Here is a 54,993-nt window from a genome sequence, read left to right as displayed (position 1 = left end):
GGCACGCTGAGGCTGAGGCTGCGCGCGCTGCCAAGAGGGTTGGCGGACGGCAGCCAAGGCGTGATCGACGAGCCGCCGATCATGCCGCCGGTAGCGCGAAAACCGCTGGTGGGCGAGAAGAAATAATCTTCGAGAACCCGCACGCCGCGCACCTTCAGGCCGTCTCCGTTGGCGGCGATGAGTTGATCGTTCAGACCCGAGCCCAGTCCGCCGCCGCTTACCAGCAACACGGTGCGCTCGCGCCAGACCGGAGCAAACAAGGCTTGAGCCCCCAAAGGCGCTGCCGTGGCACGAGACGGCAACTTCAGCCCCGGCGAGCCGCCCGACTGGGCGCAGGCGGGCCACGCCGCGAACATCGCGGCGAGCACCCCAACGCTCCAACCAAGCAGCTTCATGGCGTCTCCTGCGGACTCCGGTGTTCAACCACGTCAAACGACGCTGAACGTCGCCGACCAAGTGGTCTTGTGACTCATGCTACGACGTTTGATTTCCGCCGGGGCCATTTTTACAGCGGCAACCACTTGTTTGCGGCGCTCGAAAGCCCTGAGTCAGACCCCGCTCATGCCGAGCCAGCAACCGCCCGTACAGCGCACATGCCCGCCCAGATCGGAGCGTCCGCTCACATGTTGAAACCCGCGGGTTTCCAGCAGAGACCGCACCGCCTCGTGCTGGTTGTAACCATGTTCCAACACCAGCCAGGCGCCGGCTCGCAGGTAGGGCGGTGCGTCTTGCACGATGATGCGGATGGCATCGAGCCCGTCGGGGCCCGAGGTCAGGGCGAGTTGCGGCTCGTGCTGCAGATCGGCCAGGTGCGGGTCCCCCTCGCAGATGTAGGGCGGGTTGCTGACCACCAGATCGAACTGCCGCCCCGCCAGCGGCTGCCACCAGCTGCCGTGCAGCCACTCCACCGCCAGATTGATGCGCAGCGCGTTGGCCCGCGCCATGGCCAGCGCCGCCTCGCTCAGGTCGACCGCGCAAACCCGCGCGCTGCGCCGGTGGGTCTTGATGGCCAGCGCCAGCGCGCCGCTGCCGGTGCCGAGGTCGGCCACGTCGCGCTCCTCACCGTCGGGCAGCAGGTGCAGCGCCCACTCGACCAGGGTTTCGGTATCGGGGCGCGGAATGAGCACGTCGGGGCTGACGTGCAGATTGAGACCGTAGAACTCCTTTTCGCCCAGCAGGTAGGCCAGCGGTTCGCCGGCGGCACGGCGCTCGACCAGACGCTGGTAGTGGGCGTGCTGCTCGCTGGTCATGACCGCGTCGCCGTGGGCGATCAGCCAACTGCGGGGGTGGCGCATCACGGCGGACAACAGCAGTTGCGAATCCAGCCGGTCCACGCCACGGGCGCGTGCCGAGCGCAACGCCACTTCGACCGAATGGTGGTTGATCATGCGCCCACCCCGAGGCTGGCTTCGAGCTCGGCCAGTTGGTCGGCCGCCTGCGCGGCCTGCAACGCGGCGATCACGTCGTCGAGGTCGCCTTCCATGATGGCGCCGAGCTTGTAGAGCGTCAGGTTGATGCGGTGATCGGTGAGACGGCCCTGCGGGAAGTTGTAGGTGCGGATGCGGTCGGAGCGATCGCCGGTGCCGACCAGGCTCTTGCGCGTGGCCGCCTCCTTGGCTTGCCGCGCGGCGCGCTCCTGGTCGCGGATGCGGGCACTGAGCACCGCCAGCGCCTTGGCCTTGTTGCGGTGCTGGCTGCGGTCGTCCTGGCACTCGGCGACGATGCCGGTCGGGATGTGCGTGATACGCACCGCCGAGTCGGTCTTGTTGATGTGCTGCCCGCCGGCGCCGCTGGCGCGGTAGGTGTCGATGCGCAAGTCGGCCGGGTTGATCTGCACCTCTTCGGCCTCGTCGGGCTCGGGCAGCACGGCCACGGTGCAGGCGCTGGTGTGGATGCGCCCCTGCGCCTCGGTGGCCGGCACGCGCTGCACGCGGTGGCCGCCGGACTCGAACTTGAGACGGCCGTAGACGCCCCCTCCATCGTTGCTGCCTTCGAGCCGCAGGACGATTTCTTTGTAGCCGCCCAGGTCGGACTCGTTGGCCGACAGCACCTCGCAGCGCCAGCCCTGGCGCTCAGCGTAGCGGGTGTAAAGGCGAGCCAGATCACCGGCAAACAGCGCGGACTCGTCGCCGCCCGTGCCGGCGCGGATTTCAAGAAACGCGTTGCGCTCGTCGTCCGGGTCTTTCGGCAGCAACGCATGTTGCAGCTCGCCATCCAACTGGGCGATGTCGGCCTCGGCCTGGGCGATCTCGTCGCGCGCCATCTGCGTCATCTCGTCGTCGGTAGCGGCATCGGCCAGCATCTCGCGGGCACCGGCCAGATCGGACTCGCGCTGGGTGAAGCGACGGTAGCGGTCGAGCAGGCCCGACACTTCGGCATGCTCGCGCGACAGGGCCCGAAAGCGCTTCACGTCGGCCGCCACGGTGGGGTCGGCCAGGGCGGCGTCCAGCTCGGGCAGGCGCTCGCCGAGGCGGTCGAGTTGATGGCGCAGGGCGTCTTTCATGGGGATGGGGCAGCAACGAAAACGAGGGACCGGCGACACGCCGGCAGCGATGCAGGGGCTGGCTGCCTCAGCGGCAGCAGCCGATCAGATCGACAGGGTCGCTAAAGCGAATCGGGCGCGGTGTCGGGCGATTCGTCGTCGTCGCCCGCAGAGCGATCAGCCCGCGCCGGCTCGGTCGGCTGCGGCCGGGTGCCCGGCACGCCGCGCACGTCACTGCGCAGGAACAGGCGCGACAGCGTGTCGGCCAAGTGCACGCGCTGCTCACCCTCGACGCCGTGCAGCTCGGCCAGGGCGCCGTGCAGCATCTTTTGCGTGAGACCGCGCGACAGCGCGTCGAGCACGGCTTCGATGTCCGCGCCCTTGGTGATGAGCTTGCGAGCCCGGGCAATCTCGTGCTCGCGCCAGGCGTCGGCCTGGGCATTGAGCGCGCGAATCAAGGGCACGGTGGAGCGCTGGTCGAGCCAGTGCACGAAGCTCTGCACGCCGTGCTCGATGATGGCCTCGGCCTGCGCCACGGCGGCCTGGCGCTTTTCGCCGGCGCTTTGCACCAGGGCGGAAAGGTCGTCCACCGTGTAGAGGTAGACGTCGCTCAGGCGGGACACCTCGGGCTCGATGTCGCGCGGCACGGCCAGGTCGACCATGAACATCGGGCGACGCTTGCGGGCCTTGAGCGCCCGCTCGATGGCGCCCAGGCCGATGATGGGCACCGAGCTGGCGGTGCAGGACACCACGGCGTCGAACTCGTGCAGGCGGGTCGGCAACTCGGCCAGGCGCATGGCCTGGGCGTTGAAACGGGTGGCCAGGCGCTCGGCGCGTTCGAGCGTGCGGTTGGCCACCACCATGTGCTTGGGTGAGCGCGCGGCAAAGTGCGTGGCGGCGAGTTCGATCATCTCGCCCGCCCCCACGAAGAGGATGTTGATGTCGCGCAGATCTTCGAACAGCTGCGCCGCCAGGCGCACCGCGGCGGCGGCCATGCTGATGGAATGCGCGCCGATTTCGGTGGAGGTGCGTACCTCCTTGGCCACGGCGAACGAGCGCTGGAACAGCTGGTGCAGCGTCGTGCCCAGCATGCCGGCTTCGTCGGCCTCGCGCACGGCCTGCTTCATCTGGCCCAGGATCTGCGGCTCGCCCAGCACCATCGAGTCGAGCCCGCTGGCCACGCGGAAGGCATGCCGCGCCGCCTCGCCACCGCGCCGCACGTAGGTGTGGCGCATCAATTCGTCGGCCGACACGCCACCCACGCTGGCGAGCCAGTCGACCGCCGGGCGCACGGCATCGACCCCAGCCGCCACGCCGCCGGGCGACCAATACAGTTCGGTGCGGTTGCAGGTGGACAGCAGTGCCGCCTCGGGCACCGCCGCATGGCGAGCGGGCTGGTTGCCGGCCAGACGCTCGTTGAGCGCACGCAGTGTGGGTGCCAGTTGGTCGAGGTTGAACGCAAACCGGCCCCGTAGATCGACGGTGGCGGTATGGTGGTTCAAACCCAGGGCGAAGACGCTCATGGCGCGGAATTATAAAATTGTCGGTCTGACCGCACCGTCTTGGCGCGTTCGATGTGCACGGGCTGAACCATAGCGGCAAGCTCCCACCCCATGCTTGTGATTTATCAAAATCAATATCTACACGCCCATGGGCCCGATTGACGCCTTGCTGCATCTCGCCAATTTCTTTGCCCCCGCGCTGGGCGTGGGGCTGCTGGCCTCCGGGTTGACCAAGCTGCTTTGGTGGCGAGATCTGCGCAGCGTGAGCTGGTTGCGGCTTGCCCGCTGGGCCACGCTGGGCAGCGCGGTGGCGCTGGTCGCCGGGCTGGCGCTGCTGGGGCGCGACGGCAAGATGCTGACCTACGGCGGCATGATCCTGCTCAGCGCGCTCGGCCTGGCCTGGGCGGGCTGGAGAAACAAGCCATGACCTACAGCGTCAAAGAAGTCTTCTACACCTTGCAAGGCGAAGGCCTGCACGCCGGCCGCCCGGCGGTGTTCTGCCGCTTTGCCGGCTGCAACCTGTGGACGGGCCGCGAGGCCGACCGCGCTGGCGCCGTCTGCCGCTTCTGCGACACCGACTTCGTGGGCACCGACGGCAGCGGCGGCGGCAAGTTTGAGCACGCGCGAGCCCTGGCCGCGCACATCGCCGCACACTGGCCCGCCGACCAAGGCCAGCGCTTCGTGGTGCTGACCGGCGGCGAGCCCCTGCTGCAGGTGGACGCCGCGCTGATCGACGCCTTGCACGCTGAAGGCTTCGAGATCGCCGTCGAAACCAACGGCACCATCGCCGCGCCGGCCGGCATCGACTGGATCTGCGTCAGCCCCAAGGCCGGCGCCGAGCTGGTGCAGCGCAGCGGACACGAGCTGAAGGTGGTGGTGCCGCAGCCCGATCACGACCTGCTGGAGTTGGAGGCGCTGGACTTCGCCCACCGCCGCGTGCAGCCTATGGACAGCGCCGACCCCGCCCAGCGGGCCGCCGCCACCGAGTGGGCCGTGCAGTGGTGCCTGGCCCACCCGCTCTGGCGCCTGAGTGTGCAGACGCACAAGATGCTGGGCATACGCTGAACCTTCGACCCTACTGAATCGACCCGATAGCCTTCGATGCCGACTGACGCCCCCCTGAACCAACCCTGGCTGGAGCGCAGCCGACAAGCCGTCTGGCACCCCTGCACCCAGATGAAAGTGCACGAGCGCGAGCCGCTGGTGCCCATTGCCCGCGGCGAGGGCCCGTGGCTGATCGACTACGACGGCAAGCGCTACCTCGACGCGCTGAGCTCGTGGTGGGTCAACCTCTTCGGCCACAACCACCCGCGCATGAAAGCCGCCATCACGCGGCAGCTCGACCGCATCGAGCACGTGATGCTGGCGGGCCTGACGCATGCGCCGGTGGTGGAGCTGTCCGAGCGCCTGAGCGCCCTCACCGGCCTGGGCCACGCCTTCTACGGCAGCGACGGCGCCAGCGCCACCGAGATCGCGCTGAAGATGAGCGCGCATTACTGGCGCAACCATGGCCGCCCCGGCAAGAGCCAGTTCATCGGCCTGGCCGGCGGCTACCACGGCGAAACGGTAGGCGCGCTGGCCGTGACCGACATCGCGATCTTCCGCGAGGCCTACGCGCCGCTCGTGCGCCTGGGCGCCACCGTACCCTCGCCCGACGCGCGTCTGGCCCAGCCCGGTGACAGCGCCGCCGACCACGCCCGCCGTTGCGCCGAGGCGCTGGCCGCGCACCTCGCGCAACATGCCGACAGCACGGCCGCGTTGATCGTCGAGCCGCTGGTGCAGTGCGCCGCCGGCATGGCGATGCACGACCCCGAGTATTTGCGGCAGGTGCGCGCCGTGTGCGACCGCTTCGACGTGCACCTGATCTGCGACGAGATCGCCGTGGGCTTCGGCCGCACCGGCAGCCTGTTCGCGCACCAGCAGGCCGGCATCCGCCCCGACTTCATCTGCCTCTCGAAAGGCCTGACCGGCGGCTACCTGCCGCTCTCGGCGGTGCTCACCACCGACGACGTCTACCAGGCCTTCTACGACGACAGCGTGGCGCGCGGCTTCTTGCACTCGCACTCCTACACCGGCAACCCGCTGGCCTGCGCGGCCGCGCTCGAGGTGCTCAATATCTTCGACAGCGAGGACGTGCTGGCCCGCAACCGCGACACCTCAGCCCAGCTGACGGCGCTCGCGCAGCCGCTGACGCAGCACCCGCGCGTCCAGCAAGCCCGCCAGCTCGGCATGATCTGGGCGTTCGATGTGGACACCACCGACGCCGCGTTCTCCAAACGGCTGCACCGCGCCGCGCTGGCCGAGGGTCTGCTGCTGCGCCCGATCGGCAACACGCTCTACTTCATGCCGCCCTACGAGCTGGACGACGCCGCCCAGCAGCATCTGATTGCGGGCACACTGCGCGCACTCGACGCCACGCTGTCCACCCAGGAATGACCGCATGACCACCGCCTACTTCGTGACCGGCACCGACACCGGCGTCGGCAAGACGCGCACCAGTTGCGCCCTGCTGCACGCCTTGCGCGCCACCCACCCCAAGTGCGTGGGCATGAAGCCCTTTGCCACCGGCGCCGAAGAAACCACCGATGGCTGGAGCAACGACGACGTGACGCAACTGCGCGCCGCCAGCACCTTGCAGGTCATGCCCGAGCTAGACAACCCCTACCTGCTGCCCTGGCCCGTGTCGCCCCACATCGCGGCCAAGCTCGCCGGCCAGACCATCGACATCGAGCACATCGTGCACGCCTTCGACGTGCTGTGCGAGCAGGCCGATGCGGTGGTGGTCGAGGGCGCGGGCGGCTTCGTCGTGCCACTCAATGAGACGCAAACCAGCGCCGACCTGGCGCAAGCGCTCGACCTGCCGATCATCCTGGTGGTAGGCATTCGCCTGGGCTGCCTGAACCACGCCTTGCTGACGCAGGAAGCCATCGAAGCCCGCGGGCTGAAACTGGCGGGCTGGGTGGCCAACCGCGTCGCCCCCGACATGCCGGCGCAAGAAGACAACGTCGCCACCCTGCGCCAACGTCTGCGCGCACCGCTACTCGCCGATTGGCCCTGGTCTGCCGACGCCACGCCCGCCTCGCTGTCCATCGCGCTCCCTCTCCCTTGAGCACCGCTTGAAGCGCCGACCCGCGATGACCCGGTTTGACGCCAAGCCTGCTGCCCTTCCATCGTCCACCACCCCGCCCCAAGGAGAACCCATGGCTTTCACGTTCCGGCGCTCGGCTCACCCCATCCGCACGGCTCTTGGCTCCCTCGTGCTGTCGCTCGGCGCCGCATCGGCTCACGCCGGGCAGGTGGTGTGCGTGTTCGACATCCTCGGCACCCAGGGCCCCAGCGCGAACTTCACCAAGGACTACGTGCTGGCCATGCAAAAGGTGGGCGCGGACATGACCGTGAAGGTCTACACCGACGAGCGCGTGGCGATCGAAGACTTCCGCACCGGACAGTGCGACGCCGTCACCGCCACCGGCATGCGTACCCGCCAGTTCAATGCCACGGCCGCCTCGATCGACTCGCTGGGCGTGTCCACCATCGTCCGCAACGGCAAGGTCGACCTGCCCGCCAGCTACGAGGTCGTGCACAAAGCCATTCAGACCTTCTCGGCGCCCGCCGCCGCCAAGCTGATGGTCGAGGGCAATTTCGAGGTGAGCGGCATCGTCCCGCTCGGTGCCGTCTACCCCATCGTGAATGACCGCAAGATCAGCACCGTCGAGGGCGCCGCCGGCAAACGCATTGCCGCGTTCGACCACGACAAGGCCCAGGCCGTGATGATCCAGCGCATCGGCGCGCAGCCCGTGTCGGCCGATGTGACCACCTTTGCCACCAAATTCAACAACGGCGCCATCGACATCATCGCGGCACCGGCGCTCGCCTACAAACCGCTCGAGCTTTACCGCGGCATCGGCACCAAGGGCGGCGTGTCGCGCTTCCCGCTGATGATCCTGAGCTATCAGATGATCATCCACCGCAACCGCTTCCCCGAAGGCTTCGGCGAAAAATCGCGGGCCTACTGGCTGTCCAGCTACGGCGCTGCGATGCGCGTGATCGGCGACTCGGAGCGCGACGTCCCGCCCAGCGCCTGGATGGATTTCTCGCCCGACGACGCCCAGCGCTACTCGCTGATGCTGCGAGAGTCCCGCATCGACATCGCCCAGCGCGGCCTCTACGACAAGCGCGGCCTGAAGGTGCTCAAGCGCATCCGCTGCAGCATCAACCCGACCGACGCCGAATGCGCCTCGCAAGCCGAGCTGGATCTGAAATAACGCCGCGGCGCGGCGGCCCGCGCCGTGCTCGTCAAGCGGCGAGCGCGTCGCCCGGCTCGGCCTGAAGCGCCGCCCGCAGCGAATGCGGGTAGGCGTGGGTGATGTTCACATCGATGAGCTGCCCCAGCAGACGCACGGCGTCAGCGCCCCCGTCGAAATTGACGATGCGGTTGCACTCGGTGCGCCCCATCAGCTCGTTGAGATTCTTTCGCGAGGGCCCCTCGACCAGAATGCGCTGCGTCGAACCCACCATGCCCTGACTGATGGCTTGCACGTTGGCCTCGATGGCGGCCTGCAGCTCTTGCAGCCGCTTGAGCTTGACCTCGTAGGTCAGATCGTCGGCCAGATTGGCTGCCGGCGTGCCGGGCCGGGCGCTGTAGATGAAGCTGAACGAGGCGTCGAAACGCACGTCGTCGATCAGCTTCATGGCCTTGGCGAAATCGTCGTCCGTTTCGCCGGGGAAGCCAACGATGAAGTCGGTGGACAAGTGAATGTCGGGACGCACCGCACGCAGCTTGCGAATCGTGCTTTTGTATTCCATGGCCGTGTAGCCGCGCTTCATGGCCATCAGGATGCGGTCTGAACCATGCTGCACCGGCAAGTGCACGTGGTTCACGAGCTTGCTGGTCTTGCCATAGACGTCGATCAACCGCTGCGAGAACTCGTTCGGGTGGCTGGTGGTGTAGCGAATGCGCTCGATGCCCGGGATCTCTGCCACGTAGTCGAGCAGCTCGGCAAAGTCGGCAATCTCGCTGGTGCCGCCCATCTTGCCGCGGTAGCCGTTCACGTTCTGGCCCAGCAGCGTCACCTCTTTCACGCCCTGGTCGGCCAGCCCGGCCACTTCGGTCAGCACGTCTTCAAAGGGGCGCGACACCTCTTCGCCGCGGGTGTAGGGCACCACGCAGTAGCTGCAGTATTTGGAGCAACCTTCCATGATCGACACGAAGGCGGTGGCGCCTTCCTTGCGCGCCGGCGGCAGGTAGTCGAACTTTTCGATCTCCGGGAAGCTGATGTCGACCTGCGGGCGCATTTGCTCGACGCGCTGCTCCAGCAATTGCGGCAAGCGGTGCAGCGTTTGCGGGCCGAACACCACGTCCACATACGGCGCGCGCTCGACGATGGCGGCGCCTTCCTGGCTGGCCACGCAGCCGCCCACGCCGATCATCACGCCCTTTTCTTTGAGGTGCTTGAAACGGCCCAGGTCAGAGAAAACCTTTTCTTGCGCCTTCTCGCGGATCGAGCAGGTGTTGAACAGGATCAGATCTGCCTGCTCGGGGTCTTGCGTCGGCTCGTAGCCCTTGGCCGCGTTGAGCACGTCGGACATCTTGTCCGAGTCGTACTCGTTCATCTGGCAGCCGTACGTCTTGATGTAAACCTTCTTGGTCATGTTCGCCCCTGCTTACGGCTTGGTCCAGACGCCGATCTGCTCGTCGTAGGACCACTGCGCGGCCTCAAGCTCGGTCTTGGGCCACAACTGCTTGATCTCGTCGTCGCGCAGGATCCACACGCCGTAGATGAAGCCGAGGGTATCGACGGTGTAGTTGACCTTGAGCTTCTGCCCGACCAACTCGCCCGACAGCACGATCATGTTGTTCAGGTCGCGAACGCGCACGCCGGGAGCGAGGGTGGCGTCCTTGCCGTTGAGCTTGACGGCTGGCGGCACGCCGAACACCATCTCGCCGCGCAGGGCTTGTTTGGGCATGACGCGTTGCGCCTGAGCGGGCGCAACCAGCGGAGCAACGGCGAGCAAGGCCGCCAGGGCATAAGTACAGCGAGGCATGGTTTAGATCCAGTGGCTGTTGAAACGAGCCGTGATTATCGGGCGGCCCGCCCGACGCCGGGGCATGAAACCACCCGCCCGACGCCAGATCCTCTGCCGCCAAGATCACGAACGACCAAGAAAAAAGCCTTGCGAGTCGTTGGACCCACAAGGCTTCTTTGAATTTGGTGGCGCTTCAGGGATTCGAACCCCGGACCTGCGGATTATGATTCCGTCGCTCTAACCGGCTGAGCTAAAGCGCCTCGCGAAAACGTGCATTGTAGCCTGGAAATAGGCGCCTACGTCAAGCGGCGTTTTTGCCTGATCCTCAATCCTCTTTTTATTGCCCTCCGTCATCCCATGACCAAGCAGACCCATGCCTTTCAGGCCGAAGTGAAGCAACTGCTGCACCTCGTGACCCACGCGCTCTACTCCAACAAAGAAATCTTCTTGCGCGAGCTGATCTCGAACGCGTCCGACGCCTGCGACAAGCTGCGCTTTGAAGCCTTGCACAACGCCGAGCTCTACGAAGATCAACCGAATCTGGCCGTGCGCATCAGCGTCGACCACGACCAGCGCACGCTCACCATCAGCGACAACGGCATCGGTTTGTCGGCCGAAGAAGCGATTGCCAACCTGGGCACCATCGCCAAGTCGGGCACGAAGGAATTCATGACCGCGCTGTCGGACAGCCAGAAGAAGGACGCGCAGTCGCAAGGCTCGCTGATCGGCCAGTTCGGCGTGGGCTTCTACTCGGGCTACATCGTGGCCGACCGCATCACGGTGGAGTCGCGCCGCGCCGGCTTGCCGCCCGAGCAGGGCGTGCGCTGGTCGTCCGAAGGCACCGGTGACTTCGAGATCGAGGCCATCACCCGCACCCAGCGGGGCACCGACATCATCCTGCACCTGCGCAAGGACGAAGGCGGCGGCGAAGACGACTTTCTGCGCGCCTGGAAGCTGCGCTCGATCATCGGCAAGTACTCGGACCACATCGGCCTGCCCATCTTGATGCGCAAGGAAGAGTGGGATGCCGACAAGGGCGAATACAAGCAGACCGACGAGTGGGAAACCATGAACAAGGCGTCGGCCCTGTGGACGCGCGCCAAGAGCGACATCACGGCTGAAGAGTACGAAAGCTTCTACAAGCAGATCAGCCACGACACCGAGGCGCCGCTGGCCTACACGCACAACCGCGTCGAAGGCCGCAGCGAATACACCCAGCTGCTCTACGTGCCGGCCAAGGCGCCGTTCGACTTGTGGAACCGGGACAAGCACGTCGGCCTCAAGCTCTACGTGAAGCGCGTCTTCATCATGGACGACGCGCAGGCGCTGATGCCCACGTACCTGCGCTTCATCAAGGGCGTGGTCGACTCGAACGACCTGCCGCTGAACGTGTCGCGCGAGCTGCTGCAGGAAAGCCGCGACGTGAAGGCGATTCGCGAAGGCTGCACCAAGCGCGTGCTGAGCATGATCGAAGACGTGGCCGCCAACCAGGCCGACAAGTACCTCGCCTTCTGGCGCGAGTTCGGCTCGGTGCTGAAAGAAGGTCTGGGCGAAGACTTCACCAACCAGGAGCGTCTGGCCAAGCTGTTGCGTTTTGCCTCGACCACGCAGGACGAAGGCGTGGCCCTGGCCGACTACGTGAGCCGCATGAAAGAAGGCCAGGAGGCCATCTACTACATCACCGCCGACAGTCTGGCCGCGGCCAAGTCGAGCCCGCAGCTGGAGATCTTCCGCAAGAAGGGCATCGAGGTGCTGCTGCTGACCGACCGCGTCGACGAGTGGATGCTGTCGCACCTGTATGAGTTCGACGGCAAGCCCCTGCAAAGCGTGGTCAAGGGCGCCGGCGACCTCGGCAAACTGCAAGACGAAGCCGAGAAGAAGGAGGCCGAAGCCGCCGCCGAAGCCTTCAAGCCCACCATCGACAAGCTCAAGAACGTGCTGGCGGACAAGGCCCGCGACGTGCGCGTGAGCTCGCGCCTGGTCGATTCGCCCGCCTGCCTGGTGGTCGAAGAAGGCGACATGAGCGGCCACCTCGAACGCCTGCTCAAGCAAGCCGGGCAAATCGGCCACGACAAGGCCACCAAGCCGATCCTGGAGATCAACACCCAGCACGCCCTGGTGCAACGCCTGCAGGCCGACCTGGACAACCCGCGCGCCGACGACATCGCCCACATCCTGTTCGACCAGGCCGTGCTGGCCGAGGGCGGTCACCTGGCCGACCCGGCTGACTACGTGAAGCGCGTCAACGCCTTGCTGACGGCCTGATTTCGCTCGCCGCTGTCCGCTACCCGGCCCGGCCCCATCTGATGAAGGCGGCCGGGCTTTTCTTTCGTCATCATTTCCACTATCATGGAAGTATGGAAGAACAAAACGCCGTCAAAGCCCTCGCCGCTCTGGCCCAGGCCATGCGCCTGCGGGTGTTTCGCGCCCTCGTGGTGGCGGGGCCGCAAGGTTTGACGCCGGGCGCGATGAGCGAAGCGCTGGCCGTGCCGGCCGCCACGCTGTCGTTTCACCTCAAGGAGCTGATGCACGCCGGGCTGGTGAGCCAGCAGCGCAACGGGCGCAACCTCATCTACCGCGCGGCGTTCGATCAGATCCATGCGTTGCTGGACTACCTGACTCGGCACTGCTGCGGAGGTGACAAGACATGCTGATAAAAACGCGCCGCCGCGGGCAGATCCTGGCCGCGGCGATGGTGCTGGGGCTGATCGCCCTGAGAAGCCCCGCTCAAGCGGAGTCGCCCGCGAAACCTCAGGCTCCGGACTGGCCCGAATGGACGCGCGAGGCGCAAGACGACCTGCTGACCTATCTGCGCTTCGACACCACCAATCCGCCAGGCAATGAGGCCGCGGCTGCGCGCTGGCTTGCGGGGCGGCTCGAGCGCGGCGGACTGGACGTGTCCTTGGTCGAACACGATGCCCAGCGCGCCAGCGTCGTCGCCCGACTCAAGGGCCGAGGCGTCCGCCCGCCACTGCTGCTCGTGCACCACATCGATGTGGTGCCCGCGCATGGCCCCTCATGGGGCTCCCCACCTTTCGAGCCCGTGGTGCGCGATGGCGCGGTCGTGGCACGCGGCGCGCTCGACGACAAGGGCCCTGGAATGATGCAGGCAGCCGCGCTGCTCGCCCTCCGGCGTTCCGGCACGGTGCTTGACCGCGATGTCGTGCTGCTGGCCGTCGCGGATGAAGAGGCCGGCGGCCACCGAGGCATGGTCGAAGTGCTTCGGAGCAGACCTGAGTTGAGCCAGGCAGGGCTCGCGATCGTCTCCGACAACGGCTTCGGGCTGCCCATTCAAGGCGTGCCCATGATGCCCATCGTGGTGGCAGAGAAAGGACAGCTGGCCCTGCGGATCACGCTCAGTCGAACCGCTGGCCACGCATCCCAGCCGGGAGCCGACAACGCCATCGATCTGCTCAGCCGAGCCATGGAGCGGGTCGTGCACGCGCGTGCGCCCGTCGCGCTGACTCCGGCGTTCATCGAGAACACGCACCGTTTGGGGCACCGGCTGGGAGGCATCAAGGGGTGGGTGATGCAACACATCGAATGGCCACTCGTGCAGCCGTTGGTCATGGCTGCCTTGGATGGCGACCCGATGATTCATGCCGTCACGCACCGCACCGTGGCCTGGACGGGGCTCCACGCAGGAGACAAGATCAATGTCATTCCTGGCGAAGCCGAGGCATGGCTCGACGTTCGCCTGCTGCCAGGCGACAGCCCGGACGATGCGCTGCGCTGGGTGCGCGACGCACTCGATCTGCCCGATGCTCAAATCGCCGTGGTCGAGCGTTTCGACGGCACGCAGACCCCCTTCGACAACGCCGATTTCGTGGCCTTGGAGCGGTCATCGCAGCGTGCCTTTTCCCAGGCCGTGACCACCCCCGCGCAAACCCCGGCGTCAAGCGACGCTCGCTATTTGCGTGCAGCGGGCATTCCAACGCTGGGCTTCACGCCGTTGATGCTTGATCGAGCACTCGTGGCCACCGTGCACGGCGCCAACGAACGTTTGCCGCTCGATGGTTTCGCCCAAGGCATCCGCTGTTTCTACGACTATCTGCAAAGCAATCCATGACCATCCACGTCCTCATCCTCTGCACCCACAACTCGGCGCGCAGCGTGCTCTCCGAAGGCATGCTCAACCACCTCGCCGCCCAGCTCGGCAAGGATGTGAAGGCGCACAGCGCCGGCAGCGCGCCCAGTGGTCGGCTCAACCCGTTTGCGCTCGAAGCCCTCCACAACGCAGGCATCGATACCTCGGCCTATCGCAGCAAAAGCTGGGACGAGTTCACCTCGCCCGAGGCGCCGCCGCTGTCCATCGTGATCACGGTGTGCGACAGCGCGGCGGCCGAAGCCTGCCCGGTGTTTTTTGGCGCGAACGGTGTAGGTGGGGGTCAACCCGTGAAAGTGCACTGGGGCTACCCCGACCCGTCGAACGCCGAGGGCGGCGATGAGGGCAAGCGCCGCGCCTTCGAGCTCACGCGCCAGGCCATCGGCTACAAGATGCTGCAACTGCTGGCGCTGCCGCTGGGCAGCATGAGCAAAGCTGATCTGCAATCAGCCTTGCAAGCCATCGCCAAGAGCTGAACGCCATGACCACGTTGACCAACCGCCTCTTGGGCGAAGGCGTCGGCACCGCTTTGCTGCTGGCCGTGGTGATCGGCTCCGGCGTCATGGCCGAGCGTCTGGCGGGCGGCAACAGCGCCGTGGCCTTGCTGGCCAACACGCTCGCCACCGTCTTCGGGCTGTTCGTGCTGATCGAGGTGTTCGGCCCCGTGAGCGGCGCGCACTTCAACCCGGCGGTGAGCCTGGTGATGGCGCTGCGCGGCGAACTGCCGTGGGTGTTGCTCGCGCTTTATGTGCTGGTGCAACTGGCCGGCGCAGCGTGCGGCGCCTGGCTGGCGCATGCGATGTTCGACTTGCCGATCCTGCAGTGGTCCACCAAGGTACGTGCGGGCCAGGGGCAATGGATCGCTGAAGCAGTTGCCACCGCCGGCCTGCTGCTGGTGATCTTGCGCGCGCCGGCAGCCAAGGTCTCGGCCATGGTCGCCGCCTACATCGGCGCGGCGTATTGGTTCACCGCCTCCACCTCGTTCGCCAACCCTGCCGCGGCTTTCGGCCGCATGTTCAGCGACAGCTTCGCCGGCATCGCCCCGGGCAGCGTGCCGGGCTTCGTGGCGGCGCAGATCGCGGGAGCCTTGTTGGGGTTGGCGCTGCACGGTCTGCTGGGCAGGCCGGTTCGCGCACCAGCCCCCGATCGATAGACGGGCCTCACACGCGTTTTGCCCAATCTCATCTTTACTTAACAAAGCCTTGACACGGGCGGATCAGAATCTCTTCGGTATTGATGTACCGTAAACAGATGACTCCCGCCTGGCCCGCTGCTCGCCGCTTCCTTTCGCATCGATTCCGCCTCGGTTTCCTGAGCGGGGTAGCCCTGGTTCTGGCCGGCTGCGCTGCCGTCGGGCCTGACTACCAAGCTCCCCAACCGGCCGCTCCGGCGCAATGGGCCGAGCGCGACACCGCCGTCAACCCGAACGGTGCCGGCGACCTGACTCGCTGGTGGACCCAACTGGGCGACGCGCAGCTGACAAGCCTGATCGACGAAGCCCTGCAAGGCAGCACCGATCTGCGCCTGGCCACGGCCCGGCTGCGCGAGGCCCGCGCCCGCCGCGCCCTGGCCGGCGACAACGCCTGGCCCACGCTGAGCGCATCGGCATCGGCCTCCCGCACCAAGAGCAGTGCCGCGGCCACTGGCAGCGGCGCCACCCGCTCGCTATACAACGCCGGCTTCGATGCCAGCTGGGAGCCCGACCTCTTCGGCGGCACGCGCCGCGCCATCGAGGCGGCGCAAGCCGATCTCGACACCGTGCAAGCGAATCTGCACGCCACGCAGGTGTCCCTGGTGGCCGAGGTGGCCTTGAATTACGTCGAGCTGCGCGCCTATCAAGAACGCCTGGCACTGGCGCAAAACAACCTGGCCAACCAGACTGAAACCTGGCAAATCGCCCAGTGGCGCGTGCAAGCAGGCCTGGCAGGTTCGCTCGACGCGGAGCAGGCACGCTCGAACATGGAGCAGACGCGCGCGCAGCTGCCGGTGTTGCGCACCAACCTGGCAGAAGCCGAACATCGCTTGGCCGTGCTGCTGGGCCGCACGCCCGCGAGCCTGCATGAGCGACTCGCCGCCACGGCCGCGTTGCCGACCGTGCCCGAGCAGATCGGCGTCGGCATCCCGGCGCAAACGCTGGCGCAGCGCCCCGACGTGCGCGCCGCCGAGCGCAAGCTGGCGGCCGAGACCGCCCGCGTCGGCCAGGCCAGCGCCGCGCGCTACCCGCAGCTGACGCTCAGCGGCTCGATCGGGCTGCAAGCCCTGCAGCTCGACGCGCTGCACGCCCCCGGCGCGGTGACGCGCTCGCTGGTGGGCCAACTCGCCGCGCCGATCTTCGACGCGGGCCGCATCCGCGAGCAAATCGAGATCCAGAACGCCGTGCAAGAGCAAGCGCTGGTCAACTACGAGGCCAGCGTGAACACCGCCTTGCGCGAGGTCGAGGACGCCCTCGTGGCGCTGGCCAACAACCGGCAGCGCCAAACCGCGCTTGCGCAAGCCGCCGAGGCCGCGCACAACGCCGCCCTGCTGGCGCACCAGCAATACACGTCGGGCCTGATCGACTTTCAGACCGTGCTCAGCACCGAGCGCACCCAACTCAGCGTGGACGACAGCCTCGCCAGCGCCCGCGCCGACAGCGTGAGCGCCGTGATCCAGCTCTACAAGGCCTTGGGCGGCGGCTGGTCGCCCCAGCCCACACCCTGATCCGCTCATGACCCAATCTGCCTCGAACGATTCAACCAAACCCGCCGTTGCTCCGGACGACGCGCGGGCCGCGCAACTCGCCACGCTGCTCCAGGCGGGCGGCTCCAGCAGCCTGTTCGGCCGCCACGGTCGCTGGGTCTGGGGCGGCATCGTGCTGCTACTGGTCGCGGCCATCGTGCTCTGGCTGCGCCATGGCAGCGCCGACGGCGCGCCGCGCTACCGCACCGAAGAAGCCCGACAAGGGGATCTGGTGGTCACCGTGTCGGCCACCGGTAACCTGCAGCCCACCACCTCGGTGGATGTGGGCAGCGAGTTGTCGGGCACCATCGAGTCGGTCTTGGTGGACGAGAACGATCACGTCAAGAAGGGCCAGATGCTGGCGCGGCTCGATGTGTCCAAACTGCAGGACACGGTGGTGAAGTCCCGCGCCGCACTCGAGTCCGCCCAAGCCCAGGTGCTGGTGCAGCAAGCCACGGTAGCGCAGGCTCAGGCCAACCTGAGCCGGCTGCAACAGGTGGCGCAACTCAGCGGTGGCAAGGTGCCCTCGAAGGCCGAGCTCGAAACCGCCGAGGCCGACCTCAAGCGCGCCCACGCCAACGACGCCGCCGCGCGCGCCGCCGTGGCCCAGGCCAGCGCCTCGCTGCGATCCGACGAAACCAACCTCACCAAAGCGTCGATTCGCTCCCCCATCGACGGCATCGTGCTCACGCGCAAGATCCAGCCGGGCCAGACCGTGGCCGCCTCGCTGCAAGCACCGGTGCTGTTCACGCTGGCCGAGAACCTTGCCCAGATGGAGTTGCAGGTGAAGATCGACGAGGCCGACGTGGGCCAGGTGCGCGACGACCAGCGCGTCGAGTTCACCGTCGACGCCTACCCCAGCCGCAAATACCCGGCACGCATCAAGCGGGTGGACTTCGGCTCATCGACCACCGATGGCGTGGTGTCCTACCTCGGCGTGCTGTCCGTCAACAACGACGACCTCAGCCTGCGCCCGGGTATGACGGCCACCGCCACCATCACCACCGTGCACCGGCAGAAGGTGCTGCTGGTGCCCAATGCGGCGCTGCGTTTCACGCCGCCCGCGGCGCCGGTGGCGGCCAGTCAGTCGAGCGGTAGTCTGGTGTCCAGCCTGATGCCGCGCATGCCGCGTGCGCCAGCCACGGCCAAGGTGTCGAAAGACGCGCCCAAGCAGGTGTGGGTGCTCGTGAAGCAGGCCGATGGCACCAGCGTGCCCACGGCGGTGCCCGTGGCCGTGGGCGCCAGCGATGGCCGCCACACCGAGATCACGAGCGGCAAGCTGCAGGCGGGCGACGCCGTGATCACCGAATCGATCTCGGCCGCCCGTTGATTGCCAAAGCCATGACCGCCGCCGCTCCGCTGATCGAGCTCAAGAACATCACCAAGACCTTCGGGCAAGGCCAGGCCGCCTTTCAGGCGCTGCGCGGCATCAGCTTCAGCGTGCAGGCGGGCGACTTCGTGGCCGTGATGGGGCCCAGCGGCTCGGGCAAGTCCACCGTGATGAACATGCTCGGCTGTCTCGACACCCCCACCACCGGCGAGTATTGGTTTCGCGGCCAGCGGGTCGATCAGCTCACGCGCAACCAGCGCGCCCTGCTGCGTCGGCACGAGCTGGGCTTCGTCTTTCAGGGCTTCAACCTGCTGGCACGCACCTCGGCGCTCGAGAACGTGGAGCTGCCGCTGCTCTATCGCGGCGAGCCGGCCGCGCAACGCCATGAGGCCGCCATGGTGGCGCTCGACGCCGTGGGCCTGACCCGCTGGGCCGACCACACGCCTGCCGAGCTCTCGGGTGGACAACAGCAGCGCGTGGCCATCGCACGCGCCATCGTCACCCGCCCCAGCGTGCTGCTGGCCGACGAGCCGACCGGCAACCTCGACACGCACAACAGCCGCGAGATCATGGAGCTGCTCGCCCGCCTCAACCGCGAGCAGGGCATCACCGTGCTGATGGTGACCCACGAGCCCGACATGGCCGCCTACGCCAAACGCGTGATCCGCTTCGTCGATGGCCAAGTGGCGTCCGACGCGCCGAACCACGCGACTGAGGCGGCACCAGCCGAGGGAGCGGCCTGATGCTCTGGAACACCTTCGTGCTGGCGCTGCGCGCCATCCGCCGCAACCTGATGCGCTCCTTCTTGACGGTGCTGGGCATCGTGATCGGCGTGAGCGCGGTCATCACCATGGTCACGCTGGGCAACGGCGCCACCAAGTCCGTGCAGGACCAGATCTCGGCCATGGGCAACAACCTGCTCATCGTGCGGCCCGGCCAACGCATGCGCATGGGGCCCGACAGCGGCAACGTGGCGCCAAACTTCAAGGCCGCCGACGCCGATGCGTTACGCAGCCAGATCGCCGGCCTCAACGCCGTGGCGCCGGCCATCAGCCGCTCGGCCACCGTGGTGCGCGGCGCCGACAACTGGCAGACCATCGTCACCGGCAGCACGTCCGATTTCTTCACCGCCGGCGCCTGGACGCTGGCCTCGGGGCGCGTCTTCACCGAGGCCGAGGAGCGTGCTGGCAAGGCCGTGTGCGTCATCGGCGAAACCGTGCGCAAGCAGCTCTTCAATCGCGAGGACCCGATCGGCAGCGACATCCGCGTCAAGGCCTTCTCGTGCGAGGTGATCGGCGTGCTGGCGTCCAAGGGTCAATCGGCCATGGGCACCGACCAGGACGACACCATCGTGATGCCGCTGCGCACCATGCAGCGTCGCATCACCGGCAACCTCGATGTGCAGAACATTCGCGTGTCGGTGCAAGACGGTGCCTCGACCGCTCACGTGCAGGCCCAGATCACGCAACTGTTGCGCGAGCGCCGTCGCCTGGCCGACAGCGACGACGACAACTTCAACGTGATGGACACCAAGCAGATCGCCGACGCGATGTCCAGCACCACCAAGGTCATGACCGCGCTGCTCGGTGCCGTGGCCGCCGTGAGCCTGCTGGTGGGCGGCATCGGCATCATGAACATCATGCTGGTGTCGGTGACCGAGCGCACCCGCGAGATCGGCATCCGTCTGGCCATTGGCGCGCTGGAGCGCGAGGTGCTGCTGCAGTTCCTGATCGAGGCGGTGGTGCTGTCGTCGCTGGGCGGGCTCACCGGCATCGCGCTGGCCACCGTCGCGTCGATCGGCCTGGCCCGTCTGATGGACGTGCCCTATCTCTTCAACCCCACCATCAACCTCGCGTCGTTCGCCTTCTCGGCGGCCATCGGGGTGATCTTCGGCTACTTCCCGGCCCGGCGCGCGGCCAGCCTCGACCCCATCGAAGCGCTGCGTCACGAGTAAGCCACGAAAGCGCCACGAGCGCGGCGGCCCGCGCCGCTCCTCGGGTTCGCCCTCCCCCGCGTTCAAAGCCCCGCGCCCCAACAGCGTCACAGGCCGGTGCTAAGCTGGCCCGAACGAATTTGCTTGTTCCCGAAGGACTCACCATGCCCGGACTGCTGCCCGACATCGACCCCGATGGCCTGCTCGAATACTCGGTCGTCTTCACCGACCGCTCGCTCAACCAGATGTCGCAGAAGTTCCAGCGCGTGATGCGTGATCTGTCTAGCGTGCTCAAAGAGGTTTACCACGCCAAATCGGTCGCGCTGGTGCCGGGCGGCGGCACCTTCGGCATGGAAGCCGTGGCGCGCCAGTTCGTCACCGGCAAGAAGGCCCTGGTGCTGCGCAACGGCTGGTTCAGCTTCCGCTGGTCGCAAATCTTCGAAATGGGCAACATCCCGTCTGAAGAAGTCGTGCTCAAGGCCCGCACCGTGGCCGCCGGCCGCCAAGCCGCCTTCGCCCCTGCCCCGATCAACGAGGTGATCGACGCGATCCAGACGCACCGCCCCGGCGTGGTCTGCGCGCCGCATGTTGAAACCGCGTCCGGCATCATCCTGCCCGACGACTACCTGAAGGCCGTGGCCGATGCCGTGCACGCCGTGGGCGGCCTGTTCGTGCTCGACTGCGTGGCCTCGGGCGCAATGTGGGTCGACATGCAGGCCACCGGCGTCGACGTGCTGATCAGCGCCCCTCAAAAAGGCTGGAGCGGCTCGCCCGGCTGCGCCTTCGTGATGCTTGGCGAGCGCGCCCGCGCTGCGATCGACAGCACCACCAGCACCAGCTTCGCGGCCGACCTCAAGAAGTGGCTGCAGATCATGGAAACGTATGAAGGCGGTAGCCACGCCTACCACGCCACGCTGCCCACCGACGCCATCACGCTAACCTGCGCCCAGATGCTTGAAACGCGTGCGACCGGCTTCGAGGCGCTGCGTGCCAAGCAAGTCGAGCTCGGCACCAAGGTGCGCGCGTTGCTCGAAGCCCGCGGTTTCAAGAGCGTGGCGGCCGACGGCTTCAAGGCGCCCGGCGTGGTGGTGAGCTACACCGACGACGACGGCCTGCACAGCGCCAAGGCCTTCATCGCCCAAGGCCTGCAAACTGCCGCTGGCGTGCCGCTGCGCTGCGACGAACCGGCCGACTTCAAGAGCTTCCGCGTCGGGCTGTTCGGGCTGGACAAACTGGCCAACGTGGATCGCACGGTCGCCAGCCTGCAAGCAGCGCTGGATCGCATCCAGGGTTGACACTGGGGTGGCGGGGGCCCAGTCGCCCCCCCATCAATCAAGTCAACCGTTCTTGCCACCGGCCGACCAGCGCGGCCAACACATCCGGCAAGGCGCCGGATACCGCATCGACCGCTGACAACCTCAGAGCCCGCGCGGCTGCTTTCACGGCCGCGGCCGGGTCGCTCACGTCCACCGCCTGCGCGCCGTTCTGCTTGCTGAGTTTTTCGCCGTTGGCGCCCAGCACCAGCGGCGTGTGCAGGTAGCGCGGCGTGGGCAGGCCCAGGCGCTGCTGCAACCAGATCTGGCGCGGCGTGTTGTCGGCGAGGTCGGCGCCGCGCACCACGTCGGTCACGCCCTGAGCAGCGTCGTCCACCACCACGGCCAACTGATACGCCCACAGGCCGTCGGCGCGCCTGAGCACGAAGTCGCCCACTTCAACATCCAGCCGTTGGCTTTGCGGGCTGAGCAGGCGGTCCTGCCAATGAATGAGGGCCGCATCGCCACTCGGCACACGCATGCGCCACGCACGGGCCGGCTTGCCTTTCAGCCCGCCGTTCTCGGGCCGGCAGGTGCCGGGGTAGACCAGTTCACCGTGACGCTCGCGCAAGTGGCCGTGCTCGGCGTGGTGGCGCGCAATGTCTTGTCGGGTGCAGGCGCAGGGGTAGGCGTCGCCCTGGGCCACGAGTTGATCGAGGGCCTGCTGATACGCCGCGCCGCGCTGGCTTTGGTAGAGCACGATGCCGTCCGGCAGCAAGCCACATGCGGCGAGTTGATGGAGGATGACGGCGTCGGCGCCCGGCACGCAGCGGGGCACATCGACGTCTTCGATACGCACCAGCCATGTGCCGCCATGGGCGCGCGCGTCGAGCCAGCTGGCGAGCGCGGCTACGAGCGAGCCGGCGTGCAGCGGGCCGGTGGGGGAAGGCGCGAAGCGGCCGACGTAGCCGGCCACGGATGAGTCGTTGCAATTCACGGTGCGCGATGGTGCCACGCCGGACGGCGTGCCGCTCGCACAGCCAGACGCGATCAGCCCGGTTGTCGGTTGCCGCGCCGGGCGAGCGTCAAGGCGGCCACGCCCGCGAGCATGAGGGCCCAGGCCTGCGGCTCCGGCACCACCCCCACGGGGTCGATGGCGGGTACGCTCAGCACGGCCACCTGCCCGGCCGACAAGGCTTGGTCGTACACGCGCAGATAACGCACGACGCCGCTGCCCGCCTCGTAGCCGTTGGTGTAGTGGTCGTCCCGGAAGAAGACTCCCAGGGCCGCCGGCTCAGAGTACGTCGCATCGGCGCTACCGCCGTCATTGAAGCCCAAGACCGGCGCGCCGTTGATGTAGGCCGAGAACTGGCCGGCGGCGTCGCGCGTGAGGGTCAACCGGGCCAGCTGACCCGCCGTGAAGACGCTGTCGGCCGATGTGGCTTGCGGGTAGAACTGCAGGTGGTCGCCGTAGGCATAGAGCCCGTTGTCGCTGCCGTCGCCCTTGAATTGCGCGATCTTGCGCCAGCCGCCGAGCGCGTCGAACGAAAACTGCAAGTCGACCGTGTAGACCGAGGCCGGCAACGCATTGGCCAGACTGAGCCCCTGGTTCAGGCCGAATGTGTAGCCATTGACGCCGAGCGTGCCGCCGTTCGCCACCAACGCCGGGCCGCCCATTTCGTCGGCCAGACTGCCATTGAGCAGATAGAGGTGCGTGGCCGTTTGAGCCTGCGCGGCCAGGGCCGATGCCCCCAGCAGCGCCATGGCGATCGTGCGAGTTACTTGTTGCATTGCGACACCTGCTGCATCAAAGTTCAGCGGCCCGACCAAACCGTCGGCTCCCCTGCGATTGTCACAGACTAACGCGCTGGCCGCTCGATCCATAGGCGGGGTTGTACGCACACCCTTTGGAGCGGGAATATTTCACGATCTCGTCACAAGATCAGCCCTTCGTGCTGCGCGAGCAACGCGCTGCGCGTGGCCGGGCTTTCGAGCTGCTGCAGCCACCAACCCAAGGCCTTGCCGGGTTGCGCGCTGGTCTGGCGCCAGGCGTAGTGGATGGCGGTGACACGCCGGGGCTGGTCGGTGGCCTTTTGCACCAGCCGGCCCGCTTCGATGTGGCGACGCACCAGCGGCTCGGGCAAGAAGCCGCAGCCCAGGCCACGCAGTTGCGCTTCGAGCTTGGCCGCCATGCTGGGCATGGTCAGCACGTCCTGGCCCGGCAGCACGCCCACGGTGACAGGCTGCAGGTCGCGAGCGGTATCCGCCACGGTGATGATGCGGTGCGCCGCCAGCGTTTCGACCGAGATGGGGTCGGGCTGCGCGGCCAAGGGGTGGTGCGGCGCGACGACGAGCACGAATTCCATGTCGCCCAGCGGCGCGCACTGGATCGACGGCCCGGTGCGGTCGCCCGGCAGGCCGATGGCGATGTCGGCCTCGCCGGACACCAGCGCCTCCCAGGTGCCGGACAAGACCTCGCTGCGCACCTTGAGCCGCGTGGGCGGGGCCGCTGGTGCGGCGGCCCCCGGCAGCTCGGTGCGCAGCTCGTAGAAGGCGGCGATCAGGTCGAACAGCGCACGGGGTGCCATGGCGTTGTCGATGGCGATGGTGAGCTGGGCCTCCCAGCCCTGCGCCACGCGCTGCACGCGGTTGGCGACGGCGTCCATCTGCATCAGCAGGCGGCGGCCCTCGCGCAGCAGCTCCTCGCCCGCGGCGGTGAGCTGGGCCTGGCGCGAGCGGCGATCGAAGAGCAGCACGTCGAGCGCCTCTTCGAGCTGCCGCACGTTGTAGGTCAGCGCGGACGGCACCTTGCCCAGCTCGCGCGCCGCCGCGGCAAAGCTGCCGGTGCGGGCAATGATGTCCATCATCGAAAGCGCGTCGGGGGTGAGCACGTGGCGGCGGTCGGTCATGGCTGGCGGGGCAGGTCGCCCGATCGTTCAATGGCGTTGAATGATGCCATCAGCCCAGGGCGCACGATGGCGCCGGGGGCGGCTTCTACAGTGAGATCCATGCCAGCGAGTTGCGCGACGAACCGCACGCAACCCCGGCATCACCGATCAGGAGCCCACCATGCTGACCCCCCGCCGCAGTGTTGAACGAGGTTATGCCGACCACGGCTGGCTCAAGAGCCAGCACAGCTTTTCGTTTGCCGACTACTACGACCCGGCCCACATGGGATTCGCCAACCTGCGGGTGATCAACGAAGACTGGGTCGCCCCCGGCACGGGCTTCGGCATGCACGGTCACCGCGACATGGAGATCATCACCGTGGTGCTGCAGGGCGAGCTGTCGCACAAGGACAGCCTGGGCCACGGCGAGACCATCCGCCCCGGCGAAGTGCAGCGCATGAGCGCCGGGCGCGGCATCTTGCACAGCGAGTTCAACCACTCGGTGCGCGACACCACCCATCTGCTGCAGATCTGGATCCAGCCGCACACGATCGGCGCCTCGTCAGGTTATGCACAGAAGCCGTTCGCCGCCAAGGAGCGCGACGGGCGCTTTCAGCTGGTCGTGTCGCCAGACGGGCGCGATGGCTCCCTGAGCATGCAGGCCGACGCGGCGCTCTACCTGGGGCACTTCCATGGCGAGCAGCAAGCCGAGTTCAAGCTCGACGCGCGCCGCCGCGCCTACGTGCATGTGGCCCTGGGCCGCGTGAGCGTCAACGGCGTGACGCTCGAAGCGGGCGATGCCCTGAAGGTCGAAAACGAAGCGGCCCTGCACTTCGCCCAAGGCGATCAGGCCGAGGTGCTGTTGTTCGACCTGGCCCCCGCCAACTGAGCGGATCCCACCTCTCTCTCACCTCACAACCAAGGAATCATCATGAGCAAGAAGATCATCGTCGTCTTTCACAGCGGCTACGGCCACACCAAGCGCATGGCCGAGGCCGTGGCCAACGGCGCGGGCGCGTCGCTGCTGCCCATCGACGCCGAAGGCAACCTGCCCGAAGGCGGCTGGGAGCAACTCGCCGCGGCCGACGCCATCATCATGGGCTCGCCCACCTACATGGGCAGCGTGAGCTGGCAGTTCAAGAGGTTCGCCGATGCGTCGTCCAAGGCCTGGTTCACGCAGAACTGGAAGGACAAGATCGCCGCCGGCTTCACCAACTCGGCCTCGATGAACGGCGACAAGCTCTCGACCCTGCACTACCTGTTCACGCTGGCCATGCAGCACAGCATGATCTGGGTCGGCACGGGCATGCTGCCCAGCAACAAGAAGTCGGCCACGCGCAACGACATCAACTACGTCGCCTCGTCGAGCGGTGCGATGGCATCCACGCCATCAGATGCCAGCGTCGACGAGATGCTGCCGGGCGACCTCGAAACCGCCCGCCTGTTCGGCCAGCGCGTGGCCGAGGTCGCGGCCAAGGTGCGCGGCTGACGGGCTCGTGCCGGCACGGCAAAGCGGCGCACAATCGGCGGCTGTTCACTTCTCTCAACCACTGGAGACCAACCATGAACCATGCTGTGCGCGCCGCTTTGCTGAGTCTGTCTGCCCTCGCCTCGATGCATGCCTGGGCGGGCGTCACCGTGCAAGAGCCGTGGGTGCGCTCGACCGTGTCGAAGCAGATGCCGACCGGCGCCTTCATGCAGATCCGCTCGGATCAGGCCACGCGCCTGGTGGAGGTCAGCTCGCCGGCCGCCAAGACGGTGCAGATCCACGAGATGTCGATGCAGGGCGACGTGATGAAGATGCGCGCCGTGAAGGGCCTGGACGTGCCCGCCGGCCAGACCGTCGAGCTCAAGCCCGGCTCGTATCACATCATGCTGATGGATCTGAACGCGCAGATCAAGGCGGGCGACACCGTGCCGCTGACGCTGGTGTTCGAGGGTGCCGACAAGAAGCGCGAGACCGTGAACGTGAAGGCCACCGCCCGCGCGCCGATGGGTGGTGGCATGCCAGGCGGCGCGGCCAGCGGCGCCGACCACGAGCACATGCAAGGCCACATGCACGACAACATGCATCACCACACGGAGTGATGCCGCTGCGCCGGCTCAGGCTGCGCGGCGCTGCGCCGGGCCGGTTGCGACCTCAAGCCCCAAAAAACGCCGCACCGCGGCCACGGTGCGGATCGGGTCTTCTTCGTGCGGCACGTGGCCCAGGTCGTCGAATACCGCCAGTTCACTGCCTTTGATGGCGCGATGCAGGCCTTCGCCTTGGGCCAGCGAGAAGATGCGGTCGCGCCGCCCCCAGATGATGAGCGTGGGCATCACGAGGCGCGCGAGCTGGGCGACGTCGCGGCCCATGTTGTGCTGGGCCAGCCGCTGCCCGAGCGCGCGGCGGTTGCCGGCGCGCAATTGCAGATCAAAGTAGCGCTGCGCCACCTGCGGCGTGATGCGCCGCGGTTCGCCGTAGACGAAGCGGGTGCTCGAATCGACCACGCCGCGCGGCAGCACCCGGCTCAGCAGCCAGCCCAGCCCGAGCTTGGCCGACAGCAACGCGAGCATGAAGCCCACGGGCATGCCGTCGGGCAGGCGCTTGAACCCCGCCGCGTCCACCAGGATCAGCCGCTCGACGCGCTGCGGCGCCGCGGCCGCCACGTGCCAGGCAATTTCGCCACCCAGCGAGTTGCCGCCGATCACGAAGCGCTTCACGCCCAGTTGATCCATCAGCCCGAGGATGAAATGGGTGTAGCGGTCGATGTGGTAGTTGCCCACGGGCTCAGGCCCGGTGAGGCCGAAGCCGGGGATGTCCATCGTGATGACGCGCCGCTCGGTCTTGAGCGCGGCCACCCAGCCCTCCCAGGTATGCAGGCTGGCGCTGGTGCCGTGCACGAGCACGATGGGCACGGGGTCGCCCTGCACGCCCTCGTCGCGCAGGTGCACCTGCATGCCTTGCAGCTCGATGAAACGCGAGGTCGGGTTCGCCCAGCGGGCTTTGAGTTGTTCGAGCGGCAAATCGGCCTGGAGGATGCTCATGGGGCTCTCGCTAGGGTTCGGTCAGCGGCGGCGCCGGGCGTGCCGGTACCTTGAGGTACCAGCATTGTGCAGAGACTCGAGACGTCGGCAACTGGTGATTCACCTTGGTCGGGCGACCAGGTCGATCGGGGGGCGCGCCGAGGCCGTCGCCCGAGGCGGGGTCAGTTGGGTGCGTTGTAGACGTAGCCCTGGCCGCGCACGGTGCGGATCAGCGCCGGCTCGCGCGGGTCGTCGCCCAGTTTCTGGCGCAGGCGCGACACGAGCAGGTCGATGCTGCGCTCGAAGGCGTCGAGGTGGCGGCCACGGGCGAGATCCATCAGCTCGTCGCGGCTGCGCACGCGCGCCGGCTGGCTGACAAAGGTCATCAACAGGCGGTATTCGGCCAACGAGAGCGACACGTTCACGCCCTGCTCGGAGAACAAGCGGCGCTCGCGCGTGTCGAGCATCCAGCGCCCCACGCGCACCGTCTGATCGCCGGCACGCTGATCGGCACGCACCTTGACCCGTCGCAGCACGGCTTGCACCCGCGCCACCAGTTCGCGCGGCTCGAAGGGCTTGGACATCACGTCGTGCGCGCCGCTGTCGAGCCCGTCGGCCCGGTCGCCCGAGGTGGCCGCGCCGCACAGCAGGATGAACGGCGTGGCGGTGCGCTCGCGCAAGGCCTGGCCCGCGCGGCCCGCGTTGCCGGCCAGCAAGGCCGAGTCCGCCACGATGAGGTCGGGTGCCTGGGCTGGCAGGCACTCGTCGAGATCGGCAAGCGTCGCCGCCACCGTGACCCGGTAGCCGAAGCCCGGCAAATACAGGGCGAGCATGCGGCCGGAGTCGACGTCGGGGTCGACAACCAGAATGTGCGCAATCGGGTGAGGCGAGGCGGTCATGGCGTGAAGGGCGAATGGCCGGGTGAACAGCCGATGCCCCGAGCTTAGGCACGACCTGCCGCGCGCGATGCCGCGAATTGCGCCGCGAACACCGGCCGGTTTACGTTGTGAGGGACGCGATACAAAGCAGACAAGTCCTCGATACACGGCCCGCGCACAGTGGCCACACCCCGCGATGCGAGTGCCTCGCGCCGCGGGGCCATGGTGCAGCCGGGCTGCTTCGGCAACCTGCCCGACCGTGCCGTCTTTCGCAATCGGACAGGAAAGGGAAAGCCCATGACCTCGATATCCAGCTCGACCCTCAACGTGTCGAGCTATTCCTCCATGCAAGGCGCCTCGGGCGCTCACGGCCCCGGCCGACACAAGCCGGACTTCTCGAAGCTCGACACCGACGGCGACGGCAGCATCAGTCAGACCGAGCTGGAGGCCGGCAAGCCGCAGGGCGAGTCATCGAACAACGGCATGAGCCAGATGGGCCTCTCGACCAGCGACTTCGCGCAGATGATGGGCGCGCAAGGCGGCATGCAGATGCAGGGCCCGCCCCCGGGGCCGCCTCCAGACGGGGAGGGCGAGGGAAGCAGCGGCACCGACGCGAGCGGCACGTCGGGCACGTCGAGCACCAGCGGCTCCAGCGCCAGCGATCAGCTCGGCAAGCTGTTCGACGCCATCGACAGCGACGGCAACGGCAGCCTGAGCAGCAGCGAGGTGAGCGACTTCCGCCAGAAGATGCAGGACATCTTCAGCTCGCTGGGCCAGCAGATGCAGCACCACGGCGGCCAGCAGGACCAGTGGTTCTCGCAAGACGGCGGCACCAGCACCCAGGCCAGCAACACCATTAGCTACAACGCCTGACCAGGCGCTCAGGCGCAGGGGGCGGCCTCGACCGCGTCGGCACCCGCCGCCGGGCGCGGGCCGCCCAATGGCGCCGCGCACACGCGGTTGCGCCCTTCGTGCTTGGCGCGATACAGGGCAGCATCCGCCGCCGCGATCAGCGTCTCCGACGGGCACGAGCGAGTGGGCACCGCCGAGCAGCACCCCACGCTCACGGTGAGGGGGATGTGCCGGCCCTCGAACTCGAAGCGCATTGCTTCGACCGCGCCGCGAATGCGCTCGGCCAGCACGGTCACGCCGTTCGCGTCGGTGTGCGGCAGCACCACGGCGAATTCCTCGCCGCCATAGCGCGCCACCTCGTCGCTCGGGCGATTCAGGCATGCGCGGATCGCGCCCGCCACCGCGCGCAGGCAGGCATCGCCGGCCAGGTGTCCGTGCTCGTCGTTCACGTGCTTGAAGTGGTCGATGTCGATCAGCAGCAACGAGAGCGACAGCTCGCCGCGCGACGAACGCTTGATCTCGCTCGACAGCTGGTTGTCGAAGTGCTTGCGGTTCTTGATGCCGGTGAGGCCGTCCATCAGGTTCATGGCCTGCAACGCCGTGTTGGCGGTCGACAGATTCTTGAGCGCCTCGTCGAGCTGCCGGGTGCGCTGCCGCACGCGCTGCTCGAGCTTGTGCGTGGCCTCGGCCTGGATGCGGGCGTTTTCTTCCTTCAGGATCGTCATGCGCTGGGCCAGCGCGAACGACAGCAGCACCGCCTCGAGCGCCGAGCCGATCTGCAGCGCGTATTCGGTCAGCATCATGCTGGGCACGAGGTTGACGGTCTTGAGCACATACAGCGCGATGCCCGCCAGCAGCACCGTCCAGGCCAGCATGAAGTAGCGCGCCTGCTTGACACCGCGCGCCAGGCAGACCGTGCCGACCGCGAAGATGGCCACCGCCGACAGCAGCGCCCCGATCACCGCCAGCTTGATCACCAGCCCGTAGGGCGCCACCAGCGCCAAGGCGGCGATCGCGCCCAGCCCGTAGACCGCCCCGCGCATGCCCACGGCCACGCGCGGCAGGTGCTGCGGCAGGTTGAGAAACGTGCGGCTGAAGTTGACCATGCCGATCAAGGCCACGCAGATCAGGATCGGCACCGCCGCCGCCCCCCAGCGCGGCGAGTCGGGCCAGAGGTATTCGTACGCCAGCCCGTTGAGCGACATCTGGAACGCGATGTAGCCGGCGATGTAGTGCAGGTAGTAGAAGTAGCTGGTCTCGCGGATCGACAGGTAGATCATCAGGTTGTAGAGCAGCATCGCGGCCAGCACGCCGTAGTACAGGCCGAAGGCGAGTTGCTCTTCGTGGTCGCGCGCCATGAAGGCGTGCGGCGTCCACAGCGCCAGCGGCAGTTGCAGCGAGCTGCGCGTCTGCACGCGGATGTACACGTCCACCGCCTGGCCCTTGGCCACGTCGATCGGGTAGACGACGTTGCGGTGCTTGATGGCACGCTGGTTGAACGGCAAGGCGCGCCCGCCCTCGGTGCTGCCCAGAACCCGGCCGTCGAGCACGGTGTGGAAGGTGAAGCGGTCGATCATCGGGTACTGCGCTTCGAGCAGCCAGTTGTCTTCGCCCGACGCGCGGTTGGCCAGCCGCAGATGAAACCAGTACACCGAGTGCGTGAAGCCGAAGTTGGGCACCTCGCGCGTGCTCGGCTCGAAGCGCTCGGGCCGCGCCAGCACCTGTTGCAGGGTCAGCTGGCCGGTCGGGTCTTCGAGCACCTGCATCTGGCGGCCCAGGAGGCGGCCCAGGCTGGCCGGGCCCAGCTCCACGGCCGGCGCCGCGTCCGATGCCCACGCCGGGCTGGCCCCGAACAGCCCCAGCAGGCTGCAGACCAGCACCGCGCGCGCCCACCGGCACCCCGGCCGGCGAGCCATCCAGCGCATCAATGCGAACAGGTGATCCATCGGCTCCCACCGGCACGGTGCCGATCGACGGGCCGGCACATCCCGCCGCATATTCGGGTGCGGGCGCCCCGAACTTGACTAGCGTTTTCCGCCAGCGGTGGGCGGGGGCGTGCGAATCCGCACATTCGGCTCGGTGGGTGCGATCAACCCGCCTGGAGCAGACGCTCGCGCTGACGGGCCGGCGTGGTGCCGAACCACTCGCGGCAGGCGCGGTTGAACGAGCTCTGCTCGTGATAGCCGAGCAAGAAGGCCACGTCGGTGAAGTTGAGCTGCGGGTCGCGCAGCAGCTGCTCGGCCAACTCGCGGCGCACGGCGTCGAGCACGCGCTGGTAGGTGGTGCCCACCTCGGCCAGCTTGCGCTGCAAGGTGCGCGGGGTGATGCCCAGCGCCTGGGCCACGTCGTCGAGCCGCGCGCGGTCTTGCGCCAGCAGTGCGGCGAGCTGGCCGCGCACCTGCGCCACCACGGGAGGGCTTTGCACGGCACGCTGGCGCTCTTGCAGCAGCTCTTCGGCCCGCCGCTGCAGCACGGCAAACATGCTGGCGTCGTTGTTGCGCACGGGCATGTCGAGCAGCGCCGCATCGAAGCAGCCGTAGGTCACGTCGGCCTCGAAGCGCACCGGGGCGCCAAAGATCCGCTGGTATTCGGCCTGCACGTCGGCGCCCGGCGCGGCATAGGGCAGGCCCACTTCGATGATCGGCAGGCGCGCGTTGGCCATCCAGTTGGCGAAGGTGACGATGCCCGTGAGCACGCTCTCGCACAGGTGGCGCGACGGCAGGCGGTCGAGCCAGGGACAGTCCCACGCGTAGGTGGCCACGCCGCCTTGCTCGACCAGGCGCGAGCGGCCCAGGTCGTGCGCCAGCCCTTCGTAGCGCTGGGTCTGCTCGAAGGCCGCGCGAAAGGTCGGGCAGGCGCACACCACCAGGCCGTAGAACGGGTAGCTCGACAAGCGCACCCGCTCGCCCACATGCAAGCCGAAGCAGGCGTCGCCACTGAGGCGCGCGGCGGCTTCGAGCAGGTTGACGTATTGCGCCACGCTGAGGTGCCCGGTCTGGGTGCTGGCATCGGCTAGCGCCGCGGCGTCGAGCTGGGCGGCCTGGGCCAGCGCGGCCCGATCGACCCCCACGGACTCGGCGTATTCGAGCGCAGTCAGGGCGTAGGCGCCGACCACGCGGGCTTGTTCAGCGGGAGGAACCGACACCTGGGTACCCAAGGCATCTGGGCTGTGATCTGGCATGTTTGGACAAAACGGCTGTCGGCCGACGACAAGCCAGATCGCGCGAAACTCGGCACGATCTGCGCATCAAGAATCGAAAACGAGTATAGCCACCATGGTTCTGAACCGACGCTGGAACGGCTGGGGCAACCCCGCCATCCAAGAGCCCCTCAAGCCCGCCGCGCAACGCTTTCTGGCGCAGACCCTCGGCGCCGGCACCCCGCCGCGCGACGCCTCGCTGGATCAGGTTCTGGCCCGCGTGGCAGCCCAACCCTCGAAGCTGACAGCGCTGGCCCACACGGCCCCGCTGCGCACCCCGATCGACACCAGCCCCGAGGCCCGACTGCGCGCCAGCTTCGGCCAATCGGCCTTCGACTGGCTGCGACTGCGCTTCGGCGAAATCGACCGCGTCACCGACGGCGCGGCCTGGCCCGAGAACACCGCCGACGTGCGCGCCCTGCTCGACTGGGCCGCCCAGCACGGCGTGCGGGTGCTGCCCTGCGGCGGCGCCACCAGCGTGGTCGGCCACCTGATGCCCGTGGGCGACCAGCCCGTGCTGACGCTGCACCTCGGCCGCATGATGCGGCTGCTGTCGCTCGACCCGCAGGCGCAGCTGGCCACCTTCGAGGCTGGCGTGGCCGGGCCCGACCTCGAAGCGCAACTGCGCGCGCAAGGCTTCACGCTGGGGCACTTTCCGCAAAGCTTCGACTACTCGACGCTGGGCGGCTGGGTGGTGACGCGCTCGTCGGGCCAGCAATCGGCGCGCTACGGGCGCATCGAGCAACTGTTTGCCGGCGGCACGCTGGTCACGCCGCGCGGCGACTGGTCGATCACGCCCTACCCGGCTTCGGCCGCCGGGCCCGATCTGCGCGAGTGGGTGATGGGCAGCGAGGGCCGCCTGGGCGTGCTCACCGAGGCCACGGTGCGGGTGAGTCGGCTGCCTGAGGCCGAGCACTTCATCGGCGTGTTCTTCCCGTCGTGGGAGGCTGGCCGCAACGCCGTGCGCGAGCTGGCGCAGGCCCGGCTGGGTTTGTCGATGCTGCGGCTGTCCAACCCCATCGAGACGATGACGTCGCTCAAGATGGCCGGCCACGAAAACGCCATCGGCTGGCTGGAGCGGCTGCTGGCCTGGCGCGGCGTGGCCGACGGCAAGTGCCTGATGTTCGCGGGCTTCACGGGCGAGCGCCGTCAGGTGCAGGCCATGCGCCGGCTGGCTGCGCGCGTCTGGCGGCGGCATGGCGGCGTGTCCACCGGCACGCTGCTGGGCAAGAAGTGGGCGGCCATGCGCTTTCACAGCGTCTACCTGCGCAACAGCTTGTGGGACGCGGGCTACGCCGTCGACACGATGGAGTCGTCGTGCGACTGGCCGCGCGTCGACGCGCTGATGCACGCCATGGAAGCCGCCGGCCGCCAGGCCCTGGCCCGCGAAGGCGAGCAGACGCATTGCTACACCCACCTGTCGCACGTCTACGCGCAAGGCTCCAGTGTCTACACGACCTTCGTCTACAAGATCGGCGCCGACTACCCCAGCGCCCTGCGCCGCTGGCAGGCGCTGAAATCGGCCGTGGGCGACGCGATCGCGGCGCACGGCGGCACCATCACCCACCAGCACGGCGTGGGCAAGGACCACGTGCCCTGGTTCTTGCGCGAAAAAGGCCCGATGGGCGTGTCCGCCATCGCCGCGCTGCAGCAGCACCTCGACCCGCAAGGCCTGATGGCCCCCGGCAACCTGCTTGGGGACGCGTGATGAGCGGCGAGGCCTCGTTCGACCTGCTGGTGATCGGTGGCGGCATCACCGGCGCCGGCATCGCGCTCGAAGCGGCGCGCCGTGGCTTGCAGGTGCTGTTGGTTGAGGCGCGCGACTTTGCCTGGGGCACGTCGTCGCGCTCGTCCAAGCTCGTGCACGGCGGCTTGCGCTATCTGCGCGAAGGCGCCATCGGCCTGACGCGCGAATCGGTGCGCGAGCGGCGCCACTTGCTGCACGACGCGCCGGGCCTGGTCGAGACGCAAAGCTTTTTGGTGAACCACTACGCCGGCCGCTCGCCCAGCCGCGGTCTGCTGGGCCTGGGGCTGACGGTGTACGACTGGCTCGGCCAGCAGCACACCCGTGCCTTTCACTCGGCGAGTGCCGTCGGGCAGCTGTCGCCGCACACCCGCACCAGCGGCCTGCTGGGCGGCTCGACCTATCTCGACGCCAAGACCGACGACGCCCGACTCGTGTGGCGGGTTCTGCAAGAGGCCCGCAGTCTGGGCGCCGAAGTGCGCAACTACGTGCGCGTCGAACGCCTGCTGCGCCACGATGGCACCGTTTGTGGCGCCGAGATGGTGAGCGAAGACGGCACGCGCTTCAGCGTGCAAGCCAGCGCGGTCGTCAACGCCACCGGCGTGTGGGCCGATGGCTTGCGCCGCGACGTGGGCGCCGCCCCGTGCCTGCGGCCCCTGCGCGGCAGCCACCTGGTCTTTCCGCTGTGGCGGCTGCCGGTGGCGCAGTCGATCAGCCTCTTTCACCCGCGCGATGGCCGCCCGGTGTTCGCCTTTCCGTGGGAGGGCGTGGCGCTGGTCGGCACCACCGATCTCGACCACCGCGCCGCGCTGGACGACGAGCCCGGCATCACCCCCGCCGAGGTGAGCTACCTGCTCGAAGCGCTGCGCTTCGCGTTCCCGCAGCTCGGTCTGCAACGCGAGCACATCCTCTCGACCTACGCCGGCGTGCGCCCGGTGGTGAGCAGCGGGCCCGACGTCGACCCGTCGAAAGAAACGCGCGACCACATCGTGCTGAGCGAACAAGGTCTGATCACGGTGACGGGCGGCAAGCTCACCACCTTCCGCGCCATTGCGCTCGATGCGCTGCGCCACGTGGCCCGGCTGTTGCCGCAACGCGCGCTCGACACCCGCACCGCGCGGCCCATCTTCGTGGCGGTCGCACCCGGCCCGGCTTTGCAAGGGCTGCCCGCGCCGCAACAACAGCGGCTCATCGGGCGGCACGGCGCCTGGGCCGAGCATCTCGTGGCCACGGCGATACCGGACGAATGCCAGAACGTGGCCGGCACTTCGCCGTGGTGGGCCGAGCTGCGCTGGGCCGCGCGCCACGAAGCCGTGCACCACCTCGACGACCTGCTGCTGCGCCGCACGCGACTGGGCCTGCTGCTGCCGCAAGGTGCCGCCGAGCTGCTGACCGACACCAGCCCGCTGCGCGCCCTGATGATGAGCGAGCTGGGCTGGAGCGATGCCCGCTGGCAGCACGAGTGCACCCGCTACCGCGCGCTGATCGAGCGCAGCTACGGCGTGCCCGCCAGCGAACCAGGAGCCTCGGCATGAGCACCCGCCGCCCCGACCAGCTGCTGCTGTCCATCGACTGCGGCACGCAAAGCGTGCGCGCCCTGCTGATCGACCTGCACGGCCACATCGTCGGCAAAGCCCAAGTCCACTTCGACGACTACGCCGCGCCGCACCCCGGCTGGCTCGAACACGACGTGAACGGCTTCTGGCACGCCACCGCCGAGGCATGCCAGAAGCTGTGGGCGCACCACGGCCACCTGCGCCCGGCGCTGCGCGGCGTGGCGGTGACCACGCAGCGCGGCACGGTGATGCCGGTGGACCGCCAAGGCCAGCCGCTGCACCCCGCCATCAGCTGGCTCGATCAACGTGCCGCCACCCGACTGCCGCCCATCCACCCGCTGTGGCGCGCGGCGTTTCGCGCGCTCGGCGTCACCGACACGATCCGCTACTTCCAGCGCCAGGCCGAGGTCAACTGGATCGTGGAACACCACCCCGAGGTGTGGGCCCGCACGCACAAGCTGCTGTTGCTGTCGGGCTGGCTGAACTGGAAGCTCACCGGCCGTTACGTGGACTCGATCGGCTCGCAGGTCGGCTACCTGCCGTTCGACTTTCGGCACCAACGCTGGGCCGCCCGCTGGGACTGGAAGTGGCAGGCCATGACCATCGACCCCGAGCAGTTGCCCGAGCTGCTGCCGGTTGGCGCGCAGCTCGGCGAGATCACCGCCCAGGCCGCGCTCGACACCGGCATCCCGGCCGGCCTGCCGGTGATGGCCGCCGCGGCCGACAAGGCCTGCGAGGTGCTGGGGGCGGGCTGCATCGAGCCGCACGTGGGGGGCTTGTCGTACGGCACCACGGCCACGATCAACGTGACCTCGAAGCGCTACGTCGAGGCGCTGCCGCTGGTGCCGCCCTACCCGGCCGCGCTGCCCGAGCACTACAGCAGCGAGGTGCAGATCTTTCGCGGCTACTGGATGGTGCGCTGGTTCAAGGAGCAGTTCGGCCACCACGAGCGCATGGCCGCCGAGCAGGCCGGCATCGTGCCCGAAGCGCTGTTCGACGAACTCGTGGCCACCGTGCCGCCGGGCTCGATGGGCTTGATGCTGCAGCCGTATTGGTCGCCGGGCATCCGCCACCCGGGCCCCGACGCCAAGGGCGCCATCATCGGCTTTGGCGACGTGCACACGCGAGCCCACGTCTACCGCGCCATCCTCGAAGGCCTGGCCTACGCGCTGCGCGATGGCCGCGAGCGCATCGAGAAAAAGACCAAGGTGCCGATCACTGAGCTGCGCGTGTCAGGCGGCGGCTCGCAGTCGGACGCGGCCATGCAACTCACGGCAGACATCTTCAACCTGCCCGTCGGGCGTCCGCACACCTTCGAAACCTCGGGGTTGGGTGCCGCCATCGACAGCGCGGTGGGCCTGGGTCTGCACGCCGACTTCGCAACGGCCGTGCGCAGCATGACGCGGGTGGAACGGGTGTTCGAGCCCATCGCCGCGCACGCCGATCTGTACGACGCGCTCTATGGCCGCGTCTACCGGCACATGTACGACCGGCTCGCCCCGCTCTACGGCGAGATCCAGCGCATCACGGGGTATCCGAAGCGCGATTGAGGTTCGCGCCCGTGTGCGCCCCCAGGAAGGCCTTGACCGGCACCAGCGTGCGGGCGGGGTCTTCTTCTTGCGGGATGTGGCCGAGGTCGTCGAACATCACCAGCTGGCTGCCGGCGATGTCGGCCTTGAAACGCAAGGCGTGCTCGGGCGGCACCAGGCGGTCGCGCCCGCCCCACAGAATCAGCGTGGGCACCTTCAGCGTTTTCAGGCGCGCAGCTTGCGCCCCGTTGTCGGTCTGCTCGAAGCGCTGGCGCAAGGCGGTGCGGTTGCCCACGCGCAGCGCGAGTTCGTAGTAGCGATCCACCACGTCGGGGTGCACCTTGGTGACGTCGCCGAACACGCTGTGCACGCTCGACTCGACCACCGAGCGCGGCAGCACGCGGTCGGTGTACCACTGCATCGCGGGCGTGGCCGCCAGACGAAAACCCAGCGGCACCGCCAGCGGCGACACCGGGTAGCCGTAGGAGTCGACCAATATCAACGCCGACACGCGGCGGGGCGCCACCCAGGCCGTCTGCCAGGCGATCTCGCCGCCCATGGCATTGCCGACCAGCACGCAGCGTTGCACGTTCAGCGCATCGAGCAGCTGCAGCACGAAGCGCGCGTAAGCCTCGATGCGGTAGTCGCCCTGCGGCGAGGGCCCGGTCAGGCCGAAGCCGGGGAGGTCCATGCTGATGACGCGGCGCTGGCCACGCAGGCCGGTGGCCCAGCCCTCCCAGGTGTGCAGGCTGGCCGAGAGGCCATGCAGCAACACGAGAGGCTCGGGGTCGTCGCGCGGGCCTTCGTCGCGCAGGTGCACCTGCATGCCGGCCAGCTCGATGAACTTCGACGGTGGCGGCGCCCAGCGCGCGGCGAGCTGCCCCAGCTGGCGATCGGGAGCCCACGTGAGCATCACCGAGATCGCGAAGGTGGCGCCCAACAACAACAGCGCAACAAAGATGCGCTTGAGCCAACGCAGAGTTTTCATCAAGACAGACAGTCGGGACAGCAAGGGGGCACGCCGGCACTGTAGCAGCGCGGCCGCCGCCAGATGAGCGCCGAGCCGGTCAGCGCGTGTGCTGTTCCATGAATCGGGCCGATTCCTTCAGCGATCGGCGCGCCTCGGGGAGCATCACCATGGTCGGCCACACGTGCGGCAGGCGATCGCGCAGCAGCAGCTGGCTGGCCACGCCCACCGCCCGGGCCCGCTCGTGCAACCGGGTGGAGTCGGACAGCAGAATTTCATGCCGACTGGCGTGGATCAGCATCGGCGGCAGCCCGCGCAGGTCGGCATACAGCGGCGAGGCCAGCGGTTCGGTCAGGGGCTTGTCGCCCACGTACAGCGCGGCGGCCTGGGGCAGCAGCTCGGGCTGGAACATCACATCCGCGTCGGCCAGTGTGTGCATGGTCTCGCCCGAACAGGCCAAGTCCACCCAGGGCGAAAACAGCAACGCGGCAGCCGGCATGGGCAAGCCGCGCTCGCGCGCCGCCAGCAGGCAGGCCACGGCCAGGCCGCCCCCGGCCGAGTCGCCGGCCACGGTGATGTTGGCGGGTGAAACGCCCTGCCGAAGCAAGGCCGCGTACCAGGCCACGGCGTCATCCACCGCCGCCGGGAAGACATGCTCGGGCGCCATGCGGTAGTCCACCGACAGCACCTGCGCCTGCGCCACGCGGGCCAGGTAGCCGCAGACCGGTCGGTGCGTGTCGAGCCCGCAGAAGAAGTAGCCGCCACCGTGAAAGTAGAGCACCGTGCGCGCGGGGCGCTCGACGCTCAGCCACTCGGCCGCGCACAGGCCCGAGGCCGCGCTGGCCGGCACCGGCACGTGGCGCACGTCCTTCGGCACCGGCGGATTGCGACGCGCCGCCTGCGCCACCTTCTTGCGCGCGGCCGTCACGTTGAGCGGCGTGCCGCGCTTGGGCTTGAAGGTCAGGCGCAGCACCTGGTTGACGACAAACGATTGAATGCTCATGGTCGTGATTCCGCGTAGAACTGTGTCAGGACTTCACCGCCCCCATTGCCGCCGCAAGAACGCCACCTGGCGCTGCAGCGCGGCCAGCGAGCCTTCGAGCAGCCCGCCGTGGATCTGGAAGACATGCCAGCGACGCTCGTAGATTTCGAGCTCGACATGGTTGCCCTGCCGCGTCGCGAGCTCGGTGAAGCGCCGCGCATCGTCGTGCAGCATTTCGTCTGTTCCGACCTGCACCAGCGCCGGTGGCAGGCCGCCGAGATCGCCATCCAGCGGCGCGGCCAGCGGGTGATCGTGCGGCGCGGCATACCAGGCCGCGGCCTGATCGATCCAGCCCCTGCGCAGCATGGGGTCGAGCGACTGGTTCTCGCGCATGCTCGCCGAGCTGAAGGTGGTGTCGGTCAGGGGGGACATCAACACCAGCGCCGCCGGCAGCGGCAGCCCCTGCTGCTTGAGCGCCAGCGGCACCAGCAGGGTCAGCGAGCCCCCGGCAGAGTCGCCAGCAATGGCCAGACGCTCGGGCGCGTAGCCGTCAGCCAGCAAGCGCCGGTACGCCGCCACGCCGTCTTCGATCTGAGCCGGGAACGGCGCCTCGGGCGTGCGCCGGTAATGCGGCACCAGCACCTCGGCCTGCGCCAAGGCGGCCAGGCGCGTGGTGATGGCGCGGTGCGTTCGCGGGCTGCCCACGCAAAAGGCCCCGCCGTGCATGAACAGGATCGCGTGGCGCGGCTTGACGTTGCGCGGCGCAATGCGTTCCACCGCCATCGCCCCGGCCGGCCCGTCGATGCGCGTCTGGGTGATCTTCACGCCTCCAGTGGGCGGCATCAGCGCCGACAGCGCATGGGTCACGCCGCGCTGCACGGCCAAGGGCCACGGCGGCCCGACAAACACCTTGAACGTCAGGCGCAAGCTCAAGCGCAGCAGCGCGGCCAAGGCCTTTTCACGCAGCGTGTCCGGCGGGGCGAAGCGACGCACCACCGGCTGCGTGGCCGCGCGCTCGATGGTCGAAGCCGGGCGACCCGGTTGGGCTGGGGCGCTCATGGCGCGCTCAGCGGCGCCCCATCGCGCGGGTCGACCTGGTGATCAGCGGCTGATACCACGAGCCCAGCAGGCGCACGACCTTGTCGAGGAACCAGGCATCGGGGCCCACCAGCACGCGGCGTGCGTTGCGCTCGACCCCCTTGAGAATCTGCCGGGCCGCGCTTTCGGCCGTGGTGGTGTTGAGCAGCTTGTCGAACTTCTTGGTGGCTTCTTCGGGCTCCATGCCGGTGATGGCCTTGGCGCCCGGGTCCATGCGCGCCGCCCGAGCGATGTTGGTGCGAATGCCACCCGGGTGGATGCTGGTTGCGCTCACTGGCCAGCCCATCACTTCAAGCTCCATGCGCAGCGCCTCGGTGTAGCCGCGCACGGCGAACTTGCTGGCGTTGTAGGTGCCATTGCCTGGCACCGAGAGCAGGCCGAACAGGCTCGACGTGTTGATCACATGCCCATCGCCCGATGCCTTGAGGTGCGGCAAGAAGGCCTGCGTGCCCCACACCACGCCCCAGAAATTGATGTTCATGATCCACTGGAAGTCTTCAGGCTTGACGCTGTCGAGCGCCGCTGCCAGCGCCACCCCGGCGTTGTTGAAGATCAGGTTGACCTTGCCGTGGTCGCGCGCGGTCTGGTCGGCCCAGGCGTACACCACCTCGCGCGACGAAGTATCGACCCGCGCGGTGGTGACCTTCACGCCATGCTGCCGCGCCATTTGTGCCGTCTCGTTGAGGCCCGCCTCGTTCACGTCGCTCAACGACAGATGACAGCCGCGTCGCGCCAGTTCCACCGCCAGCGTGCGCCCCATGCCCGACGCCGCACCGGTGATCGCGGCTACCTTGTTCTTGAAAGACTTCATGAATGACATTTCTGCTTGGTTGACGAGGTGGTGCCGGCCGAACGCCAAACGGCGTCGAACCAAGTACCCTGAACTTCTGGTACCAATCAGTACCAATCCGGCAATTTAGGTTTGACAGGTGTCAAAGTCAATAACGTGTATCCCCTCATTGCTTCCCCAGGGCAGGGGGATGCCGCCAAATCGAACACGAAAGCATCATCTGACAATGCAGGCCTATCAATTGAAGCGCCGCGCCCGTGTCAAGATGGCAGGTTATGAAGTTTCCTGCTCCCTTGAAGCGTCGCTATGGCGGCGTGTCTCCTGAAGAACGCCAGCAGTTGCGTCGCGACAAGCTGATTCAAGCCGGCATCGAAAAATTCGGCGAACAGGGATACCACGCCACCACCGTGCGAGACATCTGCACCGCGGCCAAGCTGACGGAGCGCTACTTCTACGAATCGTTCAACAGCATGGCCGGTCTGTTTGCGGCCGTGTATGCGACCCTCATCGGCCGCCTCAAGCGACGTGCCCTCGACGCGCTGGCCGCGTCGCCCCTGAAGCCCGAGTTGCTGGCCCAAGCCGCGCTGGGTGCGTTCTACGAGTTCATGCGCGAGGAGCCCTCGCTGGCCCGTATCTGCCTGATCGACGCCGTGAGCATCAACCGCGACATGCAGCGCCTGGGCAAGGAGGCCGCCGCCGAATATTCGGCGCTGGTGCGCGGCTTCATCAAGCTGCTCTACAAGGACGAAGGGCTCGACGGCGTCAACCTCGACTTCCTGTCGGCCGGCCTGATCGGCATGAACACCCACATCGCCACGGCCTGGGCCAACGAAGGCTACGTCACCCCGATCGACCAGGTGATCGCCACCAACCTGCTGGCGTATCAGGCGCTCATCGCCTTCATGAAGAAAGAAGAGCGCAAGAGCGATCAGCTGAACGGCGAGAACGGCGCAGACGCCGGCAATCGGCTGCAGATGGTCTGACGCCCGCGCAGCGCACCGATTTTGCTTACTTGGTGACGAAACCGTAGACCTGATCGTTGAGCACGCGGCCCGGGTCTTCTTCTTGCGGAACGTGCCCGATGTTGTCGATCACCAGCACCTTGCTGCCAACCACGTCGCGGCCGAACCAATAAGCCTGCTCCGACGGGCTTTGCTTGTCGAGCTCACCCCAGATGATCAGGGTCGGCAGGTGCAGCGATGTCAGCCGCGAGGTGGGCGCGCCGAAGAGATTGCGCTCCAGCCGCGCCCGCTGGGCCTGCCGGTTGCCTTCGTGCAGGGGCAGCGCGAAATAGCGATCGACGATTTCCGGCGTGATCTTGTTCAGATCGGCGAAGCGGTCTTCCATGCCTCGCTCGACCACCCAGCGAGAACGGGTGAACAAGTTCAGCCAGCTGACCACCGGCATGCTGGCCAGTTTCTCGTCCAGCGGCACCCGCCACGGCTCGACCGGATAGCCGTCCGGCGCGATCAACGTCAGTCGCGTGACGCGGTCGGGCGCCAGATACGCAGTCTGCCAGGCCACCTCGCCGCCAAACGCGTGTCCGACCAGCGAGCATTGACGCACGCCCAGCTGATCGAGCAGGGTCAGCATGAACCGCGCGTAGGCGGCCGAGCCTTCCTGGCCGTCGGCCAAGGTGCCGCTGAGGCCGAAGCCGGGCAAGTCCATCAGGATCACGCGGCGGCGTTTTTGCAAGACGTCGGCCCAGGCGAACCAGGCCGTCATGCCCGAGTCGGTGCCGTGGATCATCACGATGGGGTGGGGGTCGTCGCGCGGGCCCAGGTCGCGCACGTGCACGCGCACCCCGTCAACATCAACGAACTGCGAGGGTGCTGGCGCCCATTGCGCCGCCATCTGCTCGGTGCCGAGGCCAGGCTTGAAGAACACCAGGCAATAGGCCAGCATGGCCAGCAGCACCAACCCCACCGTCGCCAGCCCGAGGTAGCCGCTCCAGCGCAGGAACTTCTTGAATCGCGAGGGCTTCTTGTCCGAACGGTGCGAATACGGTTTCATCTTGTGCAATGCGGGGTAGACCGCCCGAATTGTAGGTACCGCCCTTGACCAGTCAGTACGGGATAATTCGCCCCCATGACTGCCCACAACGCCCCCTCATCCGCCCACGCCCCCTCGTCGCCCGACGCCCTCACCTACGAGCAGGCCGGCGTCAACTACGACCTGATCGACCCGCTCAAGGTGGCTGCCCAGCGCGCCGCCGCCGCCACCGCCGCCAACCTGGCGCCGCACGGCTTCACCGAGCTGCAGGCCTCGCGCGGCGAATCGGCCTACGTGGTCGATGTCGGGCCGTTCTACCTGGCCTCGATCGTCGAGTGCCTGGGCTCCAAGGCCCTGGTGGCCGACGAGATGAAAGCGCTCACGGGCAAGAGCTATTACGACGGCATCGCGCAAGACACCATCGCGATGGCGGTGAACGACCTGATCACCGTGGGCGCCACGCCCCTGGTGGTGCAGGCTTACTGGGCCGCTGGCGGCTCCGACTGGTTCGGCGACGCGCAACGCGCGCAGGCCCTGGTGGCCGGCTGGAAGCGCGCCTGCGACACCTGCGGCGTGGCCTGGGGCGGCGGTGAAACGCCCGCGCTGGCCGGCATCGTGGCCGATGGCCGCATCGACCTGGCTGCATCGTGCACCGGCATCGTCAACCCCAAGACGCGCCTGTCGGTGGGCGACCAGCTGCAGGCCGGCGACGCCATCGTGCTGCTCGCTTCGAGCGGCATCCACGCCAACGGCCTGAGCCTGGCGCGCAAGCTGGTTGAGCGTCTGCCCAATGGCTACCTCACCGAGGTCGAGCCGGGCGTGAGCTACGGCGAAGCGCTGCTGGCCCCCACGGTGCTGTATTCGCCCGTGACCGAAGCACTGTTCAAGGCCGGCATCACGCCGCGCTACTGCGCCAACATCACCGGCCACGGCTGGCGCAAGCTGATGCGCCACCCGGCATCGTTCACCTACCGCTTCAACCACGTGCCACCCGTCACGCCGGTGCTGAGCTTCATGCAGCAGCACGCCAAGCTGGACGACCGCGAGGCCTACGGCACGCTCAACATGGGCGCGGGCTTTGCGCTGTTCGTGGCGGCCGATCAGGCCCAACGCACGGTCGAAGTCGCCCAGCAGTTGGGCATCAACGCCTGGGTGTCGGGCCGCGTGGAAGCCGGCCCCAAGCAGGTGGTGATCGAGCCCCTCGGCGTGACCTTCGGCAGCGACGAGTTGCAGCTGCGCTGACACCACGCGAGCCTTCGGGCGGACCCGTTTGAAGCGAGGCCGTCGGCGCCTCGCCTACAATCACGGGTGACGGGCCTCCTCGCATGGAAGCGCGGCCAACCGGGTCAGGTCGGGAACGAAGCAGCCCTAACCGTTGTGACCAGTGCCGGGGTCAGGCTCGTCACCCTCTACATGCCGCGATGTGTCTGTTGCAGGCACATCGCGGTTTTCATTTGAGATGACCGTGAACGCCCTCACCTCGTCCACCCCAGCGGCCACTGCCGACACCACCCGCGTCCACATCGACCTCGGCGACCGCAGCTACGACATCCTGATCGGCGAAGGCCTGCTCGGCGACGCCGCCAGCTACGCCGCGGCGCCCAAGTCGAGCACCGCCGTCATCGTCAGCAACACCACCGTCGCGCCGCTCTATGCCGCCCGGCTCGAAGCCGCGCTGCGCGGCAAGCACGCCAAGGTGGTCACCGTGGCGCTGCCCGACGGCGAAGAGTTCAAGGACTGGCAGACGCTCAACCTGATCTTCGACGCCCTGCTCGGCCACGGCGCCGACCGCAAGACCGTGCTCTACGCGCTGGGCGGCGGAGTCGTGGGCGACATGACCGGCTTTGCCGCCGCCAGCTACATGCGCGGCGTGCCCTTCGTGCAGGTGCCGACCACGCTGCTGGCGCAGGTCGATTCGTCGGTGGGCGGCAAGACGGCCATCAACCACCCGCTGGGCAAGAACATGATCGGCGCGTTCTACCAGCCGCGCGTGGTTGTGTGCGACCTGACCTCGCTCGACACCCTGCCCGACCGCGAACTCAGCGCGGGCCTGGCCGAGGTCATCAAATACGGCCCGATTGCCGACGCGGCCTTTTTCAGCTGGCTCGAAAGCAACCTCGACGCCCTGCTGGCGCGCGACCGCAGCGCGCTGCGTTACGCCATCCAACGTTCGTGCGAGATCAAGGCCTGGGTGGTGGGGCAGGACGAAAAAGAATCCGGCCTGCGCGCCATCCTGAACTTCGGCCACACCTTCGGCCACGCCATCGAAGCCGGGCTGGGCTATGGCGAGTGGCTGCACGGCGAGGCGGTCGGCTGCGGCATGGTGATGGCGGCTGCGCTGTCGGCCAAGCTGGGTTTGATTGGTAATGACGTGGCCGCGCGCATCACGGCCCTGGTGGCCCGCGCCAAGTTGCCGACGGTCGGCCCCAAGCTGGGTGCCGACAAATACATCGAGCTGATGCGGCTCGACAAGAAGTCGGAAGCCGGCGAGATCCGCTTCGTGGTGATCGACCAACTCGGCACCGCCAGCATGCGCCCCGCGCCCGACGCGCTGGTGCGTGACGTGATCGACGCGCACACGGCCTGATCCGACATGACGTTAGCGGTCTACGCCAGCCATGCGCTGCACAGCAAAGGCCGCCGCTTCCCCGAGCCGCCAGCCCCGACTCGCGACGACTTCCAGCGCGACCGCGACCGCATCGTCCACAGCACGGCCTTCCGCCGCCTGGTCTACAAGACGCAGGTCTTCTTGAACCACGAGGGCGACCTGTTTCGCACCCGGCTCACGCATTCGCTCGAAGTGGCGCAACTGGGGCGCGCCATCGCGCTGCAGCTCGGCCTGAACGAAGACCTCGTCGAAGCCATCGCGCTGGCACACGACCTCGGCCACACGCCCTTCGGCCACGCCGGGCAAGATGCCCTCAACGAATGCATGCACGAGCACGGCGGCTTCGAGCACAACCTGCAGTCGCTGCGCGTGGTCGATGAGCTCGAAGAACGCTACCCGGCCTACGACGGACTCAACCTGAGCTTCGAGACGCGCGAAGGCATCTTGAAGCACTGCTCGCGCGCCAACGCCGAGGCGCTCGAAGCCCGCGAGCCGCGCGGCGTGGGCCGGCGCTTTCTGGACGGCACGCAGCCCAGCCTGGAGGCGCAGCTCGCCAACCTGGCCGACGAGATCGCCTACAACGCCCACGACATCGACGACGGCGTGCGCTCGGGCCTGCTGACGCTGGAACAGCTCGACGCCGTGCCGCTGTTCACGCGCTTTCGCGACGACACGCTGCGCGAATTCCCGGCGCTGCGCGGCAAGCGGCTGCTGTTCGAGGCGATCCGCCGCATGCTCTCGCAGCAGGTCTACGACGTGATCGACGCCACCCGCGCCGCGCTGGCGCAACGCGCGCCGGGCAGCGCCGACGAGGCCCGCCAATGCGGCCCGCTGCTGCGCTTCTCGCCCGAGATGCGCCGCGACAGCACCGCGCTCAAGCGCTTTCTGTTCCAGAACCTCTACCGCCACCCGCAGGTCACCGACACCACCGGTCGCGCCCGCCAGGTGGTGCGCGATCTGTTCGACACCTACGCGGCCACGCCGGCCGAGATGCCCGCGTCCTACGCCGAAGCAGCCGATCTGCCGCGCGCCACCGCCGACTACATCGCCGGCATGACCGACCGCTACGCCATCAAGGAGCACGAGCGGCTGACCGGGCAGCGCCTGTTCGAGCGCTGACCCACCCTGGTCCGCGCGGGCCGCTCACAACCGCTTACCCGACCTGGCGAATTAGCGTGTGTTTTGCCGCGCTTTTCAAAGGGCTCGCTCGGGCCAGGATTTCTAGACTGCTCCTTCACAGTGCGCCCTTTTTGCGCCGTTGAAGGAACACGATGGACTACCTCATTGTTGGTGCCGGCTTTGCCGGAGCCGTCTGCGCCCGTGAACTGGCCGAGGCCGGCAAGAGCGTGCTGGTGATCGACAAGCGCGACCACGTTGCCGGCAACGCCTACGACCGGCGCGACGCCAACGGCGTGCTGATCCACGAATACGGCCCGCACATCTTCCACACCAACAGCGAGCGCGTGTGGCATTACCTGTCGCGCTTCACCGCGTGGACCCCGTACGAGCACCGCGTGCGCGCCGTGGTCGAGGGCAAGCAATACCCCATCCCCATCAACCGCACCACCATCAACCAGCTCTACGGGCTGGACCTCGACGAAGCCGGCGTGGCGGCCTTCCTCGAAAAAGTGCGCGAGCCGCGCCCCAACGGCGTCAAGACCAGCGAAGACGTGGTGTTGTCGTCGGTGGGGCACGACCTGTGCGAAAAGTTCTTCCGCGGCTACACCCGCAAGCAGTGGGGGCTGGACCTGTCTCAGCTGAGCGGCGGCGTGGCGGCACGCATCCCGACCCGCACCAACGACGACGACCGTTACTTCACCGACACCTTCCAGGCGATGCCGAAGGACGGCTACACCTCGATGTTCAACCGCCTGCTGGGTCACCCGAACATTGACGTGCGCGTGGGCGTGGACTTCGCCGAGGTGGAGCACCGCATCGATCGCGACCAGACCATCTACACCGGCCCGATCGACGAATACTTCAAGTACCGCTACGGCCGCCTGCCCTACCGCTCGCTGCGCTTCGAGCACGAGCACCTGGCCAATGTGCAGCGCTATCAGGACGTGGGCACGGTCAACTACCCCAACGACCACGCCTACACCCGCATCACCGAGTTCAAGCACCTGACGGCGCAAGAATGCAGCGGCACCTCGATCGTGCGCGAGATTCCGTGCGCCGAAGGCGACCCCTACTACCCGGTGCCCAACCCCGACAACGAAAAGCAGTTCAAGCTCTACGAGCACATGGCCGAGCAGGAGCGCAACGTGCACTTCATCGGCCGCCTGGCGCAGTACCGCTACTACAACATGGACCAGGTGGTTGCCTCCGCGCTGGCCTTGACCGAGAAACTGCTCGACGAACCCGTGCGCGTGGCCATCGGCACGTGGGTACCCGATCACCCGGCCAAGCGTTCGCGCGCCGCCGCCACGAGCCGCTGACCCACCGTCCGCAGGATCTGCCCATGCCGTCCAAGCCTTCGCTGATCTGGCACACCGCTGCGTCGCGGCCGACGGCCGGCAACATCGTGTGGCATGGCGGCAAGGTATCGCCGGTCGAGCGCGAGCATCTCTATCACCAGCGCGCGGCCACGCTGTGGCTCACGGGGCTGTCGGGCTCGGGCAAATCGACGCTGGCCTTCGAGCTGGAGCGCCAGCTGCTCGATCAGGGCCACGCCTGCTACGTGCTCGATGGCGACAACGTGCGCCACGGGCTGAACCGCGACCTCGGCTTTTCGCCCGAAGACCGGCACGAGAACATCCGCCGGGTGGCCGAGGTGGCTCACCTGATGAACGATGCCGGGCTGTTCGTCATCACCGCCTTCATCTCGCCCTACCGCGAAGACCGCGAACTGGCGCGCCAAGTGATCGGCGACGACCGTTTTCTCGAAGTGTGGGTACGCACCGACCTCGCCACCTGCGAACAGCGCGACCCCAAGGGCCTGTACGCCAAGGCGCGCGCCGGCAAGCTGCCCAACTTCACGGGCATCTCGGCCCCCTACGAGGCCCCCGACCGGGCGGCCTTGACGCTCGATACCCGCGAGCGCCCAATCGAAAACTGCGTGGGCGAGTTGCTCACGCTGGTGGCGCCTCGCTTCGTCTGAGCCGCCCCTAAAGCGCGACTTTTTGCGCCCTTTTCGAGCTTATCCGCCCCACCCACGATCCCTAGACTGAATCACCGGGCATTCATCGGCCCAGCGATTCACCGGATCGACTCCGTCCAGCTCCTGAAAGGACACCGCCATCATGACGAAGCCTTACCTCGCCCTGTTCCGCGCCGGCCCCGGCTCGCTGCACTCCCACGCCGTGGAGCGGCTGGACCAGCAGAACTTCGACTACGCCCTGTCATGGTTCGGCGATAACACGCCGCGCGAGCCCGGCGCCGTCTTCGTCCACATGCAAAAAGGCGCCAAATGGCCCGGTCTGGAGCAGACCCTGCAAGCCCACTGGGACACCATCCAGCAATACCGCTACGTCTGGCTGCCCGACGACGATCTGCTGTGCGTGCCCGAGCAGGTGTCGCGCATGTTCGCCATCTGCGACGACCTGCAGCTCGACCTGGCCCAGCCCGCGCTGACGCCCGATTCGTACTTCACGCACGTGATCACGCTGCAGCACAGCGAATTCCAGGTGCGCTTCACCAACTTCGTCGAGATCATGGCGCCGGTGCTGTCCGTCGACATGCTGGCGCGCGTCTACCCCACCCTGGCCGGCAACATCAGCGGCTACGGGCTGGACGCCGTCTGGCCGCACTACTCGAAGCTGGGCAAGGTGGCGATCATCGACGACACCCCCGTCAAGCACACCCGCCCGGTTGGCGGCCCCAACTACGCCTTCAGCGAGAAGGCCGGCCTGGCGCCCGCGCACGAAGACTGGCTGGCCAGCGCCACCTACGGCGTCGAGAAGCCGGCGGACTTCCACATCAACTACGCCGGCCTGCTGCAGTCGGGCGACCCCATCGTGATCGGCGACTCCGCTGGCGAGATCGACACCATGCTGCGCTCGCTGATGAGCTCGTGCAACGGCAAGAAGATCAGCGCACTGCAACTCACGCGCTACCTGTCGAACCACTTCACCTACTGGGCCGGTGGCGAGATGGGCCATTCGCGCTACCCCCGCGCCATCTTGCGCGTGGTGCTCAACCAGGCGCTCAAGCATGTGGGCATCCGCTTCCCGGCGCCGCCCGAGCCCGAGCAGACCCCCAACAAGTACGGCAGCTCGGTGATGGGCGAAACGTCCTGATCCCTTGAGTCCACCCACGCGCAGAGGCCCCACGTGATCTACCTGCCCCATCAACGAGCCGTATTCGTCCACAACCCCAAGTGCGCGGGCTCGTCGTTGGTGGCCGCGCTGGATCAGGCCTTTCCGGAGCGCACCCGCCTGTGGGGGCGCTTCTACCTGCCGCAGCAAGACCTGGTGCGCGACATCTCGCACCTGCGCCTCGACGAAATGCGCCAGTTCCTGCCGGCCGAGCAATGCCCGGTGGAGCTGACCTTCGGCGTGGTGCGCGACCCCTACACCCGCTTTGCCTCGGCCTTCAAGCACTTCAAGAAGCACAGCGGCTGCGACCCGCGCCTGACGGTCGAGCAGTTCATGGAGCAGCACTTCAACCACAACACGCTGCGCACCGACTGGCGCTTCGTGCACTTCGCGCCGCAGTACACGTTCTTCTTCCGGTCGAACTGGTGCTGCGCCGATCTGCTGGGCCGCTTCGAGGCGCTCGACGCATTCGCCGACACCCTGTCTGCCCGGCTGGGCAAGGCCGTGAAGCTCGGCAACGAGAACGTGGGCGAGGCTTATGCCGTCGAGCTGAGCGACGACGCCGTTGCCACGATCAACCACTACTACGCCAACGACTTCGCCTACTTCGGCTACGCCCTGCGCACCCCGTCGCCTGGCGCTCGCGTGCTGGGCGATCAAGGCCTGTATCGCCAGTTCGAAGCGCTTTGGCCGGTTGAACGCGGCCTGGAAATCAGCGCCAAGACGCTGCGCGGCACGCCTGCGGCCGACCAGCCCGCATCCGCCGAGACCTCGCAAAGCCTGCGTGCCGCCTGAACCCCATCTCGTCTCATGATCTATCTGCCCAACCAACGCGCGGTCTTCATCCACAACCCCAAGTGCGCCGGCACCTCGCTGGTGATCGCCCTGGAGCGCATGTTCGAAGAAGACCAGCGTCGCAAGTTCTGGGGCCGCTCGTATCTGCCTGAACACGACGCCGTGCGCGATCTCGCCCACATCAAGGTCAGCGAGTTGCGCGCCTTCTTGCCCACCGAGCCGGTGGACTTCACCTTCGGCCTGGTGCGCGACCCGTATGAGCGTTTCGTCTCGGCGCTGAAGCACTTTCGCACCTACAGCGGCCGCGACGACAAGATCTCGCCCGAGGCCTTCGCCGAGCGCTACCTGAACCACGCCCTGATTCGCAACGACTGGCGCCTGGTGCACTTTGCCCCGCAATACACCTTCTTCTTCGCCGGGCAGCGCTGCGTGGTCGACCTGGTCGGACGGATGGAAGAAATGGATCGCTTCCTGACGGCGCTGTCCCAGCGCCTGGGCTGCGACATCTATCTCGCCAAAGAGAACGTGGGCACGAATGACGTGGTCGAGCTGAGCGACGACCTGATCGCCACCATCAACCACTTCTACGCCCGCGACTTCGCCTACTTCGGCTACCCAATGCGCACGCCGGCCCCGGGTGCCCGCATCCTGGGCGACCGCGACGCGTACCACTCGTTCGAAGCGCTGTGGCCCGAGGAGCGGGCACTCGAAGCCAAGGCACTCACCAAGATCGACTGAGCGTCGCGAGTCGCAGCGTCGCGACTCGTCAACCCCACCAGAAAAAAACGGCCCACTCGTCACCGAGGGGCCGTTTTGTTTTGGGGGCTTGGGGCTTGCCGCAGGGCCGCGGCAAGCCGGTCCGATCAGTGCGCCGCGGCAGGCTGGGCGCCCGTGCTGATGGCGCGCAGACGGGTCACTTCAGCCAGCGTCATCTTGGCCAGCTCGGGGTTCTGGTGAGCGAAGCGTTCGCCGCGTTCGCCGGCGGCCAGCTCTTCGTGCAGGCGCAGCGCGTCGGCATGCAGGCCCACGCCAGCCAGGCACAAGGCCAGCGTGAACTGGCTCATGTCGTGTTGCGGTTGCAGGGCCAGCACCTTGCGCGACAGCGCAATGGCGCGCAGCAACTCGCCGTCCTGCACCGCCATCGCGGCGAGGTCGCCCAGCACTTCGCAGTCGGGCTGCTCGCCGAGCCTGGTGCTGATTTCGATGGCGTTTTCGAGCAGGCGGCGAGCCTCCTGCTGGCGGCCTTCGGCGCTGGCCTTGAAAGCCTGGGTGCGCAGCAAGTCGATTTCGGGTTTGGTTTTCGTGGACGGGGTCATGCTCGTTCTCCGAGGCTGATGTCAAGATTGATGCAGTGGTTCGGCCACCAGCGCCTGCGGCGGCAAGCCGGCCTTCCAGCGCGCGGTCATGCGGTCGAACAGCGCGCCCAGCTCTCGAGTGAAGCGCGGGGTGTCGAACAGCGGCAAGTCCATGCGCCGGGTTTCGAGGTGGGCCCGCACGGCTTGCAAGGCCGCGCGGTCGCCGAACAGCGCGACGGCCATTTCTTCGTAGCGCTCGGGGGTGTCGCACACCAGGTCGGGCAGCTCCACGGCATGCAGCAGGCTGGCCGCCACGCGGGCCGAGAACGAGCGGCCTTTCAGCGCCAGCACGGGCAGGCCCATCCAGAGCGCGTCGTTGCAGGTGGTATGGGCGCCGTAGGGGAAGGTGTCAAGGAAGAGATCAGCCTGCGGCAGCCGCGCCATGTGCTGCTGGGGCGACACGAAGGGCGCGAAGATCAGGCGGTCCGGGTCGACCCCGCGTTGCTGAGCGGCCTCGCGCAGGCGGGCCTGCACGTCGGCTTGCGGCACCAGCAGCCAGAGGACGCTGCCGGGGGTGCGCTGCAGGATGCGGCACCACGCGTCGAACATCTCTTCGGTGAGCTTGTAGCTCTGGTTGAAGCAGGCGAACACGAAGGCGTCTTCGGGCAGGCCGCACTCGGCGCGGCTCAGCTTGGCCGGGCGCTCGCGCAGGCGGTCGGTCGGCTCGTAGCACACGGGCAGTTGCGCGATGTGCTCGCTGAAGTCGGCCTGGTGCTCGAGCGGCGTGAGCGTGGGGTCGCCCACGATGTAGTCCATGAAGTCGGACCCGGTGGTGCTCGGGTAGGCCAGCCACAGCACCTGCACCGGCGCCGGGCGCAGCGCGAACAGGCCCATGCGCGAGCCTTGCGTGAAGCCGTTGAAGTCGACCAGGATGGTGATGCCATCTTGCCGCACCATCTCGGCCTGCTCGATGAGGCTGACCTCGGCCGTTTCGACCACCTTGTCGGCCAGCGCCACCATGCGCTGGCGCAGCGGCGTGCCGTCGTCCTTGCCGTGCGAATACAGCACGATCTCGAAGCGTTCGCGGTCGAGCAGCTCCAGCACCTGCACGAGCAGGATGCTGGTGGCGTGGGTGCGGAAGTCGCTCGACACCAGGCCGATGCGGGTGCGGCCGTTCACGTTGATCGCCGGGTAGGCGGCGGGGCCAACCACCGAGCGCTCCCACAGCGGGCGGTAGTCCGCCACGTTGGGCAGCGCGCGCATGTAGCGGGCGATGCGGCTGGAGTCGAGCGCGGCGGCCCAGCGGTGCAGCGCGGCGTCGTCGTTCATCGACAGCAGGCAGAAGGGGCTGAACGGCTCTTCGTTCTCGCCGTTGCCGATCAGCTCGCGGGCTTTTTCGAGACGCGCCAGGTCTTGCTTGAAGCCGGGCCAGTCGCACGACCAGCCCGCGTAGTGCGCGGCGTACACGGCCGCGGCAAACGAGTTGGGGTGCAGCATGACGATGGTGCGGTAGCACTCGGCGGCGTCGGCGTAGCGGCCCAGGCGCGCCAGGGCCATGCCGAGCTGGCTGTAGGCCTCCTGGTCGGCGGGCTTCATGCTGAGCACCTGCAGGAAGGCCACGGCGGCGTCCTGCCAGTTGGCCAGCTCCATGTGGGCAGCACCCGTCAGCAGGTGATGCTGGGCGTCGCGCGGCGTGGCGGGGTCGAGCGCCAGCAGGGTCTGCAGCATCTCGGTGTAGCGGCTGTTCAGGCGCAGCAGTTCGGCCGCGAGGTGGCAGGCGAGCACGTTGCGGCGGTCGAGCTCGAAAGCCCGACGGGCGCCGTCCATCGACTCATCGACCAGGCCCAGCTTGTGCGTCACGCTGGCGAGGTTGAGCCAGTAGAGCGATTCCTTGGGGTCGTCTTGCACGGCCTGGCGCAGCAGCTTGGCGGCGTCCGCCAGACGGCCTTCGCGCGAGCGTTGCACGCCTTGCTGCCAGGCCTGGTGGGCCGCGCGCTGCTTGGGCGTTTGCTTGCCGGAGCCGGGCGCCGGGGTGCCCTTGGCGGCATTCGGCGCGGGGGGCTGGGCGATGCGGAGCGTGGTCATGAGCGGCGGCTTTCAAGGGGTGACGCGGGGGCGGACGATCCACCACGGCGAACTGAGCATCACTCTAGAAGTCAGCGCCGCCGGCCAAGCCTGCGAGAAAACGGGCAATTCGCGTGCAATTCGCCGTCTATTCATCGGCGGCTCGCGCACGCGGGGTCGCCACCCGCGACGAGAGCCGCCACAATCGCCATCCGGCCTGCAGGGCCGGCTGCCGCAGCGCAGGACTTTTCAACCACGGAGGAACATGCATGAGCACAGTCACCAAGGTCGGGCTGGGTGCCCTGATCGTCGTAGCCGGATACGCGGGCGCCACAGTGGTCGTGGGCAACCGCGTCAAGAGTGGCCTGGAAGGCAGCACCGAGACGCTCACCAGGCAACTGCCCTTTGCCAAGGTGCTGGAGCAGAAGTACGACAAGGGGCTGTTCAGCTCGACCCGCACCACCAAGCTGCAACTCGGCTGCATCAAGATGCCGCCCGACGAGAACGGTCAGCCGCGTCCCCGCGAGCCCATCGTCATCACCTGGCGCGACCGCATCCAGCACGGCCCGCTGCCCGGCTTCAAGGGCGTGGGCGCGGCGGCGGTGGACACTGAATTCGTGATGTCCGACAGCGTGCAGAAAAACCTCGCCGAGCTGTTCGGCAAAGAAAAACCGCTGACCATCCACACCCTGGTGGGTTGGGACGGCAGCACCAAGACGCTGATCGCCAGCCCCAAGGCCACGCTCAAAGACCCGAAGCAAGGCGAGCTGGTCTGGTCGGGCCTGACCGGCACCGTCACCCGCTCGGCCCGGGCTGACGGCCCCGGCTCGGCCGATTTCACGTTCCCGAGCCTGCAAGTCAAGACCCTGCAGCCCGGCAACCAGATGAGTTTCAACCAGGCTCACGTGCACTTCGAGGGCAACTCGAGCCCCGACAGCATCTGGGTGGGCACCGGCAAGGGCGACGCGGAGCTGGCGTCCATCGAGATGGAATTCGCCCCGCAGCATGGCGAAAACGGCGGCAAGCCGATCAAGGGCACCATCTCGAACATCAAGTACCACGCCGAGACCGCGGTCGACAAGGGCTTCCTGACCTCGAAGGGCACCTTCAGCGGCGCGGCCAAGATCGGCGACGTCACGGTCAA

At 67.8% G+C, this 54,993-nt stretch carries 52 protein-coding genes, 1 tRNA gene and 1 other RNA gene (1 of these 54 only partly in view); 33 read left to right on the top strand and 21 right to left on the bottom strand.

Going from position 1 to position 54,993, the window contains the following annotated elements:
- The 4 genes from ACE3SS_RS02570 to hemA all read right to left on the bottom strand — a co-directional run.
- Window positions 1–395: the 5' portion of a hypothetical protein gene (locus ACE3SS_RS02570; RefSeq protein ID WP_374590951.1), read on the bottom strand. Its footprint begins 283 nt before the window's first position; only the first 395 of its 678 coding nucleotides appear in the window; the start codon lies at window positions 393–395; its stop codon lies beyond the left edge, outside the window.
- A gap of 153 nt (window positions 396–548) precedes the next feature.
- Window positions 549–1,388 (bottom strand): peptide chain release factor N(5)-glutamine methyltransferase, encoded by an 840-nt coding sequence (gene prmC / locus ACE3SS_RS02565; protein WP_374590949.1) that lies wholly within the window; start codon window positions 1,386–1,388, stop codon window positions 549–551.
- Complete coding sequence (gene prfA / locus ACE3SS_RS02560; protein WP_374590947.1) at window positions 1,385–2,503, bottom strand: peptide chain release factor 1; 1,119 nt, start codon at window positions 2,501–2,503, stop codon at window positions 1,385–1,387. Before prfA ends, prmC begins: the two co-directional genes overlap by 4 nt.
- A gap of 101 nt (window positions 2,504–2,604) precedes the next feature.
- Window positions 2,605–4,005: a glutamyl-tRNA reductase gene (gene hemA / locus ACE3SS_RS02555; RefSeq protein ID WP_374590945.1), complete on the bottom strand. Its 1,401-nt coding sequence runs from the start codon at window positions 4,003–4,005 to the stop codon at window positions 2,605–2,607.
- 127 nt (window positions 4,006–4,132) lie between these two features.
- On the opposite strand from hemA, the gene ACE3SS_RS02550 reads away from it, so the two are divergent.
- From ACE3SS_RS02550 to ACE3SS_RS02530, 5 genes are all read left to right on the top strand, one after another.
- The gene (locus ACE3SS_RS02550; protein ID WP_374590943.1) at window positions 4,133–4,411 is read left to right on the top strand and encodes a hypothetical protein; all 279 of its coding nucleotides are present in this window, start codon (window positions 4,133–4,135) and stop codon (window positions 4,409–4,411) included.
- A complete protein-coding gene (gene queE, locus ACE3SS_RS02545; protein WP_374590941.1) occupies window positions 4,408–5,049 on the top strand; it encodes a 7-carboxy-7-deazaguanine synthase in 642 nt (213 codons plus the stop codon). Before ACE3SS_RS02550 ends, queE begins: the two co-directional genes overlap by 4 nt.
- Window positions 5,050–5,085: 36 nt before the next feature.
- Complete coding sequence (gene bioA, locus ACE3SS_RS02540; RefSeq protein WP_374590939.1) at window positions 5,086–6,420, top strand: adenosylmethionine--8-amino-7-oxononanoate transaminase; 1,335 nt, start codon at window positions 5,086–5,088, stop codon at window positions 6,418–6,420.
- A 4-nt stretch (window positions 6,421–6,424) separates the two neighbouring features.
- On the top strand, window positions 6,425–7,093 hold the full coding sequence (bioD, locus tag ACE3SS_RS02535; protein WP_374590937.1) for a dethiobiotin synthase: 669 nt from the start codon (window positions 6,425–6,427) through the stop codon (window positions 7,091–7,093).
- Window positions 7,094–7,184: 91 nt separating this feature from the next.
- Entirely contained in the window at window positions 7,185–8,249 is a 1,065-nt protein-coding gene (locus ACE3SS_RS02530) for a putative solute-binding protein (RefSeq protein ID WP_374590935.1), read from the top strand.
- Between the two features lie 31 nt (window positions 8,250–8,280).
- On the opposite strand, the gene miaB is transcribed toward ACE3SS_RS02530, so the two are convergent.
- The 3 genes from miaB to ACE3SS_RS02515 all read right to left on the bottom strand — a co-directional run bounded on the left by miaB (window position 8,281) and on the right by ACE3SS_RS02515 (window position 10,271).
- Complete coding sequence (miaB, locus tag ACE3SS_RS02525; protein WP_374590933.1) at window positions 8,281–9,636, bottom strand: tRNA (N6-isopentenyl adenosine(37)-C2)-methylthiotransferase MiaB; 1,356 nt, start codon at window positions 9,634–9,636, stop codon at window positions 8,281–8,283.
- 12 nt (window positions 9,637–9,648) lie between these two features.
- Complete coding sequence (locus ACE3SS_RS02520) at window positions 9,649–10,029, bottom strand: hypothetical protein (RefSeq protein WP_374590931.1); 381 nt, start codon at window positions 10,027–10,029, stop codon at window positions 9,649–9,651.
- Window positions 10,030–10,194: 165 nt separating this feature from the next.
- Window positions 10,195–10,271 (bottom strand) — tRNA-Met (locus ACE3SS_RS02515).
- 97 nt (window positions 10,272–10,368) lie between these two features.
- Between ACE3SS_RS02515 and htpG the strand changes: the two genes are divergently transcribed.
- From htpG to ACE3SS_RS02465, 10 genes are all read left to right on the top strand, one after another.
- Window positions 10,369–12,276 carry a molecular chaperone HtpG gene (gene htpG, locus ACE3SS_RS02510; protein ID WP_374590929.1) on the top strand — a complete coding sequence of 636 codons (1,908 nt, stop codon included), beginning with the start codon at window positions 10,369–10,371 and terminating at the stop codon, window positions 12,274–12,276.
- Between the two features lie 92 nt (window positions 12,277–12,368).
- Window positions 12,369–12,665 (top strand): ArsR/SmtB family transcription factor, encoded by a 297-nt coding sequence (locus ACE3SS_RS02505; protein WP_374590927.1) that lies wholly within the window; start codon window positions 12,369–12,371, stop codon window positions 12,663–12,665.
- Window positions 12,659–14,080, top strand: coding sequence for a M20/M25/M40 family metallo-hydrolase (locus tag ACE3SS_RS02500; protein WP_374590925.1), 1,422 nt, complete (start codon window positions 12,659–12,661; stop codon window positions 14,078–14,080). Before ACE3SS_RS02505 ends, ACE3SS_RS02500 begins: the two co-directional genes overlap by 7 nt.
- Window positions 14,077–14,592, top strand: coding sequence for an arsenate reductase ArsC (locus tag ACE3SS_RS02495; RefSeq protein ID WP_374590923.1), 516 nt, complete (start codon window positions 14,077–14,079; stop codon window positions 14,590–14,592). Before ACE3SS_RS02500 ends, ACE3SS_RS02495 begins: the two co-directional genes overlap by 4 nt.
- Before the next feature lie 5 nt (window positions 14,593–14,597).
- Window positions 14,598–15,269, top strand: coding sequence for an aquaporin (locus ACE3SS_RS02490; protein WP_374590921.1), 672 nt, complete (start codon window positions 14,598–14,600; stop codon window positions 15,267–15,269).
- 83 nt (window positions 15,270–15,352) lie between these two features.
- Window positions 15,353–16,816 carry an efflux transporter outer membrane subunit gene (locus ACE3SS_RS02485; protein WP_374590919.1) on the top strand — a complete coding sequence of 488 codons (1,464 nt, stop codon included), beginning with the start codon at window positions 15,353–15,355 and terminating at the stop codon, window positions 16,814–16,816.
- A 7-nt stretch (window positions 16,817–16,823) separates the two neighbouring features.
- The gene (locus ACE3SS_RS02480) at window positions 16,824–18,164 is read left to right on the top strand and encodes an efflux RND transporter periplasmic adaptor subunit (RefSeq protein ID WP_374590917.1); all 1,341 of its coding nucleotides are present in this window, start codon (window positions 16,824–16,826) and stop codon (window positions 18,162–18,164) included.
- Between the two features lie 11 nt (window positions 18,165–18,175).
- Window positions 18,176–18,907 (top strand): ABC transporter ATP-binding protein, encoded by a 732-nt coding sequence (locus ACE3SS_RS02475; RefSeq protein ID WP_374590915.1) that lies wholly within the window; start codon window positions 18,176–18,178, stop codon window positions 18,905–18,907.
- Window positions 18,907–20,118, top strand: coding sequence for an ABC transporter permease (locus ACE3SS_RS02470; RefSeq protein WP_374590913.1), 1,212 nt, complete (start codon window positions 18,907–18,909; stop codon window positions 20,116–20,118). Before ACE3SS_RS02475 ends, ACE3SS_RS02470 begins: the two co-directional genes overlap by 1 nt.
- Before the next feature lie 143 nt (window positions 20,119–20,261).
- Window positions 20,262–21,392, top strand: coding sequence for an aminotransferase class V-fold PLP-dependent enzyme (locus ACE3SS_RS02465; protein ID WP_374590911.1), 1,131 nt, complete (start codon window positions 20,262–20,264; stop codon window positions 21,390–21,392).
- A 37-nt stretch (window positions 21,393–21,429) separates the two neighbouring features.
- Here ACE3SS_RS02465 and gluQRS read toward each other — a convergent pair whose 3' ends face one another.
- From gluQRS to ACE3SS_RS02450, 3 genes are all read right to left on the bottom strand, one after another.
- Window positions 21,430–22,347 carry a tRNA glutamyl-Q(34) synthetase GluQRS gene (gene gluQRS, locus ACE3SS_RS02460; protein WP_374590909.1) on the bottom strand — a complete coding sequence of 306 codons (918 nt, stop codon included), beginning with the start codon at window positions 22,345–22,347 and terminating at the stop codon, window positions 21,430–21,432.
- Window positions 22,348–22,400: 53 nt separating this feature from the next.
- Window positions 22,401–23,141 carry a LamG-like jellyroll fold domain-containing protein gene (locus ACE3SS_RS02455; protein ID WP_374590907.1) on the bottom strand — a complete coding sequence of 247 codons (741 nt, stop codon included), beginning with the start codon at window positions 23,139–23,141 and terminating at the stop codon, window positions 22,401–22,403.
- Between the two features lie 143 nt (window positions 23,142–23,284).
- Window positions 23,285–24,259 (bottom strand): LysR substrate-binding domain-containing protein, encoded by a 975-nt coding sequence (locus tag ACE3SS_RS02450; protein ID WP_374590905.1) that lies wholly within the window; start codon window positions 24,257–24,259, stop codon window positions 23,285–23,287.
- Between the two features lie 160 nt (window positions 24,260–24,419).
- Here ACE3SS_RS02450 and ACE3SS_RS02445 point away from each other — a divergent pair, with 160 nt between their 5' ends.
- From ACE3SS_RS02445 to ACE3SS_RS02435, 3 genes are all read left to right on the top strand, one after another.
- Window positions 24,420–25,127: a pirin family protein gene (locus ACE3SS_RS02445; RefSeq protein WP_374590903.1), complete on the top strand. Its 708-nt coding sequence runs from the start codon at window positions 24,420–24,422 to the stop codon at window positions 25,125–25,127.
- A gap of 42 nt (window positions 25,128–25,169) precedes the next feature.
- Window positions 25,170–25,727 carry a flavodoxin family protein gene (locus ACE3SS_RS02440; protein ID WP_374590901.1) on the top strand — a complete coding sequence of 186 codons (558 nt, stop codon included), beginning with the start codon at window positions 25,170–25,172 and terminating at the stop codon, window positions 25,725–25,727.
- 74 nt (window positions 25,728–25,801) lie between these two features.
- The gene (locus tag ACE3SS_RS02435; protein ID WP_374590899.1) at window positions 25,802–26,326 is read left to right on the top strand and encodes a copper chaperone PCu(A)C; all 525 of its coding nucleotides are present in this window, start codon (window positions 25,802–25,804) and stop codon (window positions 26,324–26,326) included.
- A 15-nt stretch (window positions 26,327–26,341) separates the two neighbouring features.
- Here the strand turns inward: ACE3SS_RS02435 and ACE3SS_RS02430 are convergent, their stop codons facing one another.
- Both ACE3SS_RS02430 and ACE3SS_RS02425 read right to left on the bottom strand, forming a co-directional pair.
- Window positions 26,342–27,265, bottom strand: coding sequence for an alpha/beta fold hydrolase (locus tag ACE3SS_RS02430; protein ID WP_374590897.1), 924 nt, complete (start codon window positions 27,263–27,265; stop codon window positions 26,342–26,344).
- 161 nt (window positions 27,266–27,426) lie between these two features.
- A complete protein-coding gene (locus ACE3SS_RS02425) occupies window positions 27,427–28,143 on the bottom strand; it encodes a winged helix-turn-helix domain-containing protein (protein ID WP_374590895.1) in 717 nt (238 codons plus the stop codon).
- Between the two features lie 276 nt (window positions 28,144–28,419).
- Between ACE3SS_RS02425 and ACE3SS_RS02420 the strand changes: the two genes are divergently transcribed.
- A complete protein-coding gene (locus ACE3SS_RS02420; RefSeq protein WP_374590893.1) occupies window positions 28,420–28,995 on the top strand; it encodes a hypothetical protein in 576 nt (191 codons plus the stop codon).
- An 8-nt stretch (window positions 28,996–29,003) separates the two neighbouring features.
- On the opposite strand, the gene ACE3SS_RS02415 is transcribed toward ACE3SS_RS02420, so the two are convergent.
- Both ACE3SS_RS02415 and ACE3SS_RS02410 read right to left on the bottom strand, forming a co-directional pair.
- The gene (locus ACE3SS_RS02415) at window positions 29,004–30,920 is read right to left on the bottom strand and encodes a 7TM diverse intracellular signaling domain-containing protein (RefSeq protein WP_374590891.1); all 1,917 of its coding nucleotides are present in this window, start codon (window positions 30,918–30,920) and stop codon (window positions 29,004–29,006) included.
- 143 nt (window positions 30,921–31,063) lie between these two features.
- Window positions 31,064–32,155 carry an AraC family transcriptional regulator ligand-binding domain-containing protein gene (locus ACE3SS_RS02410; protein ID WP_374590889.1) on the bottom strand — a complete coding sequence of 364 codons (1,092 nt, stop codon included), beginning with the start codon at window positions 32,153–32,155 and terminating at the stop codon, window positions 31,064–31,066.
- A 94-nt stretch (window positions 32,156–32,249) separates the two neighbouring features.
- Between ACE3SS_RS02410 and ACE3SS_RS02405 the strand changes: the two genes are divergently transcribed.
- Genes ACE3SS_RS02405 through ACE3SS_RS02395 form a run of 3 tightly spaced genes read left to right on the top strand, consistent with a single transcriptional unit; the run spans window position 32,250 to window position 37,023 of the window.
- The gene (locus tag ACE3SS_RS02405) at window positions 32,250–33,881 is read left to right on the top strand and encodes an FAD-binding oxidoreductase (protein WP_374590887.1); all 1,632 of its coding nucleotides are present in this window, start codon (window positions 32,250–32,252) and stop codon (window positions 33,879–33,881) included.
- Window positions 33,881–35,452: a glycerol-3-phosphate dehydrogenase/oxidase gene (locus tag ACE3SS_RS02400; RefSeq protein WP_374590886.1), complete on the top strand. Its 1,572-nt coding sequence runs from the start codon at window positions 33,881–33,883 to the stop codon at window positions 35,450–35,452. The genes ACE3SS_RS02405 and ACE3SS_RS02400 overlap by 1 nt, the downstream gene beginning before the upstream one ends.
- Entirely contained in the window at window positions 35,449–37,023 is a 1,575-nt protein-coding gene (locus ACE3SS_RS02395) for an FGGY-family carbohydrate kinase (protein WP_374590884.1), read from the top strand. The genes ACE3SS_RS02400 and ACE3SS_RS02395 overlap by 4 nt, the downstream gene beginning before the upstream one ends.
- Here ACE3SS_RS02395 and ACE3SS_RS02390 read toward each other — a convergent pair.
- The 4 genes from ACE3SS_RS02390 to ACE3SS_RS02375 all read right to left on the bottom strand — a co-directional run bounded on the left by ACE3SS_RS02390 (window position 36,998) and on the right by ACE3SS_RS02375 (window position 40,860).
- A complete protein-coding gene (locus tag ACE3SS_RS02390) occupies window positions 36,998–37,990 on the bottom strand; it encodes an alpha/beta fold hydrolase (protein ID WP_374590882.1) in 993 nt (330 codons plus the stop codon). The two genes, ACE3SS_RS02395 and ACE3SS_RS02390, sit on opposite strands and share 26 nt — an antisense overlap.
- 79 nt (window positions 37,991–38,069) lie before the next feature.
- Window positions 38,070–38,972: an alpha/beta hydrolase gene (locus ACE3SS_RS02385; protein ID WP_374590880.1), complete on the bottom strand. Its 903-nt coding sequence runs from the start codon at window positions 38,970–38,972 to the stop codon at window positions 38,070–38,072.
- 33 nt (window positions 38,973–39,005) lie between these two features.
- Window positions 39,006–40,010 (bottom strand): alpha/beta hydrolase, encoded by a 1,005-nt coding sequence (locus ACE3SS_RS02380; protein WP_374590878.1) that lies wholly within the window; start codon window positions 40,008–40,010, stop codon window positions 39,006–39,008.
- A gap of 7 nt (window positions 40,011–40,017) precedes the next feature.
- Entirely contained in the window at window positions 40,018–40,860 is an 843-nt protein-coding gene (locus ACE3SS_RS02375) for an SDR family NAD(P)-dependent oxidoreductase (protein ID WP_374590876.1), read from the bottom strand.
- A 254-nt stretch (window positions 40,861–41,114) separates the two neighbouring features.
- Between ACE3SS_RS02375 and ACE3SS_RS02370 the strand changes: the two genes are divergently transcribed.
- Window positions 41,115–41,822 carry a TetR/AcrR family transcriptional regulator gene (locus ACE3SS_RS02370; protein ID WP_374590874.1) on the top strand — a complete coding sequence of 236 codons (708 nt, stop codon included), beginning with the start codon at window positions 41,115–41,117 and terminating at the stop codon, window positions 41,820–41,822.
- A 25-nt stretch (window positions 41,823–41,847) separates the two neighbouring features.
- Here ACE3SS_RS02370 and ACE3SS_RS02365 read toward each other — a convergent pair whose 3' ends face one another.
- On the bottom strand, window positions 41,848–42,852 hold the full coding sequence (locus ACE3SS_RS02365; RefSeq protein WP_374590872.1) for an alpha/beta fold hydrolase: 1,005 nt from the start codon (window positions 42,850–42,852) through the stop codon (window positions 41,848–41,850).
- Window positions 42,853–42,927: 75 nt separating this feature from the next.
- Here ACE3SS_RS02365 and ACE3SS_RS02360 point away from each other — a divergent pair, with 75 nt between their 5' ends.
- From ACE3SS_RS02360 to ACE3SS_RS02320, 9 genes are all read left to right on the top strand, one after another.
- The gene (locus ACE3SS_RS02360; protein ID WP_374590870.1) at window positions 42,928–44,073 is read left to right on the top strand and encodes an AIR synthase-related protein; all 1,146 of its coding nucleotides are present in this window, start codon (window positions 42,928–42,930) and stop codon (window positions 44,071–44,073) included.
- A 68-nt stretch (window positions 44,074–44,141) separates the two neighbouring features.
- Window positions 44,142–44,238, top strand: an RNA gene (ffs, locus tag ACE3SS_RS02355) — signal recognition particle sRNA small type.
- Between the two features lie 52 nt (window positions 44,239–44,290).
- Entirely contained in the window at window positions 44,291–45,418 is a 1,128-nt protein-coding gene (gene aroB / locus ACE3SS_RS02350; protein WP_374590868.1) for a 3-dehydroquinate synthase, read from the top strand.
- Window positions 45,419–45,424: 6 nt separating this feature from the next.
- Window positions 45,425–46,558, top strand: a complete 1,134-nt coding sequence (locus ACE3SS_RS02345; protein ID WP_374590866.1) for a deoxyguanosinetriphosphate triphosphohydrolase — start codon at window positions 45,425–45,427, stop codon at window positions 46,556–46,558.
- Window positions 46,559–46,710: 152 nt separating this feature from the next.
- Window positions 46,711–47,877 carry a UDP-galactopyranose mutase gene (gene glf, locus ACE3SS_RS02340; protein ID WP_374590864.1) on the top strand — a complete coding sequence of 389 codons (1,167 nt, stop codon included), beginning with the start codon at window positions 46,711–46,713 and terminating at the stop codon, window positions 47,875–47,877.
- A 23-nt stretch (window positions 47,878–47,900) separates the two neighbouring features.
- Complete coding sequence (gene cysC / locus ACE3SS_RS02335; RefSeq protein WP_374590862.1) at window positions 47,901–48,539, top strand: adenylyl-sulfate kinase; 639 nt, start codon at window positions 47,901–47,903, stop codon at window positions 48,537–48,539.
- Window positions 48,540–48,681: 142 nt separating this feature from the next.
- The gene (locus ACE3SS_RS02330; RefSeq protein WP_374590860.1) at window positions 48,682–49,677 is read left to right on the top strand and encodes a DUF707 domain-containing protein; all 996 of its coding nucleotides are present in this window, start codon (window positions 48,682–48,684) and stop codon (window positions 49,675–49,677) included.
- Between the two features lie 33 nt (window positions 49,678–49,710).
- Window positions 49,711–50,490, top strand: a complete 780-nt coding sequence (locus ACE3SS_RS02325; protein ID WP_374590858.1) for a sulfotransferase family 2 domain-containing protein — start codon at window positions 49,711–49,713, stop codon at window positions 50,488–50,490.
- 15 nt (window positions 50,491–50,505) lie between these two features.
- Window positions 50,506–51,228, top strand: a complete 723-nt coding sequence (locus tag ACE3SS_RS02320; RefSeq protein ID WP_374590856.1) for a sulfotransferase family 2 domain-containing protein — start codon at window positions 50,506–50,508, stop codon at window positions 51,226–51,228.
- 125 nt (window positions 51,229–51,353) lie between these two features.
- Here ACE3SS_RS02320 and ACE3SS_RS02315 read toward each other — a convergent pair whose 3' ends face one another.
- Together ACE3SS_RS02315 and ACE3SS_RS02310 are read right to left on the bottom strand one after the other, a co-directional pair.
- On the bottom strand, window positions 51,354–51,806 hold the full coding sequence (locus tag ACE3SS_RS02315; protein WP_374590854.1) for a hypothetical protein: 453 nt from the start codon (window positions 51,804–51,806) through the stop codon (window positions 51,354–51,356).
- 21 nt (window positions 51,807–51,827) lie between these two features.
- Window positions 51,828–53,870 (bottom strand): tetratricopeptide repeat protein, encoded by a 2,043-nt coding sequence (locus ACE3SS_RS02310; protein WP_374590852.1) that lies wholly within the window; start codon window positions 53,868–53,870, stop codon window positions 51,828–51,830.
- A 248-nt stretch (window positions 53,871–54,118) separates the two neighbouring features.
- Here ACE3SS_RS02310 and ACE3SS_RS02305 point away from each other — a divergent pair.
- The coding region (locus ACE3SS_RS02305; protein WP_374590850.1) for a DUF945 family protein at window positions 54,119–54,993 on the top strand (875 nt) is incomplete at its 3' end.

Source organism: Aquabacterium sp. (assembly GCF_041915145.1).
Lineage (GTDB): Bacteria > Pseudomonadota > Gammaproteobacteria > Burkholderiales > Burkholderiaceae_C > Aquabacterium.
This window is presented reverse-complemented; position numbering and strand designations above follow the sequence as displayed.

Excerpts from the sequence above, each read along its gene's own strand:
- ACE3SS_RS02550 (WP_374590943.1), top strand. The coding sequence starts at position 4,133 with ATGGGCCCGATTGACGCCTTGCTGCATCTCGCCAATTTCTTTGCCCCC.
- ACE3SS_RS02410 (WP_374590889.1), bottom strand. The coding sequence starts at position 32,155 with ATGCCAGATCACAGCCCAGATGCCTTGGGTACCCAGGTGTCGGTTCCT.
- ACE3SS_RS02475 (WP_374590915.1), top strand. The coding sequence starts at position 18,176 with ATGACCGCCGCCGCTCCGCTGATCGAGCTCAAGAACATCACCAAGACC.
- ACE3SS_RS02440 (WP_374590901.1), top strand. The coding sequence starts at position 25,170 with ATGAGCAAGAAGATCATCGTCGTCTTTCACAGCGGCTACGGCCACACC.
- ACE3SS_RS02315 (WP_374590854.1), bottom strand. The coding sequence starts at position 51,806 with ATGACCCCGTCCACGAAAACCAAACCCGAAATCGACTTGCTGCGCACC.
- ACE3SS_RS02310 (WP_374590852.1), bottom strand. The coding sequence starts at position 53,870 with ATGACCACGCTCCGCATCGCCCAGCCCCCCGCGCCGAATGCCGCCAAG.
- bioA (WP_374590939.1), top strand. The coding sequence starts at position 5,086 with ATGCCGACTGACGCCCCCCTGAACCAACCCTGGCTGGAGCGCAGCCGA.
- hemA (WP_374590945.1), bottom strand. The coding sequence starts at position 4,005 with ATGAGCGTCTTCGCCCTGGGTTTGAACCACCATACCGCCACCGTCGAT.
- htpG (WP_374590929.1), top strand. The coding sequence starts at position 10,369 with ATGACCAAGCAGACCCATGCCTTTCAGGCCGAAGTGAAGCAACTGCTG.
- ACE3SS_RS02520 (WP_374590931.1), bottom strand. The coding sequence starts at position 10,029 with ATGCCTCGCTGTACTTATGCCCTGGCGGCCTTGCTCGCCGTTGCTCCG.
- ACE3SS_RS02390 (WP_374590882.1), bottom strand. The coding sequence starts at position 37,990 with ATGAAAACTCTGCGTTGGCTCAAGCGCATCTTTGTTGCGCTGTTGTTG.
- ACE3SS_RS02345 (WP_374590866.1), top strand. The coding sequence starts at position 45,425 with ATGACGTTAGCGGTCTACGCCAGCCATGCGCTGCACAGCAAAGGCCGC.
- ACE3SS_RS02400 (WP_374590886.1), top strand. The coding sequence starts at position 33,881 with ATGAGCGGCGAGGCCTCGTTCGACCTGCTGGTGATCGGTGGCGGCATC.
- ACE3SS_RS02450 (WP_374590905.1), bottom strand. The coding sequence starts at position 24,259 with ATGACCGACCGCCGCCACGTGCTCACCCCCGACGCGCTTTCGATGATG.
- ACE3SS_RS02385 (WP_374590880.1), bottom strand. The coding sequence starts at position 38,972 with ATGAGCATTCAATCGTTTGTCGTCAACCAGGTGCTGCGCCTGACCTTC.
- ACE3SS_RS02380 (WP_374590878.1), bottom strand. The coding sequence starts at position 40,010 with ATGAGCGCCCCAGCCCAACCGGGTCGCCCGGCTTCGACCATCGAGCGC.
- ACE3SS_RS02495 (WP_374590923.1), top strand. The coding sequence starts at position 14,077 with ATGACCATCCACGTCCTCATCCTCTGCACCCACAACTCGGCGCGCAGC.
- ACE3SS_RS02455 (WP_374590907.1), bottom strand. The coding sequence starts at position 23,141 with ATGCAACAAGTAACTCGCACGATCGCCATGGCGCTGCTGGGGGCATCG.
- ACE3SS_RS02505 (WP_374590927.1), top strand. The coding sequence starts at position 12,369 with ATGGAAGAACAAAACGCCGTCAAAGCCCTCGCCGCTCTGGCCCAGGCC.
- cysC (WP_374590862.1), top strand. The coding sequence starts at position 47,901 with ATGCCGTCCAAGCCTTCGCTGATCTGGCACACCGCTGCGTCGCGGCCG.
- ACE3SS_RS02490 (WP_374590921.1), top strand. The coding sequence starts at position 14,598 with ATGACCACGTTGACCAACCGCCTCTTGGGCGAAGGCGTCGGCACCGCT.
- ACE3SS_RS02415 (WP_374590891.1), bottom strand. The coding sequence starts at position 30,920 with ATGGATCACCTGTTCGCATTGATGCGCTGGATGGCTCGCCGGCCGGGG.
- ACE3SS_RS02405 (WP_374590887.1), top strand. The coding sequence starts at position 32,250 with ATGGTTCTGAACCGACGCTGGAACGGCTGGGGCAACCCCGCCATCCAA.
- ACE3SS_RS02330 (WP_374590860.1), top strand. The coding sequence starts at position 48,682 with ATGACGAAGCCTTACCTCGCCCTGTTCCGCGCCGGCCCCGGCTCGCTG.
- ACE3SS_RS02320 (WP_374590856.1), top strand. The coding sequence starts at position 50,506 with ATGATCTATCTGCCCAACCAACGCGCGGTCTTCATCCACAACCCCAAG.
- queE (WP_374590941.1), top strand. The coding sequence starts at position 4,408 with ATGACCTACAGCGTCAAAGAAGTCTTCTACACCTTGCAAGGCGAAGGC.
- ACE3SS_RS02360 (WP_374590870.1), top strand. The coding sequence starts at position 42,928 with ATGACTGCCCACAACGCCCCCTCATCCGCCCACGCCCCCTCGTCGCCC.
- ACE3SS_RS02480 (WP_374590917.1), top strand. The coding sequence starts at position 16,824 with ATGACCCAATCTGCCTCGAACGATTCAACCAAACCCGCCGTTGCTCCG.
- ACE3SS_RS02445 (WP_374590903.1), top strand. The coding sequence starts at position 24,420 with ATGCTGACCCCCCGCCGCAGTGTTGAACGAGGTTATGCCGACCACGGC.
- ACE3SS_RS02375 (WP_374590876.1), bottom strand. The coding sequence starts at position 40,860 with ATGAAGTCTTTCAAGAACAAGGTAGCCGCGATCACCGGTGCGGCGTCG.
- ACE3SS_RS02500 (WP_374590925.1), top strand. The coding sequence starts at position 12,659 with ATGCTGATAAAAACGCGCCGCCGCGGGCAGATCCTGGCCGCGGCGATG.
- glf (WP_374590864.1), top strand. The coding sequence starts at position 46,711 with ATGGACTACCTCATTGTTGGTGCCGGCTTTGCCGGAGCCGTCTGCGCC.
- ACE3SS_RS02485 (WP_374590919.1), top strand. The coding sequence starts at position 15,353 with ATGTACCGTAAACAGATGACTCCCGCCTGGCCCGCTGCTCGCCGCTTC.
- ACE3SS_RS02470 (WP_374590913.1), top strand. The coding sequence starts at position 18,907 with ATGCTCTGGAACACCTTCGTGCTGGCGCTGCGCGCCATCCGCCGCAAC.
- ACE3SS_RS02365 (WP_374590872.1), bottom strand. The coding sequence starts at position 42,852 with ATGAAACCGTATTCGCACCGTTCGGACAAGAAGCCCTCGCGATTCAAG.
- ACE3SS_RS02530 (WP_374590935.1), top strand. The coding sequence starts at position 7,185 with ATGGCTTTCACGTTCCGGCGCTCGGCTCACCCCATCCGCACGGCTCTT.
- prmC (WP_374590949.1), bottom strand. The coding sequence starts at position 1,388 with ATGATCAACCACCATTCGGTCGAAGTGGCGTTGCGCTCGGCACGCGCC.
- ACE3SS_RS02465 (WP_374590911.1), top strand. The coding sequence starts at position 20,262 with ATGCCCGGACTGCTGCCCGACATCGACCCCGATGGCCTGCTCGAATAC.
- bioD (WP_374590937.1), top strand. The coding sequence starts at position 6,425 with ATGACCACCGCCTACTTCGTGACCGGCACCGACACCGGCGTCGGCAAG.
- prfA (WP_374590947.1), bottom strand. The coding sequence starts at position 2,503 with ATGAAAGACGCCCTGCGCCATCAACTCGACCGCCTCGGCGAGCGCCTG.
- ACE3SS_RS02370 (WP_374590874.1), top strand. The coding sequence starts at position 41,115 with ATGAAGTTTCCTGCTCCCTTGAAGCGTCGCTATGGCGGCGTGTCTCCT.
- ACE3SS_RS02395 (WP_374590884.1), top strand. The coding sequence starts at position 35,449 with ATGAGCACCCGCCGCCCCGACCAGCTGCTGCTGTCCATCGACTGCGGC.
- ACE3SS_RS02430 (WP_374590897.1), bottom strand. The coding sequence starts at position 27,265 with ATGAGCATCCTCCAGGCCGATTTGCCGCTCGAACAACTCAAAGCCCGC.
- ACE3SS_RS02435 (WP_374590899.1), top strand. The coding sequence starts at position 25,802 with ATGAACCATGCTGTGCGCGCCGCTTTGCTGAGTCTGTCTGCCCTCGCC.
- miaB (WP_374590933.1), bottom strand. The coding sequence starts at position 9,636 with ATGACCAAGAAGGTTTACATCAAGACGTACGGCTGCCAGATGAACGAG.
- aroB (WP_374590868.1), top strand. The coding sequence starts at position 44,291 with ATGACCGTGAACGCCCTCACCTCGTCCACCCCAGCGGCCACTGCCGAC.
- ACE3SS_RS02420 (WP_374590893.1), top strand. The coding sequence starts at position 28,420 with ATGACCTCGATATCCAGCTCGACCCTCAACGTGTCGAGCTATTCCTCC.
- ACE3SS_RS02425 (WP_374590895.1), bottom strand. The coding sequence starts at position 28,143 with ATGACCGCCTCGCCTCACCCGATTGCGCACATTCTGGTTGTCGACCCC.